Genomic DNA, 47100 nt, shown 5'->3' with positions numbered 1-47100 from the left:
GGCGATCTACAAAAGACGCAAGGAGACGGTCGAGCGTTCCTTTGCCGATGCCAAGCAGCTGCACGGCCATCGCTACGCCCGCTTCCGAAGTCTCATCAAAGTCCGATGCCAGTGCCTGATGGCCGCCGCAGCCCAGAACATCAAGAAGATCGCGATGGCGCTCACAAAGACACCCAAACCGAGCCTCGCATGAATCACAGGAGCAGGACCGATCTCCCTTCAATGCCGCAACCCAGGAAACAAACACACCAGAAATACAAAACCCCGCCAAAATTTGACGGGGTTTGTCAGCAGTCTGTGGGCGCCTTTCGGCGCCCGTTTTGTCATTCCGCGGCAATCGCCGTCGGCGGTTCGTTCTGGTGCGGGTCGTCGTGCTTGCGCCGGCCGAAACGACCGAGGAAGTCGCTCAGGCGGTTCATCTCCAGGAAGATGACGGGTGTGATGAACAAGGTCAGAAGCTGCGAAACCACCAGGCCGCCTACCACAGCGATACCGAGCGGCTGGCGCAGCTCCGAGCTTGCGCCGCTGCCGACCGCGATCGGTAGGGCGCCGAGCAGGGCGCAGAAAGTGGTCATCATGATCGGCCGGAAACGGCGTACGCAGGCCTCGTGGATCGCTTCCGCCGGCGACATGCCAGTACTCGAGCGCAGCGTTTCCAGCGCCACGTCGATCATCATGATCGCGTTTTTCTTGACGATACCGATCAGCATCAGCAAGCCGATGAGCGCGATGATCGACAGATCGAAGCCGAAGAGCTTCAGGGCGAGCAGGGCGCCGAGAGCGGCGGCCGGCAAACCGGAGAGAATGGTCAGCGGGTGGATGAAGCTCTCGTAGAGAACGCCGAGAACCACATAGATCGTCAGCACTGCAGCCAGGATCAGATAGGGCGTGCTGCCCTGCGACTGCTGGAAGATCTGAGCCGTACCGCCGTAGGACGTGAAAACGTCCGCCGGCATGTTGATATCCTTCTTGATCTGCTCGATCTGTGCGGTGGCGTCGCCAAGCGCTTCGCCAGCCGGCAGGTTGAAGGATACCGTGGTCGAGACGAGCTGACCGGTCTGGTTGATGGTCACTGGACCGGTGTTGCGCACGATGTGCGCGAAGGCGGACAATGGAACCTGCTCGCCCTTCGAAGACGTCACATGGATGCGCGACAGTTTCTGGTCGTCCCAAGGCTGGTTCGCATCATATTCGATGATCACGTCATAGCTGTCGCCGGTCGACTGAATCTGGGCGGCGGCGTAGTCGCTGAAGGCCTCCTCAAGCGTGGTGCGCAGCAGGTTGTTGTTGATGCCGTAGGCGGCGGCCTTCTCCATATCGACGACGATGTTGGCCTGCAATGCGTTGTACTGCGCGTCGGTGGTCACGTCGGTAAAGCGTGGATCCTTTCGCATCTCCTGCAGCATCTTGTTGGCCCACTCGTTGGTCAGATCAGCGTTGAGGGCCTGGATGACGAGCTGATATTGGCTGGCGGTCTGGCGTCCGCCGAAGCGAAGGCTTTGCTGAGGATTGATGAAGATCTGAATGCCTGGGATTTTGGCAACGGCGGCGCGCAGTTCGCGCAGCGTCTGGTCAAGCGGTTCGCGATCCTTCTTGTCCTTCAACTGGGCATAGATCGTACCGTTGTTGAGTGTCTGACGCGCGCTGGCGCCGACAACCGACATCACGTGCTCGACGGCAGGGTTCGCCTTGATCGCCGCAGCGGCCTGGTTCTGCAGGTCACGCATCGCCGGAAAGGAAATATCCTGGCGGGCGCGCGTTGAAATCTGCAGCCGTCCGATGTCTTCCTGCGGGAAGAAGCTGGCTGGCAGGGTCAGGAAGAGATAGGCCGAGAGTGCGACCGAAGCAAGGAAGCTTCCAAGCACGATGTAGCGATGGCGAATACACCATTCCACGCCCTTGCCGTAGTTGACCTCGGTCCAGTTGAAGCCCTTGTTGAAGAGGCGCACCGGCAGCGGGGGATGGCTGTGGGCGTTGGAGAGACGCGAACCGAGCATCGGCGTGACGGTCAGCGAGACCACCGCGGACGATACGATGGCGATTGCCACGACCATCCCGAATTCATTGAAGATACGACCAACGACGCCGCCCATCAGCAGGATAGGGATGAACACGGCGATGAGCGAGACCGACATGGAGATAATCGTATAGCTGACTTCTGCCGCGCCCTGGATGGCCGCCTGCCACACAGGCATGCCTTCTTCCATGTGCCGTAGAATGTTCTCCAGCATGACGATGGCGTCGTCCACCACGAGGCCCACCGCGATCGTCAATCCGAGCAGCGAGATATTGTCGACGCTATAGCCGAGCACATACATCATGCCGAAAGTTGATATCAGCGAAAGAGGCACGGCGAGGCCGGGGATAATCGTTGCCGTCACGTGGCCTGTGAACAGGTAGATGACGAGAACGACGAGGCCGATGGTCAGCAGCAAGGTGAACTTGACGTCCGAGATGGCCTCGCGGATTGGCTGGGCCGAGTCGTTCATAACGGTCATTTTGACGGAAGCCGGCATTTCGGCCTGCAGCTTCGGCAGTGTCTTGTTGACGGCATCGACGACGTCGACGGTGTTGGCATCGGGCTGGCGTTGAATAGCCAGAATGATCGCTCGCTGGCCATCATACCAGCTACCGATATTCTGGTTTTCCACGCTGTCCTGCACGTCGGCGACGTCGCCGAGGTGAATTGGCTTGCCATTGGGATTGGCAATCACAAGCGTGCGAAACTGGTCGGCGTTGACGCGCTGCGTATCCGCATTGATCGTCATGCTCTGCGCCGAGTCTTGCAGCGTGCCGACCGGGACCTGGTTATTGGCGTTGACGACGGCTGTATTGACTGTGTCGATACCGATGCCGCGATCCAGAAGCTTGTTCGGATCGACGTCGATGCGCACCGCGTAGGTCTGCGCCCCGTTCACCGTCACTTCAGCGACGCCAGGCAGTGTCGAGATCGATGGAGAGATGATGTTCTCGGCGATATCGTCGAGCTTGCTGCGTTGCAAAGTGTCGCTTTGTACGGCGATCAGCATGACAGGCGCGTCGGCCGGGTTGGTCTTCCGGTAGCTTGGCGGGGTGGTCAGGTTGTTGGGAAGTTTTCTTTGCGCGGTCGAAATCGCCGCCTGCACGTCACCGGCGGCGGCGTCGATGTCGCGGTCGAGATTGAACTGCAGCACGATGCTGGTATTGCCAAGCGAGTTTGTCGAAGAAATTTCGCTGATGCCGGGGATCGTCTCGAACTGCTTGATCAGCGGCGTGGCGACCGATGTCGCCATCGTCTGTGGTGATGCGCCCGTCAGCTGGGCCGAAACGTTGATCGTCGGGAAATCCACCTGCGGCACTGCTGCGACGGGGATGAGCTGATAGCCGGCGAGACCAGCAAGCACCACGCCGATCGCGAGAAGCGTGGTCGCGACCGGACGCTGGATACAGAAGGTCGGGATCATTGTTGCGCTCCAACTGCGATGGTTTCGGTTTTTCCATCATCGGCCGAAGCGACCTTCTCGTTTGGATTGTCGCTGAACTGTTCCTTGACTTCGGTGCCGTTGTTCAGTTGCGACTGGCCTTCGACAACGACATGATCGCCCACCGAAAGGCCTGTGGCGACGGCTGTGCGGCCGCCATTGGCGCGAGCAATTGTCACCGGCGTGATCTTGACCTTGTTGTCCTTTACCACGAAGGCGATATAGCCGTCCGGCCCCGGGCTGACGGCAACGGTCGGCACGACGATGAGCTGCTCGTTGTCGGCGAAGTGAACCATGACGTTCTCGGAGCGTCCCGGCCACAAGGCACCGTTGGCGTTTTCGAAGGTTGCCTTCACAGCGATCGTTCCGGAAGCCTGGTCGACTGTGTTGTCGTAAAAGGTGATCGTTCCGGTGCGAGGCTTGCCCTGCGCAGAGCGGGGAACGGTGGTGACGTGGACAGGGCCCGCGGCCAGCTGTTCCTGCAGTTCGCGCAGATTGTTTTCCTGCATGGTGAACTTGATGTATGCCGGATCATATTTGCTGATCGTCACGATTGGCGTGCCGGCGCTGACATAAGCCCCCAGGCTCAATTGAACATCGCCAAGCCGGCCATCATAGGGTGCCCGTATGTCGGTATTTCCGAGCAGGACCTGATCCGAGGCAAGCTGTGCCTGGTCCGCGCTGAGCGTGGCAATGGCGGCGTCGCGGGTCGCACGTGCTTCATCGGCCGTCGCCTGAGTGCCGGCGCTGTTCGTAAGCAAGCTATTGGCACGGGTCAGCGCGGTCTCCGCTTGGGCAAGGTTTGCCTGGTCTTTCGTAATGTTCGCCTGGTCCTTGTTGACGGCAGCCTGTGCCGTGCGCGGATCGAGCTTTGCGATCAGGTCGCCGGCTTTGACTGTCACGCCATCTTTTACGGCGATCTGCGTGATCAGCCCGGCTTCCTGCGCGGCGATCGTCGTTGAATCGATCGGCACGACCCAGCCGGTCGCGGGAACGTCCATGGGGAGCGTAGTTTTGACGGCGGCAACGGTCTTTACCGCGATTGGGCCGGCCTGACGCTTGCCGCCGGCCTGCGCCGGCTTGCCGGCATCTTTGGTTTCTGCGGAGGCTTGGTCGACAAAGGCGGAAAGGAAAGGAATACGGTCGCGGTAGCTCCATGCTGCAAGGGCTGCGACGACGAGAAGGCCGAGGGGAAGCCAAAGTTTTTTCATATTTAAAGAACCGGTCGGGGCTTGTTGCAGGATGCGCGGGGACGTTGAGGTGTATCTACTGCGTCGCACAACAAAGACGCGTTTCGCCGCAATTCATCACATCGCCGTCGCCGCTAACGTTCGGTAATTCTGTCCCTTTTTACGCGAATTCATGAACGCTGATGCCGTGCAATTTACCACAGTTCTACAGGGCGAAAAATTAAAGCTTGGAAAGCTTTGGAATAGGTTTCGTTTATGCAGCGTAGCAAGCAGTCGAATGACTATTTTTTGATTGCCGTTATGTAATATTCGGCAGGAAAAACAGCCTGAGGCAGTATTTATACTCCGAAGACGTGCTTCAGCGTGCAAGGAGGCGTCGCGCCGCTCACGGAATTGTGTTGTCAGGCCCTTTATGAGGCCTGCAAACTGCTCGTCCGTCACAAGTTCAAAGGGAGCGCGCAGCTCCTCCGTCGCAGCGGACCAGCGTTCCCGTGACGTAGCTTGCCGGTTCGCTGCAGAGGAAGGCGGCCGTCGCAGCGAATTCCTCGACACGGCCATAGCGGCCGGCGGGAATGCGCTGTTGACGCTCGGCGCTGACATCTTCCAGGCTCCGGCCCCCACGTTTGGCCGCGGCAGTGTCAAGCTCGGCCAATCGATCGGTGGCGATACTGCCAGGCAGAAGCATGTTCACCGTGATGCCATGCGCCGCCACCTCGCTTGCCAGCGTCTTGCTCCATCCGACCAGTGCCGGGCGCAGCGTGTTGGAGAGTGCAAGATTGGGAATGGGTTCGATAACGCCGGAGGAGGCGACTGTGACGATGCGCCCCCAGCGTTGCGCCTTCATGCCCGGCAGCAGGGCGTTGGTCAGCGTGATGATCCGCGACACCATGGAGATGAAATAGATCTCCAGCTTGTCGGCGGTCATATCCTCTGTCGTTCCGGGCGTCGGGCCGCCGCTATTGTTGACGAGAATGTCGATGCCGCCGAGCTTGTCGGTCACAGCCTTGGTGACGACCTCAACGAAGTTCTTGTCGTTAAGATCGGCCCAGATCCAGTCGGCACGGCCCTTGCCTTCGGCATTGATGGCTTTGCAATTACCGTCAAGCCTTTCGCCGTTGCGACCACAGAGCAGGACGTTCACGCCTTCGCGGGCCAGTGCCACGGCGATTCCATGGCCGAGCCCCTTGGATGAGGCAAGCACCAGCGCGCGCTTTCCGCCGATACGAAGATCCATCTCGATCACCCTTCATGCTATCCGCAATTCCCGATCGGTTCTTATAGAGCGCCAGCGGGCGATTATGGAAGGCATGCTCCGGAGATTGCGATAAATACCCTCGGAACATTGACGTTAACGTAAGGGTAATTTAACTTGTTTTGCGCGCTGGACGAATTGGAGGATTGCCTGTCGCTTCCCGGCTCGACAATCCTTTTCCGTTTTGACAAGAGATAAACGAAACGGGGAATACGCCCAAGGGGATGAGGCTGCGATCCGATATCATCGGACGCCGCCAAGCGGAGAAGATGAATGACTGACGCGAGCGAGCTGCCGGAACGCGAGAGCATGGAATTCGACGTTGTGATTGTCGGCGCAGGTCCTGCGGGCCTGTCGGCGGCGATCCGGCTGAAGCAGGTCAACCCGGATCTGTCCGTCGTGGTGCTCGAGAAGGGAGCCGAGGTCGGCGCGCATATCCTGTCTGGCGCCGTGGTCGACCCGATCGGCATCGACCGGCTGCTGCCGGGCTGGCGCGAGGAGGAGGGGCATCCCTTCAAGACCGAGGTGACGGACGATCACTTCCTGTTCTTAGGGCCAGCCGGCTCCGTCCGCCTGCCGAATTTCCTGATGCCGCCGCTGATGAACAATCACGGCAATTATATCGTCTCGCTCGGCAATGTCTGTCGCTGGCTGGCCGAAAAGGCCGAAGCCTTGGGCGTCGAGATCTATCCCGGCTTTGCCGCGACCGAAGTGCTCTATAATGACGAGGGTGCCGTCATCGGTGTCGCCACCGGCGATATGGGCATCGAGAAGAATGGCGAGCCCGGCCCGAACTATACCCGCGGCATGGCGCTCTTAGGCAAATATGTACTGATCGGCGAGGGCGTGCGTGGCTCGCTCGCCAAGCAGCTGATTGCCAAGTTCGATCTTGCGCGCGATAGCGACGTGCCGAAGTTCGGCATCGGCATCAAGGAACTCTGGCAGGTCAAGCCGGAAAACCACAGACAGGGCCTGGTGCAGCATTCCTTCGGCTGGCCGCTGGGGATGAAGACGGGCGGCGGCTCGTTCCTCTATCACCTGGAGGACAATCTCGTCGCGGTCGGCTTCGTGGTGCACCTGAACTACAAGAACCCCTATCTCTATCCCTTCGAGGAATTCCAGCGCTTCAAGACGCATCCGGCGATCCGGGGCACCTTCGAGGGTGGCAAGCGCATCTCCTATGGCGCCCGCGCCATCACCGAAGGCGGATACCAGTCGGTGCCGAAGCTGACCTTCCCGGGCGGCGCCCTGATCGGCTGCTCGGCCGGCTTCGTCAACGTGCCCCGTATCAAGGGCAGCCACAATGCGGTGCTGTCAGGCATGCTGGCGGCGGACAAGATCGCCGCGGCGATCGCGGCCGGTCGCGGCAATGACGAGGTGATCGAGATCGAGAACGAATGGCGCTCTTCGGATATCGGCAAGGATCTGAAGCGCGTCCGGAACGTCAAGCCGCTGTGGTCGAAATTCGGCACGGCGATCGGCGTGGCCCTCGGCGGCCTCGACATGTGGACGAACCAGCTCCTCGGCTTCTCCTTCTTCGGCACGCTGAAGCACGGCAAGACGGATGCGCAGAGCCTGGAGCCCGCAGCCCAGCACCAGAAGATCGACTATCCCAAGCCGGATGGCGTCTTGACCTTCGACCGTCTCTCCTCGGTGTTCTTGTCGAACACCAATCACGAGGAAGATCAGCCGGTGCATCTGCAGGTCAAGGATATGGCACTGCAGGTGTCGTCAGAACATGATGTCTATGCCGGTCCGTCGACGCGCTACTGTCCGGCCGGCGTCTACGAATGGGTGGAGAAGGACGGCAAGGACACCTTCGTCATCAATGCCCAGAACTGCGTCCACTGCAAGACCTGCGACATCAAGGACCCCAACCAGAACATCAACTGGGTGCCGCCGCAGGGTGGCGAAGGACCGGTCTATCCGAATATGTGAGATGCGATGACGGAGATGGAAAGAGGCGCCTGGACGATCCGTTCGGCCAGGGCCGGCGAACTGCATCTGCTCGCTGCCATCGAGATCGATGCCTTCTGGGCTCTGCATGAGGCCGGCGCGGTCGCCTGCGAGCCGACATCGCTGCCTCTCGATGTCCTGCAACAATCTCTGGCGGAAGACTTGTTGTTTGTCGCCGTCGACGGCATGGATCAACCGTTCGGCTTCGTGGCCGGTCTTCTTGAGGATGGCTCGGTTCATATCGCCGAACTCGATGTCGTCAGACGTTGGCAGAAGCGAGGCGTTGGGCGGCGGCTGATGGAAGCTGCGATTGCGGCGGCGAAAACGCAAGGGGCCGCTGGCGTCACTTTGACGACGGACCGGCAGGTGGCCTTCAACGCGCCATTCTATGCCTCCTTAGGATTTCAAATCCTCGATGACGAAGAAAGGCCAGCCGTTCTCACGCAGATCCTGGAGAATGAGGTTGCCCATGGCGCCGATCCGGCCCGACGCGTGGCCATGGCGTTGCGTTTCTGAACTATAGCGGCGCGGCAATTCCGAGGTTCTCGGCGACACGTTGTAGCCGCTTGTCGCGCGTCCAGAGATAAGTTCCAGGCGCCAGTATCGTCGCGGCCGCGAGATGAGCATCGATATAGCCGATTCCGGTACCCTGCAGTTTGTTGCTCCGGATGAAATAAAGAACGTCCTCATCCGAGACTCTCGCAATCGGAGGCAGTCGGCGGAGGCTTCCTATCACCAGATCATATTGCCGCAGATTGCCAAGACCGATCTCACCGACGACGAAAGGATGAACGACGACTTGTTTTTGCTCCAGCAGGGATTGAAGCCGCGCCTCCAACGCATGAAAGTGATCGATCCAGATCGACGTATCGACCAGGATCATTCGACGCCAAGCTGACGACGAGGGGGAGCCGTGATATTTGGTTCGGTGCCGCCGAGACGTATCAGCGTTTTGGCGGCTTCCCGTTCCACAAGGGCTTTCAATGCTTCACGCAGGATCGCCGAGGTCTCGGCGAGACCGGTAACCTCGCGTGCATCCGCAAGCAACTTATCGTCGATGGCTACGGTGGTGCGCATTGATATCTCCGTTGTCATCAAAATTAGCATCAGATGATGCCGCTTTCAATGCCGAAGACTGCACATGGCAGCCTTCGATCCATTGTCTTGCAGTTGAAGGATTTATTTCCGGGCCAGCACTCCGGTCGAAAGTGCCACCCCAAGTCCCGTAACGATCGCTGCTGCAATCCCGGCCAGTCCGATTTCCTCGCCGAGCAGAAAGCCGCCGCCGATCGTGGCAAGAACAGGGGTGATGGCGGTGAAGGCTGCGGCCTGCGTGCCACCGAGAGCCTGGACGGCAAGGCCGTAGGCCAGTGTGGCGGCAAGACCGGAGAGCAATCCCTGGCTGACGATCTGCAGGCCGATTTCCGGCAGCGGCACCGAGGCGAGTGAGCTGCCGAAGACAGCGGCCAGGCCGAGATGGATCAGGAACGACCAGACGGCGATGATGGCGCTCGACTGCAGAGCACTGAGACCAGAGCGGCGGAAAGCATGAGTGTAGCTTGCCCAGAGCACGGCAGACAGCGGCAGCAGCGTAAAGCCTTCCCAGGAGACCTGCACGCCGTAGAGGCTGCGGGCAAGCAATATCACGACACCCGCGACGATGCCGCCAAGACCGAGCCATCGGGTGATATCAAGCCGCTCGCGAAACAACAGCACACCGATCAGGGCGGTCGCCAGTGGCATGGAACCCCCGAGCAAAATGCCGGCCGAGGAGGCGGGCGTGAATTGAATGGCAAGCGTGGTCAGCTGGAAGAAGACGGCGCCGGAGCCGCAGACCATCAGCGCCAGCAGTTTCAGCGGTACGCCCTTCGGCAGCAGGCCCGTCTTCCACCAGACGGGAGCCAGCACCAGGGCCGGCACGCCATAGCGGATCAGGCCGAGATCGATGGTGCCCATCTGCGTTTCGGCCGTGTGGCGGGTTGCAAGAATCCAGTTTGCCCAGATCAAGACAGTGACGACGGCGCCGGCATAGCCGACCATGGTGGGTGTTGCCTTGCGGGTGGAGAGAGACAAAGCGGTCATCGACATATCCTTTCCAACGATCCGGTTATCTTTCGAATGAGGAAAAGATAGCGCCGAAGGCCGAGGCATGTCCTTGCTAGTTATGGCTCTAAAATGATGCTATCAGCAATAATCTACCAATTTTAAAATACGGGTTTCCTTAATATGCCAAAATTCGATAAATTCGATATCGCGATCCTCAACTGCCTGCAGGAGGATGCGCGGGCGACCAATGTCGAGATCGCCGAGCGCGTAAACCTCTCTCCATCGCCCTGCTTGCGGCGCATTCGCAATCTGGAAAAATCAGGGCTCCTGCGCGGCTATCGCGCCGATATCGACCGCAAGGAAGCCGGCCTCGGTCTAACGGTTTTCGTGGAACTAAAGGTCGGTCATCATTCGAAGGAGAATTCGGAAGCGCAGCAGGCAGCACTGCTCGCCATTCCGGAAATCGTCGCTTGCCATCTGATTTCGGGAACGGCCGATTTCCTGGCGGAAGTCGTCGTGGAGGATCTTGCCGCCTATGAGAAGGTGATGTCGGAAAAGCTTCTGGTGCTTCCCGGTGTGGTCGATCTGCGCTCGAACTTCGCGATTCGCACCATCAAGACCAACGGCGCATTGAAACTGCCAGTGCCGGAATGAAGTGAAAAGGGCCGTTGCCGGCCCCTTTGCGATGAGAATCTGATTATCCTCAGAGCATCGTTCCGCTGAGGATCAGCAGAGCGACCGAGAAGTAGATTACAAGGCCGGTGACATCGACCAGCGTCGCAACGAACGGCGCCGATGCGCTCGCGGGGTCGAGCCGCAGCTTCTGCAAAACGAACGGCAGCATCGAGCCGGCGAGCGAACCGAAAGTGACGATACCGATCAGGGCCGCAAAGACGGTAACGGCGACCAGCTGCCAGTGCGGGCCATAATCGAACAGACCGATAGTCTGCCAGAGCACGATGCGTGCGAAGCCGACGAGGCCGAGGATCGCGCCGAGCACGATACCCGTCGGCAATTCGCGGAACGCCACGCGCCACCAGTCCGAAAGCTTGAGCTCGCCGAGCGCCAGCGCCCGGATGATCAGCGAGGTCGCCTGCGAACCGGAGTTGCCGCCCGAGCTCATGATCAGCGGGATGAAGAGCGTCAGCACGACAGCCTTTTCCAGCTCGCCCTCGAAGTGCTGCATGGCGCTTGCCGTCAGCATTTCGCCGAGGAAGAGGGCTGCGAGCCAGCCGGCGCGCTTGCGGATCATGCCCGCAAAGCTGATCTTCATATAGGGCTGGCCGAGTGCTTCCATACCACCGAATTTCTGGGCGTCCTCGGTCGTATCGGCGATCATGGTGTCGATGACGTCATCGACCGTGACAATGCCGAGCATCATGCCCCTGTCGTCCACGACCGGGAGCGCCAGCAGATCGTGGCGTCGGATCAGGCGGGCGACATCCTCCTGCTTCATCAGCGGCGGCGCCGTGATCGGTGTGCCCTTCTGAGCTACGGTCAGGATGCAGGCATCTGGTTCACCGGTGATGAGACGGCGCAGCGTCACGACATGCAGCAGTACATGCGTTTCGTCGTCGAGAACATAGATGGCATAGACCGTTTCGCGGGAGCGCTCGACCTGGCGAACGTGATCGAGCGTCTGGGCCACGGTCCAGCTCGCGAAAACGCTGACGAATTCCGTCGTCATGATGCCGCCAGCCGTGCGGGGCGGATAGCCCATCAGGCCCTGGATCGCCTGCCTTGTATGTTCGTCGAAGGTGGCGAAGAGCCGGGCGCGCGCCTCGACATCCATTTCCAGCAGCACGTCGGCGACGCGGTCGTTGGACATGCCGTGCAGCAGCCGCGCGGCATCCCCATTGCTCATGACTTCGAGGATGGCAGGCGCGTTGCGAAGTTCTGGCCGGTCGAGAATGCGCACGGCGCGCTCTTCCGGCATTTTGGCGAGGATGCGCGCAGCCTCTGATGCCCCAAGCGCATTCAGCGACTCGACACGCTCGGCGATGGTTACGGCTCGGTTGTTATTAATGAATGCACGAGCGGCATTGCCGGCCCGCGTGGGAAAGCTGTTGATGTTCATTATAGCTCGCCTTTCTGGTCGATCCGCCGTCGTAGCGGATCGTGGCGAGCCGACAGGAGTCGGTTAGTGCACGAATGCTACTGACGGCAAAGGCAATCGACTACTACTGTCGCTAGGCATCGAAAGATGACTCCGGTTGATCGGTATGGAGAACGCTGTTCCCCACGAGCGGAGAAGTCGCGCCGAAGGCATAAAAAGTCAAGAGGTGGGACATGCCTAAACGCGCAATCCTGCAATAAAAATTTGTTTAGGCGGCTGCAAATATTTGCGATGCAACAAAACGTGGTGCAAAGGCGTTAAAACAAAGCGGCCGGACGACATGCGCCCGGCCCGATCTGTCGCGAATATTGGTCGCTCAGAAGCCGGCCAGAACGACCTTGCCCTTCATCTTGCCGGTCTCGACGAGGGCATGCGCCTTCTTGAGATTGGCTGCGTTGATCGTGCCCGCGGTCTCGGTCAGCGTCGACCTGATCTTGCCGGCATCCACCAGTTCGGCGATCTTCGTCAGCAGCTTGTGCTGCTCGATCATATCGGCGGTGTGGAAGAGGGGACGGGTGAACATCAGTTCCCAATGAGTCGATACCGCCTTGCGCTTGAAGGGTACCACATCGAGCGTTTTCGGGTCGTCGATCAGCGCGAATCGGCCTTGGGGCGCGATAGCCTCGATGATCGAGCCGATATGATCTGACGTGTTCGTCGTCGAGAAGACGAAGGCCGGTGCGCCGATGCCGAGCGCCTCGATCTGCGGCGCAAGCGGCTTCGAATGGTCGACGACGTGATGGGCGCCCAATTCCTTCACCCAGGCCTGCGTTTCGGGTCGCGATGCCGTGGCGACAATGGTGAGATCGGTCAGCGCGCGTGCAATCTGGATGGTGATTGATCCAACCCCGCCGGCTCCGCCGATGACGAGAATGGCATTGGCGGAGCCAGGAACCGGATCCTGTACCTTCAGCCGGTCGAACAGCGTTTCATAGGCAGTGATCGATGTCAGCGGTAAAGCGGCAGCGGCGGCGAAATCGAGGCTTTTCGGCTTGGCGCCGACGATGCGCTCGTCGACAAGCTGGAATTCGGCATTCGATCCATCGCGACTGATGGAGCCCGCATAGAAGACCTCGTCTCCAGGCTTGAACATGGTGACGTCAGGGCCAACCGCCTTTACGATACCGGCGGCATCCCAGCCGACGATCTTGTATGCGCCTTCGGGCGGCGCGACATTGGCACGGACCTTGACATCGACCGGATTGACGGAAACGGCCTTTACTTCGACGAGCAGATCATGACCCTTTGCCTCGGGCGTCGGCAACTCGATGTCGATCAGGGATGTCTCTGCGGAAATGGGCTGTGGTTGCTTATAGGCGACTGCGCGCATGGGAGAAGCTCCTGGGTTGGTTGCACAGAGGCTAGATGCGCATTATCCTCAAAGGGCGCAAGAATGCACAATTTCTGTACGTAGGTACAAAAAGGATACTGTCAAATGTCGGTTCCCCGTTCCAAGCTTGTCAGGAATTTTCCCGGATGCCCGGTCGAGGCGACGCTGAGCGTGCTCGACGGCAAATGGAAGGGCGTGATCCTGTTTCACCTGATGGAGGGAACGCTGCGCTTCAACGAAATCCGCCGCAAGCTGCCGTCGGTGACGCAGCGCATGCTGACCAAGCAATTACGGGAATTGGAAGAATCCGGGCTGCTATCGCGCACCGTCTTTCCGGTCGTGCCGCCACGCGTGGATTATGCGCTGACGCCGCTTGGCGCCAGCCTCGGGCCGATCATCAACGCAATGGCCGTCTGGGGCGAGGAGAATGTATTTTGTCGTGACGGGCGCCAGCAGCTGGGCGCCCCAGGGACGTCATGCGCGCCCGGTGCGGCGCTCCAGGCCAACTGAAACGGCAAAGACGGCAAGACCGGCAACGGAAAGCACCGCACCGACATAGCCGGTGGCAGCCGCCGTAAAGCCCCAGGATATCACCAGGCCGCCGAGCCAGGCGCCGAGCGCATTGGCGATGTTGAAGGCAGAGTGATTGGAGGCGGCGGCCAGCGTCTGTGCGTCGGCAGCCACATCCATGAGGCGCGTCTGTACGGCCGGGCAGGCGGCAAAGCCGCAGCCGATCAGGAAGACGCAGATGCAGAGCATGATCGGATTAGCCGCCGTCAGCGAGAAGAGCGTCATGATGACGATGTTAAAGATCATCATGCCGCCGATCGTGCCCTTGATCGAGATGTCGCCAAGGCGCGAACCGACGATGTTGCCGACATTCATGCCGATGCCGAAGAGCGCAAGCACGACCGGCACCATGGCAGTGCCGAGGCCGGCGACCTCTGTGGTCGTCGTGGCGACATAGCTGAAGATCGAGAACATGCCGCCGAAGCCGACGGCGGCGACTCCAAGCGAAAGCCAGACCTGGATGCGCTTCAGCGCGCCGAGCTCACGCGTGATGCTGGCGCCTTCCTCGACCCTGTCCTTCGGCAGGAAGAGGGCGATGAGCAACATGGTGGCGAGGCCGATAGCACCGACCATCATGAAAGCAGCCCGCCATTCGAGCAGCTGGCCGAGGAAGGTGGCGATCGGCGTGCCGATGAGCGTCGCGATCGTGAGACCAAGCATGACCTGGCCGACGGCGCGCACGCGGCGATGGACCGGCACCATCGAGGCGGCGACGAGCGCCGCGACGCCGAAATAGGCGCCATGCGGCAGGCCGGTGATGAAACGCAGCGCCGTGAAGCTTTCGAAAGTCGGCGCAAAGGCGCTGGAAATATTGCCGGCGGCAAAGATCGCCATCATCAAGAGGAGCAGCGTGCGGCGCGCCATCTTGGCGGCAAGCACGGCGATAACAGGCGCACCGACGACGACGCCGAGCGCATAGGCGCTGATCACGTGGCCTGCTTCCGGCGTGGTGACGCCAAAGGTGTCGGCGACGTTGGGCAGAAGTCCCATGATGACGAATTCGCCAGTGCCGATGCCGAAGCTGCCGACGGCCAGCGCTAAGGTCACCAGCGCAATGGCAGCGCGAGATGGCGCTTCGAGGATGGTCTGGCTATCGAGAGCCTCGACGGAAATATCGCTCACGGAAACTCCTTGGGCGACACACCAAGACGGGGCGCCGCGATCAGGCAGCGAACCCCACATTCGGCGCTCAGTGCATCAGGACGAATAAGGAACTGGAACGGCACGGACATGCCTCGCGCGACAATATCGATGACGCCGGTACTTCTGTCGCGTGCATTTATTGCAGTGCAGCATGTCGTATCATGCATAAGTGCGCGTTGCACAACCCGGGCAAAGGCAGCGATTCTTGAAATCGCTTCATCCGGAACCATTTGTGAAAGAGCGCACGGGGCTTCTTAGCCCTTTATTGAAGTAAAACTTTTCGGAAAACCGAGAGCCCCATGAAACTGATCGGCTTTTTCAATCGCGATGGCGGCACTTTCCGCACGACTGACATGGCTGCCTATGAAAAGAAAGCGGAACAGGTCTTCCGCGACGCCGGTCATGATTTCGAAGCTGTGGTCGTGGAGGGGCGCAACATCGTCTCGGCGATGGAGCGCGCGGCACGGCGCGACGATATCGACGGCATTGTCGCCGGCGGCGGCGATGGTACGATTTCGGCAGCTGCCGCCATCGCCTGGAAGAACGGTGTCGCCCTCGGCGTCATTCCGGCCGGCACCATGAACCTCTTTGCCCGTTCGCTGCGGTTGCCGCTCGACATATGGCAGACGTTGGGCGTGCTCGCGACAGGCGAGGTCGACAATGTCGATATCGGCAGCGCCAATGGCCGCGCCTTCGTGCATCAGTTCTCGGCCGGTCTACATGCGCGCATGGTGCGCTACCGCAATGGCTACACCTATCGCTCCCGCTTCGGAAAAATGTCGGCCAGCGCCCGCGCCGCCTTCGGCGTCATCGCCAACCCGCCGGAATTCGATGTCGACTTCGAAGCCGGCGGTATTCGCGAGCGCCGCCATGTCTCAGCGATCTCCGTCTCCAACAACCCTTTCGGTGCCAATGCGTTGCTTTATGCCGACAGCCTGCGCAGCGGTGAACTGGGCTTCTATACCGCAAAGCCCCTTCGGCCGCTCGGCGTCGCCCGGCTTGCCATCGACATGCTGCGCGGCCGGGTTCGCGAGAATGCCGATGTTATGGTCATGCATGCGCCGGAGGTGCATCTGCATTTCCCGAAGCTGCGCCAGCTCGCCAACTGCGTCATGGATGGCGAGCTTTTACCGCTTGAGCGCGACGTTACGCTCAAGGTGCATCCCGGCGAGCTCAAGGTGATGGTCCGAGAGGGGACAGCCGCCAGCATTGCGCGCGAGGGCGCCGTCGACAGCGTCGCCATCTGACACATTCAGAGGCGGGGCAGGTAGGTCCTATAATCGAAATCGGAAACCGTGCGCAGGTGGCTGAGCGCTTCCTTATGCTTCGTCTCGCCGTAGAGTTTCTGATACCGCTCACCGAAAATATCGGCAACGAAGGCTGACCCTCGGAAGCGCTCGACGGCCGTCAGGAAATCATGCGTCAGCTTGGGCGCATCGGCCGGCACATAAGCCGGCGTCGTCTCCTCGCCGGGATCGAGGTCGTTCTGCAGGCCGAGCAGCATGCCGCCCAGGATTGCCGCCAGCATCAGATAGGGATTGGCGTCGGCGCCCGCGACGCGATGCTCGATGCGCGCACCCGGCCCATCCTTCTCTGGAATGCGCACGGCCGTGCCGCGATGGCCGAGGCCCCAGGTCAGATCGACAGGTGCAAACGAGCCCGGCTGGAACCGGCGATAGGAATTGGCATAGGGTGCAAAGATCAACTGCGCATCCTGCAGCGTCTGCAAGAGACCCGCGCAGATCGATTTCAGTCTCTTCGGCTCGCCGCCGGCCGCATCGAGGACGTTGCGGCCTTGAACGTCGATGATGCTGGCATGCACATGCAGCCCGGAACCGGCGTGATCCGTATAGGGCTTGGCCATGCAGGTCGATTTCAGGCCATGCTTGCGCGCCGCCTGCTCGGCCACGCGCTTCAGCATGATGCAGTCATCGGCAGCGGCCAGCGCATCCGGGCGGTGCAGCAGGTTGACCTCGAACTGGCCCGGGCCGAATTCCGCCGTCGTCGCATCCGCCGGCAATCCTTGAGCCCGCGCATAGGCGCGCAGCGTTTCGAGATAATCGTCGAGGAGATCGACGGCATCCATGTCGTAGAGCTGAAAGCCGTTCGGTTCGCCCCGGTAGGTCAGGGCCGGCGGCGGCGAGGGAATGCCTCTGTCGCGCCAGTCTCCGGCAAGCAGATAGAATTCCAGCTCGGTCGCGATGACGGGCGTCAATCCAAGCGCCTTATAGCGATCGACAACGGACGAAAGAATAGCGCGTGGATCCTGAAAGCTCGGACTGCCATCGAGCTCGTGCATGGTGGCGAGTACCTGCTTCGATCCCTGCGGCGCCCAGGGCATGTCAGCCAGCGTGCGCTCGTCTGCAACACAGGTTCCATCGGGATCTCCGATCGTCATCGACAATCCGGTAATCTCGTCATTGTCGTAACCCCAAATGTCGAGCGATTGCGTCGAGGTCGGCAGCCGCACGGCGCCGGACCAGACCTTCTTTTCGGCCGCAATCGGGATCTGCTTGCCGCGCAGCCGGCCGTTCATGTCCGAGATCAGCACTTCGATGCGCGCGTTACCTTCGGTTGCGTTGTCGGCCGCCATGCTCTTGTAAATCCCCAATGCTCACGGCATGGTCGTAAACCAAGATAGCTTTCAGTCAAGTGTGGCTGCGTTGCGGCCTGCACGTCGTCGCGGTGTCGGTGGACTCGCCTGACAAATACCAATTCAAAGAGGGTTCGAAATAAGCATGTCCGATACGCCAAGCCGCTCCAATCTCGCCGCCCTCGATGCTGCTCATCACCTTCATCCCTTCGCGGACATGAAGAAGCTGAACGTAGACGGTGCACGCGTCATCCAGCGCGGCGAGGGCGTCTATATTTTCGATGCGGAAGGGCGGAAGTATCTGGATGGCTTTGCCGGCCTCTGGTGCGTGAACATCGGCTACGGCCGCACTGAAATCGCTGATGCTGTTGCCAGGCAGATGAATGAGCTGCCTTATTATAACACCTTCTTCGGCACCACGACGACGCCGGCGACGCTTCTTGCCGAGAAGGTCTGCGCCCATGCCGGACCGCAGTTCAACCATGTCTTCTTCACCAATTCCGGCTCCGAGGCAAACGACACCTGGTTCCGCATGGCAAGGGTCTACTGGGCTGCTGTGGGCAAGCCGACGAAGAAGACCATCATCGCGCGCAAGAACGGCTATCACGGCTCGACGGTCGCCGGCGCCAGCATGGGCGGCATGAAATACATGCACGAGCAGGGCGATCTGCCGATTCCGGGTGTCGTCCATATCGGCCAGCCCTATTGGTATGTCGAGGGCGGCGATCTCTCGCCGGAGGAATTCGGTCTGAAGATGGCTCGTGAGCTTGAAGCCAAGATTGATGAGCTGGGCGAGGATAACGTGGCGGCCTTCGTCGCCGAGCCGGTGCAGGGCGCCGGCGGCGTCATCATTCCGCCATCGACCTATTGGCCGGAGATCGCACGCATCTGCAAGGCAAGGAACATCCTGCTGGTCTGCGACGAGGTGATCTGCGGCTTCGGCCGCCTCGGCGCATGGTTCGGCCATCAGCATTTCGGCGTCGAGCCCGATCTCGCGCCGATCGCCAAGGGGCTGTCGTCAGGCTATCTGCCGATCGGCGGCGTGCTTGTCAGCGACCGTATCGCTGATGTGCTTATCAACGAAGTCGGCGAATTCAACCACGGCTTCACCTATTCCGGCCACCCTGTCTGCGCGGCTGCCGCCCTCGAAAACTTGAGGATCATCGAGGAGGAAAGACTGGTCGAGCGTGTGCGCGACGATATCGGTCCCTATTTCGCCAAGGCTTGGGGCAGTCTTGCCGATCACGACATGGTCGGCGAGGCCGTCAGCATCGGCCTCATGGGCGGCCTGCAGCTCGCCGCCGATAAATCCACACGCCGCCGCTTCGAAAAGCCGGATGCGATCGGCTCGGCCGTTCGCAACCATGCTCTGGCGAACGGCTTGGTGCTGCGCGCCACCGGCGACCGCATGCTGGCCTCGCCGCCGCTGGTTATCAGCCACGAGGAAGTGGATGCCATGGTACGCATCGCGCGCGCCGCTCTCGACGCCGTCTGGGCGGAAGTGAAATCGTAATCAGGGCCTGAACGCCGGTGCTGGCACTTCCCACTTTCCCGCCTTGTGAAGGGCAAGCGTCAGCGCCGCAACATGGATGACCTGGATCATCTTGCCTTCCAGCGCCAGCTCTATCGCCCGCCGGATCGGCATGCGGATCAGGCGGATGCGCTCGGTGGGGTCTTCCGCTGGTTTGGTGGCAAGCTCGACATTGCGGGCAATGACGATATGGGAGAGATTGGTATGCGTGGCCGGATTGGGCGCAAGCTTGCCGACATATTCCCAATCGGAGGATGAAAGGCCGGTTTCCTCGCGCAGCTCGCGCGCTGCGGCCTCGACCGGGCTCGCGTCGGTCGCATCCACGGCCCCGCCGGGAAGCTCGAGCGCCACGACGCCAAGCGCGTGGCGATACTGCTGGACGAGGTAGATATGGTCCTCGGCATCGAGCGCGATGATCCCGACCCAATCGGGATATTCCAGCACGTAATAGGGCGCAATCTCCACGCCGTCGGCCGTCACGCAGTCATCGGCGCGGACCTTCAACCAACGATCATGAACCAGACGCGTCGAGTTCGTCGTCCGCCAGGACGGAAGATCCGCGGTGTCGGACAGCAGGCTTGCGATATCGTCTTCCGAGCTCATGCGCGGTTCAGCTCTCGTTGCGGATAGGCCCGTGCATAGGCGAGATACCTAGGCGTCCTGATGATCTCGATCGAAGATCTTGCGCACGATATAGTTCGGCGAGAGATCGTCGCGATAATAGATGCGGGCGATCATTTCGGCGAGGATGCCTGTCGTGATCATCTGCACCGACGACAGGAGCAGCACGACGCCGACCATCAGCAGCGGACGGCTGCCGATATCGTCGCCGAAGATGAATTTATCGACAAAGAGCCAAAGCAGGACCAGGGCGGCGAGCGCGCCGAGGCCGAGACCGAGCGAACCGAAGAAGTGCCCCGGCCGAGCCTTGTAGCGCATGAAGAACATCACCGACAAAAGATCGAGGATGACGCGGAAGGTGCGGGAAATCCCGTATTTCGACGTGCCGTGCTGGCGGGCATGGTGCGTGACCGGGACTTCGCCGATCCGCGAGCTCGGCACGACGCCGGCGACCCAGGCGGGGATGAAACGGTGCATCTCGCCCATCAGCTTGACCTGCTTGATGATGGAGGAGCGATAGATCTTCAGGCTGCAGCCATAATCATGCAGCTTGACGCCGGTGATGCGGCCGATCAGGTAATTGGCGCACCAGGAAGGAATCTTACGCAGCAGAAGCCCATCCTGCCGGTTCTTGCGCCAGCCGACCAGCAGGTCGAGCTGCCGCCGCTCCAGTTCCTCGACCATGGAAGGAATGTCTTTCGGGTCGTTCTGCAGATCGCCATCCATGGTGGCGATCAAGCGGCCGCTCGCCGCATCGATGCCAGCCTGCATGGCGGCCGTCTGGCCGAAATTGCGCTGGAGCTCGACGATGCGCAGCGTCAGCCCTTCTTGCGAAAGCGACCGGCGGGCATTGACGAGTGTCGCGTCGGTGCTGCCATCATCGACCAGGATCAGTTCCCAGGACTTGCCAAATCCACGCATGGCGGAGCTGATGCGCTCGATCAGCGGTCCGACGCTTTCTTCCTCGTTGAAGACGGGTACGACCAGCGAAAGCTCGAGAGGGCTTGCCGGATCGGCCTGGGGGAGGGTCGACTCTGCCGTTGTCTGCAACACTTCTTTCTCCTAAAAGACCGGCAGTACCTGCCGGACGAAACGAGCGAGAAGTCCGGTTTCAGCCTCCGCTCGCCTTTGGGTGCCCTAACTACATGAAGACTCCGACGGTTGCCAGCCGACAGAATTGGTTTATTCGCAACCGAATGACGCTACTGACGCTCGCGGTCGTTCTTGCTTATGCGGCCTTCATCGAATGGTTCTGGGGCTGGACATCGATCCTGGCACAATGGGGCAATGTCGGCGCCCTGCCGATCCTTCTGGCACTGGCGCTCCTGACAGGCACCTATTTCCTGCGCACCTGGCGCATCTACGATTATTTCCCGAAGGAAACCTCGGGTCATTTCGCAGCGCTGTTCCGCGTCACGCAGGTCCATAATCTGCTTAATATCATGATGCCCTTCCGCACCGGAGAGACCAGCTTCCCGGTGCTGATGCGGTCCGAATTCGGCATCCCGCTGGCCCGCGGCACCTCGGCGCTGTTCGTCATGCGGCTGCTCGACCTGCATGCACTGCTGGCTGCCGCCGGTGTCGGCCTTGCACTTGCCTCGCCTTATCGCGTTCTGGCCTGGATCGCATGGGTGGTTTTCCTGCTCCTGCCGGTCGTAGGCTTTGCCTCCCGCCGGCCGCTTATCCGCCTTGCCGCCCGCATCTTCCCGAAAAAGGCGCAAGGGCTGGTGCACGAGCTGGAACGCGGCCTGCCGGTCGATGCACAAGCCTTTGCGCGCGCCTGGTTGACGACGGTGGTCAATTGGCTGGTGAAGGTCGTGGTGCTCGCCTGGGCGCTCGGCCTTATGAACGTCACGCCACTTTCAGCAAGCTTCGGCGGCGCGCTCGGCGGTGAACTGTCCTCCGTTCTGCCGGTGCATGCACCCGGAGGCGTGGGCACCTATCCGGCCGGCATTACCGCCGGAGCCATGGCCTTCGGTGCCTCGGGCGAGAAGGCGGCGATCGAAAATCTCGCCCAGGCCAGCATCAATGCGCATCTGCTGATCGTCGTCTCAGCGCTGACGGGAACCGCGATCGGATTGCTTGTTTCGCGCAAACGCGCGACCGCGCTCTGAAGGGTTGCGACGCGCTTCAATGTCGAGTCGTCTTATCGTCAAGCTCAGCCAAACGCTTGCGCAGGAAGGCCTGCTCAGGCGTTTGCTGACATAGCGAAAGCGCCGTTTGGTAAGATTGCCGCGCCTCGTCCGTCCGGCCAAGCTGGCGCAGGAAATCCGCTTTCGCCGCATGAGTGAGATGATACCGCGCCATTCGTTCCTCCTGCAGCAGCCCATCGACGATGGCGAGTGCCGCCGCCGGACCGTCGCACATGGAGACGGCGACTGCACGATTGAGCTCGATCACCGGGGAGGGGCTCGCCGTCAGCAGCAGGTCGTAGAGCGTCACGAGCTTTCGCCAGTCGGTATCAGCAGTGGTTCTGGCGCGGGCATGCTCCGCCGCGATCGCGGCCTGCAGCGCATAGCTGCCGACGCTTTCGGCCGCCATCGCTCTTGCCGACAGTGTCAGGCCCTCGCTGATCTGGCTGTGATCCCAGAGCGCGCGATCCTGATCGACAAGCAGCACCAGATCGCCTGCGGCATTGGTGCGAGCATGCCGCCGCGAATCCTGCAGCAGCATGATCGCAAGCAACCCTTCGACCTCCGGATCCGGCAACAGCTGCAGCAGGAGCCTGCCCAGCCGGATGGCTTCGGCTGCAAGGTCGGCGCGGATGATCGCCGCACCTGACGATGCCGAATAGCCCTCGTTGAAGACGAGATAGATGACATGCAGCACCTGTGCCAGCCGCTCCGGCAGCTCCGTCTTGCCGGGTACTTCATAAGGAATATTGGCGTCGCGAATGCGGTTCTTGGCGCGGACGATACGTTGGGCGACGGTCGGTGCCGGGATGAGGAAAGCATGGGCGATCTCCTCCGTCGTCAGCCCGCAGATCTCGCGCAGCGCCATCGCCATGCGCGCCTCGGAGGCGATAAGCGGATGGCAGCAAGTGAAGATCAGCCGCAGCATGTCGTCTTCGATCTCTGCGTTTTCGGCGATTTCCATCGCCTCTCCCTCCGGATAAAGGCTGTCTGTAATATCCGAGCGGGCCGCGTCGAAGCGCGTCCTGCGCCGGATATGATCGATGGCGCGGAAACGACCGGCGGAGACCAGCCAGGCATAGGGATTGGCCGGGATCGTCTCCTCCGTCCATTGCTGCGCCGCTGCCGCGAAAGCGTCGTGGAGCGCTTCCTCGGCCCGGTCGAAATCGCCGAGCAGACGGATCAGCGTTGCCAGCACGCGGCGCGAATGGCTGCGATAGATGCTGTCGATGGTCTGGTTCAGAGACACGGCATCAGCCTTCCTCCGCCAGGTCCCCCCGAAGGGTCAGGATACGCACTGGACGAATCTCGATGGCGCCGTAGCGCGCCGAGGGAATGCGCTTGGCTATATCGATCGCGCTATTCAGATCGGGGGCATCGATGAGATAGAACCCGGCCAGATATTCCTTCGTTTCGACGAACGGCCCGTCGGTCACTGAAAACGTGTCGCCGTCGGGGCGAATGACGATCGATTTGTTTCGGAGCTCCAGCGCGTCCGAAACGATGAGCGTGCCGTCCCGCCGCAGGCCTTCGTCAAAGACGAAATGCTCGCCGATCAGATGGTTCATTTCGTTCGGCGTCAATCGTCCGTCGACATCGACGGATGTGTAGATGTGGTATAGAAACCGCATGTCTCTTTTCCTCCGCGGCTATTCGTCCGGAAAGCGGATGTCGAAGGCGGCGCGAACCTCGATCATGCCGTAGCGCGCGACGGGGAAAGTGGCGGCGATTTCGGTCGCTTCCTCCATGTCCCGCGCTTCGATCAGCACGAAACCGCCGAGATGCTCCTTGATCTCGGCGAAAGGGCCGTCCGTGACGATCGCATCACCCTTGCGCACCCGAACCGTCCTTGCGGTCTCCGGCTCGCGCAGGGCATTGGCGACGAGGAGATGGCCGCTCTCGCGCAGCCGGTTGTCGTTATCGATCGAATCCTGCGTCAGCTTTCGCCCTTCCTCTTCAGAAAGCTTGGCGATCTCAGCGCTATCGAACCACACCTGGCAAAGGAACTTCATCTGCACCTCCTCAAACGTCAGGGCCGAAGTTATGGATTGGCCGCACCTCGATCGCGCCGAGCTTGGCGAGCGGAATGCCGGCGGCAATCCGGATCGCGTCGTTCAGATCCTTCGCCTCGATCAGGATGAAGCCGCCAAGATACTCCTTGGTTTCGATGAAAGGCCCATCCGTCACCGACGTCTCGCCATTGCGGACCCGTACGGTCACCGCAGATCTTGGCGATTGCAGCGCTTCGGCATGGATCATATTGCCGCTCGCCATCAGGTCACGGTCATAGCCGAGCGAATCCGAATCGAGCTTGTGCTTTTCATCCTTGGTCATGACGTCGAGCGTCGTGCCATCGAACCAGACCTGGCAGAGATATTTCATCGCAGCGTCTCCTCTTTCAATTTGCTGACAGCCATAGACGAGCGGCCGCGAAGCAAATCGACATCCCGATCCGCAGCATGACAAAAATTTTCGGCGCTGTCGAAAAAGCCCGAGCCCGGTCGACCAGTTCCGTCATCTCAAAAAGGAGAAACGGACATGTACAACCTCGAAGCAGCCCTTATCTATCATTGGCAAAAGAAGACCCTGTCGGACGAAGAGCTATTGCAAATGTCAAATCCCGGCGAAGTGATTGCCCGCACGGTGATCGGATTTGCCATTTTTGCCGTGATGATCCTCGGTCTGAATTTGTGGGCAACGCCCAACGACCAACGGCCGCAGGTCGCGGCCGCTTATCAGATGCAATCGGTGTCAGCAGAAAAGCAATAGGGTGACGCCCCATTGCCTTGCTGGCTCGTGGCTTACTGAAATGCAGTTTCGAAGAAGCTGCGCAGTTTGCGCGAATGCAATGCTTCCGGTGGCATGGCGGCCAGTTTCTGGATGGCGCGGATGCCAATCTGCAGATGCTGGTTGACCTGCGTGCGATAGAAGGCCGTCGCCATGCCGGGCAGCTTCAATTCGCCATGCAACGGCTTGTCCGAAACGCAGAGCAGCGTGCCGTAGGGAACACGGAAGCGGAAGCCGTTGGCGGCGATCGTGGCCGATTCCATATCGAGCGCGACAGCGCGGGCCTGGGACAGCCGCTTCACCGGGCCTGCCTGATCGCGCAGTTCCCAGTTGCGGTTGTCGATGGTGCCGACAGTGCCCGTGCGCATGATGCGCTTCAGCTCGAAGCCCTCATAGCCGGTGATTTCGGCAACGGCCGCTTCAAGCGCCACCTGCACTTCGGCGAGCGCCGGGATCGGCACCCAGACCGGCAGGTCGTCGTCGAGAACGTGATCCTCGCGCATATAGGCGTGCGCGAGCACATAGTCGCCGAGCCGCTGGCTGTTGCGCAGGCCGGCGCAATGACCGAGCATCAGCCAGGCATGCGGGCGCAGCACGGCCACGTGGTCGGTGATCGTCTTGGCGTTGGAAGGACCGACGCCGATATTGATCATGGTAATGCCGGCATGGCCCTTCTTCTTCAGATGGTAGGCCGGCATTTGCGGCAGCCGCGGCGCGGCCACATCGCCTTCGGGCTGGCTGGAGCCAGCCTTGGTGATGATGTTGCCCGGTTCCACGAACTCGGTATAGCCGTCGCCGCCCCTCGCCATCAGGTCGCGCGCCCATTTGCAGAATTCGTCGATATAGAACTGGTAGTTCGTGAACAGCACGAAATTCTGGAAATGCGCCGCACTGGTCGCGGTGTAGTGGACGAGGCGGGCCAGCGAATAATCGATGCGCTGCGCGGTAAATGGCGCAAGCGGCGAGGGCTCGCCCGGCGGCGGGATATATTCGCCGTTGGCGATTTCGTCGTCCGTGGTGTTCAAGTCCGGTGTGTCGAAGAGGTCGCGCAGCGGAATGTCTTCGAAAATACTGGCGGTTGCTTCCACATGAGCGCCTTCGCCGAAGGCGAAATGAATCGGGATGGGCGTCGTCGATTCCGATACGACGACCGGAACATTGTGGCTGCGCATCAGGAGCGTCAGCTGTTCCTTGAGATAATGCTTGAAGAGTTGCGGGCGGGTGATGGTCGTCGTGTAGACGCCGGGCGCCGTGACATGGCCGTAGGAGAGGCGCGAGTCGACATGGCCGAAGCTCGTCGTCTCGATGCTGACCTGCGGATAGAAGGCGCGGTAGCGCGCGGTGATCGGCGCGCCCTTGGCGAGCTTGGTGAAACTGTCGATCAGGAACGCGGTATTGCGCTCGTAAAGCTCCGTCAGCGCTTCGACGGCTTTGCCCGGATCATCGAAGGTCCGCGGCTGGAACGGGCTGGGGGAGGAGATGTCGAGAGGTGAAAGAGAAGAGATTCTGTTGCTCATGAGCCATTATAGAGTGTCGTTGGTAACAAGCAAACGACGTGTCAGGAGGTGGCCCGGATTCTCGCAGCTATTTTTTGCAGCCGCCTCGATGCCTGCGCGGGATCATCGCGCAGGCATTCGTCATTGCACCGTGGTGCAATAAGGCGCGCCGGTCTCTACGCAGGTGAAGCTTGCGCCGAAATGCGATTGTGCGCCGCTGCGGCCTGCGTGTTCGACCGCAACCGAGAAGCTGAATGCAAAGATGGCGGCAAACAGCATGATGATGACAAAACGCCGTGCCATGATGATCGAGTCCATGTCCTTGGCCCTACCCGTGCCCTATACTGGACACTGTTTTGCCATGGTCAGGCTGAACAGGTGCTGAGATACCGGTTCATCCGGCGTTCAGAAATATTACCGGTCTCGAATGGTCGCCTGCATGTGTTCGCAGGTACATAGAAGCAGGCCCGCCGACCAGCGGCGGGCGGGCCGATAGTATGGCGGATAGGAAATCGCCTTTTTACAACCTCGTCCAGGTCTGCGACTTGCAGAATATCTTGAGCACGCAGCCCCTCATCTTGACGCTGTTGCCGCTCACGGTGCCGGAGCCGCTATAGGTCTTGTTTTCGGAAGGGTCGGTGAGCTCGCCCGTATAGCTGCCGCCCTTGCCCTGCATCTTGCCGATCTGCTTGCCAGCATATTTGCCGGTCTTCAGCGTCACGCAATAGCTGTCAGAGCAAGGTGCAATGGCGGCGGTATCGCCCTCAACTGTTTTCCAGTTGCCGACGATCGGCTCCTCGGCAAAGGCCGCACTCGCGCTCAGCAGCAGCGCGGCAGCAAGAATAGTGGCACGGATCATAATGTTATTATTCCTCCCCAAGGTGCCATCCGGCTCCATGGCCGGGAACGTGGCGAGATTATCTAACGCGAACGTAAAGGTAAATACGGTCTTTGGCACGCAGATCTCCTGTCTCCAGGCTATCCATGCATCATCAGAACAAGGCATCGGGTTGAACTGCGCTGATTTTGTAGTGAACGAAGGGTTTAAATCCAAATCCTAACGGAAGGTTAAGCCTGCGCGAAAATCCTTAATTTGCAAGGGAAGCGATGTTTAACAAAATCTCAAGTTTACCAAGCATTTGCACTTTGTTTGCATCGAATTAATCATGCATTTTAGGCGTTTTTTGAAAGCCGTCTGCGATAGTGAAGCCATCAAACGAGCGGGGCAAACCCGCCGGCCGGAAGAACCGGAAAGCCGCGAATGACGGCAAGGTTCGGACGGAAAACAGGGCAGATACGAACAGAAGTCAAACAGGGATAATAGCAATGGCACGCTTCGAAACGCCGATGTCTGGAAATGCCATGATGGGTGGTAACAGCGCCGATGCCCTTTGCGAACTGGGCGTGAACTACGCGACCGGCAGGGGCTGCAATGCAGACCTCGTTGCCGCCCACAAATGGTTGAATATCGCCGCCATCCGTGGCAGCGAGCGCGCCGCTGAGCTTCGCGCCGACGTCGCCGCGACCTTGACCAAGATGCAGCTCGCAGCAGCGCTGCGCGCCGCCCGCGAATGGATGACCACGCACTGAAGCGGGCCAAACCGAATACGACGTACTGACCTTGAGGGAGGGGATGTCGGCGGACGAGGGAGAGGCGAACCGCCGAACGATGAAAACCGCGACCGGCCGGGACAAGGCAGGCGCGGTTTCGTCGTTTGGGCTTAACCGATCGCCTTCAACACTTTGGGCAACGCTTCGGCAAGCAGCTCCAGATCTTGTTTCGGGCCGACGCTCACGCGGATGCAGCGGTTGAGCGGCGCTACGCCGGGCATGCGGATGAAGACGCCATGCTGGATCAGCCCGTCGACGATCGCGCGGGCATAAGTGCCGTCGCGGCCGCAATCGATGGCGACGAAGTTGGTGGCGGAGGCGAGAGGCAAAAGCCCATTGTCGCGGGCGATCGTGCCGATCTCCTCGCGCGCAGCCCGGATCTTGCCGACCACTCCGGCAAGATAGGCCTGGTCCTTCAGCGCGGCGAGCGCCGCCACGGTCGCGAGCCTGTTCATGCCGAAGTGATTGCGGATCTTGTCGAAGGCCAGCACGGTCTCCGGCGCGCCGATGACATAGCCGACGCGGGCGCCGGCAAGGCCATAGGCCTTGGAGAAGGTGCGGGTGCGCAAGACATTCGGCAGGTCGATCAGGGTTGAGATATCAGGAAGCGAGCTGGCCGGCCCGGTTTCGCTATAGGCTTCGTCGAGGATCAGCAGGCAGTTGTCAGGCAATGCACGGGCAAAGGCGACGATCTTGTCGGCATCCCACCAGCTTCCCATCGGATTGTCGGGATTGGCGAAATAGACGAGCGGCGCCTTCTCGCGTTTCACTGCCTCGAGCAAACCATCGAGATCCTCGCGATCGTCGACATAGGGCACGGTGACGAGGCGGCCGCCGAACCCGGCGACATGGAAATTGAAGGTAGGATAGCCGCCGAGCGAGGTGACGACGGGCGTACCCGGCTCGATCACCATACGCGCGATCAGGCCAAGCAGGCTGTCGATCCCTTCGCCGACGGCGATATTGGCGGATTGAACGCCGAGATGCGCCGCCAGTGCTTGCTTCAGCTCGAAATTTTCAGGATCGTTATACATCCAGATATCGCCGGCGTTTTCGCGCATGGCAGCGATGACGGAGGGCGCCGGCCCGAAGCCGTTTTCATTGGCGCCGATACGGGCTTTGACCGTCAACCCGCGCTGACGCTCCAGCGCCTCGGGGCCGACGAAAGGAACGGTGGAGGGCAAGGCGCTGATCAGCGGCGTGAAGCGCGAGAAGGCGGACATGCTGGCTTTGTTTCCCGAATTCGGTTGCAGGGTGCGGCAGAATAGGCGCTTGGTGGGTGGTTGCAAGAGCGGAAAACCGTTCGTTTGCATTGCGCCATTTGTGCTCATCGCAACCGATGTAGGATCATCCGTTCGATAATCCGTGAAACAGAAGTAACGCGCTTCGCCAGACGGCTGCGTGTTCCCTCTAATGCAGGGCCGAATCGGAACGGCAGCAGCTTTTTGGCTGCCGCCGATTCCGGTTACAAACCTGCCTCGGCCATCCAGAGTTCAGCATCCGCGCCGCCCGGAATGCGCAGCGGGGCGGATGGATCGGTGGCTGCCCGCCACACTGCCTTCGCTACGTCGGGAGCATAGGTCACGGGGCCGGTGTCGTCCTGTACATTCTTTATGAATTGCTGGATCAAGGGCGCATAATCCGGATCGTCCAGGCCACGCAAATGTGGACGCGCATTCTCCCCAAAGCGAGTTTCCGGCGACCGGCCTGGCAGGACAATATGCACCCGCACGCCAAATGGCTCCATCTCTACCGATAAGGACTCGGTGAAGGCGTTCACCGCTGCCTTGCTCGCCCGGTAGATCCCAATCACAGGCAGAGTCTTGACCGTCACCGTGGAGGTGACGTTGACGATGACTCCAGCCCGACGTTGACGCATCTGGGGCAATACGGCCTGAATCATCGCCAATGTGCCGATCGTATTTGTCTGGAACAGCGACTGCACCGTCTCCGGCGCAGTCAGCTCGATTGGTGAGGGCGCTCCGAAACCGGCATTGTTGACCAACACGTCTATCGGACCGGCAGCTTTCACGGCGTCCGCGATGCTTGCCGGATTGGTGACGTCGAGCGCGAGAATACGCAGGCGTTCGGAAACCGGTAGCAGCTCGGGTTTGGGCGTGCGCATTGTCGCGATGACATGCCACCCTCGTTCGAAAAACAGTTTCGCGGTCTCCAGGCCGAAACCAGACGAGCAACCAGTAATCAATATCGTGGACATGAGCCTCTCCAAACAAAAGGAATGATGCCATGGTAGTGACCGCGCGAGAGACTTTATATATGCTATAGTCTCCCTTTCTTTAGCGTTAGTCCTGATTATGACCGTCGATCCCCTTGCCGAAATCGTCACGCTGCTGCAGCCGGCCGCACGCTTTTCGAAGCTGGTGGAATGCGCCGGCGCCTGGCGAATTCATCGCGAGGCCACAGGCCAGCCATTCTACTGCGCGATCCTTGAGGGGCGTTGCCGTGTAACGTTTGGAGGACATCAGCCTTTCATCCTCCGAGCCGGCGATTTCGTGCTCGTGCCGGCCATGCGCGACCTCGTCAACGAGAGTGTCGACGTACCGGCCGGTCTGTCCGCCATGGTTCCAACGCAGCTGAGTGACGGCCATTTCCGTGTCGGCCGCCTCGAAGGGCCGGCGGATATGCGCATGCGCATAGGGCATTGCAGCTTCGGTGCGCCGGATGCGGCCTTGCTCGTTTCCCTCTTGCCTGACGTAGTTATCGTTCGTGACGAGCCCCGACTCGCGACGCTGATGCAATTGGTCGGTGAGGAAACGCGCGAGCGCCGGCCGGCGCGCGAACTCGTGCTGGAACGGCTGCTGGAGGTGTTGTTGATCGAGGCATTGCGATCCGGCACGGAAACAACCGTCACGTCGAGCTTGAGTCGCGGCCTTGCCGATGAACGCCTAGCCGCAGCACTTCACGCAATGCATGCGCGTCCTGCCCATCCTTGGACTGTCGCGGATCTTGCGACCGAAGCGGCCCTGTCCCGATCGGCTTTCTTTGCGCGTTTCAGCCGCGTCGTCGGCCTGCCGCCAATGGAATATCTATTGGCTTGGCGCATGGCTCTTGCAAAGCAGCTATTGCGCAGCCGCGAATTGGGCATGGATCAGGTAGCTGAACGCGTTGGCTACGGATCGGCAAGCACTTTCAGCGTTGCCTTTGCGCGATACGCAGGAATGCCGCCTGCACGATATGCCCGCGGGGACGTGCGAAGCGATTGAGGACGTGAAGCCGAATTTATACCGGCCGCCTCTTGCCGCGTGCAGCCAGGGCTTCAACATTGCCGATCATGAAGTCGGCACGCACGACGCGACGCAGCGTTTCCGGTTCGATCAGGTTGATGAAGCGGACATGGACGCGGTTGCCGTTGCGGCTCGTTTCAGCGCAGGCGATGCGGTAGGCGAGGCCGAGGATGTTCAGGTAGTAGTGGCTCGGCAGGCCGACGGTCGTGGCGACGGTGAAGCTGGCGCCGCCGCGTGAGATGTCGGTAATTTCGGCGCTGCGCACGGAAATGCCGGTCAGGCAGGGACGAACAGCCACGAGACGCGCCGGCCTCTGGACATAGAACCGTTCCCAGCTTCGTTCGTAAACTTCGGATTTGACTTTCGCCAGATGCGTTGCGCGAAGCATTGTCATTCCCTGTTGAAGAACAGACCGAATTCATCTCGGTTACACCATGAACCTTGCACGGAGATTTTGCGGAAGCGTCAATTGCATTGGTAGAATTTTAACGGGTTCGTCTTTTGTGCCGATTTGACCGCATCTTGACAGCAAAACCAGCTTCGATCATACGGATTGACGGTTCGAGGCGCCTGCCGCTCGCGGATGAAAATCCAAGGTGAAGTCCTCGCTGTTTTAGGTCATAGCCATTCAGGGCATGCTGACTGACGGTAATGCGAGCCCCGTTTCACGGTCGTAAGTGCGTGCCTTAGCAAAGGCTGATCCTATGACGACGTATCCGTCCATAGATGAATTGAAGGCTCAGGCCCGGCGTCTGCGTCAGGCGATGGCCGAGCGTGGTGACGACATGAGCCACTCAACGGCGCTGGAACTCATCGCCAAGCAACACGGGCTGCGTGACTGGAACACGCTGTCGGCGCTTGCCGCAAAACCCAACGATGGGCCGGATGCGCCCTTCGATGTCGGCTCCGCCGTGCGCGGGCGCTATCTGAACAAGCCCTTCACGGGCAAGGTTCTGGCGATGTCGGCGAAGTCCGGCGGACTCTACAAGATAACGATCCATTTCGATGAACCGGTCGATGTGGTGGAATTCGAGAGCTTCTCGGCATTCCGTCAGCGCGTCAACGCCCAGGTCGATGCCGACGGCATTTCGCCGCGCAAGACATCGAATGGCATACCGCACCTGGTTCTCGATCTCTGACTTCATCCTTCATCATCAGACCGCTATCTTCGCCGCTTGCGAGCGATTCCGTCCGGATACCACCATGACGCACACCATCGAAAACAACATGTTTCTCACCGGCTGGCTGCCTGGCGTCTTTGCCAAGACAGCCGCACCGATCATCATCATCACGACAGTCAGCGGCCTGTTTGCCGTCGTCGACGCCTATTTCCTCGGGGTCTATGTTGGGGCCGACGCGCTGTCCGCCGTCAGCCTCATCTTTCCCGCGCTCATGCTGCTGATCACGCTGCAGACGCTGGTCTCGAACGGCATGGCAAGCATTCTCGCCCGCCGCCTCGGCGCCGGAAATCGAGCTGGGGCAAGATCGGTATTTACCGGCGCCCATACGCTGGCACTCGCCGTCGTGGTCGCAATCAACCTCATCTACTGGCTCGCAGGACGGCAGTTCATTGCCGTGGCTGCGGCAGGAAATGTCGGTGTTGCCCACAGCGCCGAGGCCTTCATGGGTGTCATGGTCGCTTTCGCGCCGATCAGCTTCTTCCTGTCGCTGCATCTCGATGGGCTGCGCTGTGAAGGAAAGCTCGGCTTCATGACGCTGGTGACTCTTGCCTCGACACTGCTGAACATCATGGCGAACTGGCTGCTGATGGCCGTCTTTCGGTGGGGTGTGGTCGGCTCCGCCGGCGGCTCGATCCTGGCGCAGTTCATCTGCCTCGCGATCGTCGTCATCTATCGCCTGCGTCGGCCGAACGGGCTTTGGGTCGACATGACGCTGCACGTTCGCGAGTGGCGCGGCATCTTCGCTTTCGGCGCACCGATGAGCCTCGGCTTCACCGGCATTTCGCTAAGCTCGGCGGCGATTCTCTTCAACGTCTCGATCTGGCACCACGGGGATTATGTCGCGACCGTCGGCGCTTATGGCATCGTCACCCGCGTCATGACCTTCGCCTATCTGCCGCTACTGGGCTTGAGCATCGCGCTGCAGACCATATCGGGCCACAACCACGGCGCGGCTCTTCCGGCGCGCGTCGGTTATAGCGTCCTGATCGCCCTGATCTCGGCTCTGGTCTACTGCGCCGCCGTCGAACTCGTCGTTGAACTCCTGGCGGGGCATCTGGGCTCGATCTTCGTCGCCGATCCCCTGATTGTCGCCGAAGTCGGCCGCATCCTGCCCTGGACGATCGGCGCCTATTTCCTCTTCGGCCAGGCGATCATCCTGTCGTCCTATTTCCAGTCGATCGGCGATGCGAAACGCGGCGCGATCTTCGGCCTGTCACGGTCTTACCTCTTCACCCTGCCGCTGACATTCCTCCTGCCGCTCGTCTTCGGCGAACGCGGGATCTGGATGACGCCGATCTTCGCGGAAATGGGGATGATCCTGCTGACCTGGCTGGTGCTGTCGCGCAATGCCAGGGATCGGAAATGGCGCTACGGCTTGTTGCCGGCGTAAGAATGGAAAAGGCCACGCTTTCAGGGCGCGGCCTTTTCGACTCTGAATCGATGTCAGGCGTTATTCAGGACTTCAGCAGCCACTCGTGCTCCACGGCATTGTGGAATTTCCAGATGCGCTTCGGGCCGGCCATAACGTTGAGGTAATAGAGGTCGTAGCCGTGGCAGGCGGCGCAAGGGTGATATCCCCTAGGTACCAGCGTCACGTCGCCATCCTCCAGCACCATGACTTCGTCCAGCGACCGATCGTCCGTATAGACGCGCTGAAAGCCGAAACCTTGTGGCGGGTTGAGGCGGTGGTAGTAGGTCTCCTCCAGGAAGCTTTCGTTCGGGAGATTGTCCTGATCGTGCTTGTGCGGAGGGTAAGAGGAGGTGTGCCCGCCCGGCGTGATCACTTCCACGACGAGCAGCGAATGCGCCGCGCCATCATCTTCCGGCATGATGTTGTTCACGTAGCGGACGTTGGTGCCCTTGCCGCGCGTCAATGCCGGGTGCGTGCCCGGCGGAATGGCGCGGGCTTCATAGGAGCCGCCTCCCGGTGCCGAGCAGACGGCCAGTTCCAGATCGGTCTCGGCGGTTACCGACCAGCTTGAGCCCGAGGGAATATAGAGCGCGTGGGGCGCGCCTTCAAACGGGCTCATGCGACCACCGAGCGAGCCGAAATCCTTCGTACCCGCCTTGGCGCTGCCCTTGCCGCTGACCCAGACGAGACAGACCTCGCGATCGCCGGTCTCCCCCGAAGCGGTCTCGCCGGGCTTCAGACGATAGAGGTCGAAGCCGACATAGGTCCAGCCGGCGCTTTCGGGCGTAACATGGGTGACGCAGCCATGGGAGCTGTCAGGTTTGACCTTGAGATTGGGCATGGTTCTTCCTCCATTGCTTGGAAAACGCTCCTCGCCATCTTTCAACGGGGCGAGGGGCGCTCATCTCTCGAGCAATTCCAGGAAAAGTGCGCAGCGGTTTTCCGTTTGGAATTGCTAGATAACAAAGAGCTAGAGCGTTTTCGCGATTCGAAGAAAAGCGGAAGCGCTCTAGCTATCCCTTGGGAAAGCCTTCTGTTTCCACGGTGTAGCCTGCCGCCGTCATGACGCGCATCAGCTCGGCATGACCGATCTCCGCCATCTTCTGCGGCGGCGCCTTGCGCGGATCCTGCTCGGCCTCGACGACGAACCAGCCTTCATAGCCGTAATCGGCGAAGCGCTGGACGATGGCGCCGAAATCGAGCGAGCCGTCGCCCGGCACCGTGAACGCGCCGAGCGCAACGGCATCGAGGAAGGACTGCCGGCTGCGATCCAGCCCGTCGACGACGGACTTGCGGATATCCTTGACGTGGACATGGTTGATGCGGGCGTGGTGATTGTCGATGGCGCGCAGCACGTCACCGCCGGCAAAGGCCAGGTGACCGGCATCGAGCAGCAGCGGAATGCCTTCACCGGAATTGCGCATGAAGGCGTCGAGTTCCGGCTCGGTTTCGACGACGGCCGCCATGTGATGGTGGTAGGAGAGCGGCATGCCCTGGTCGGCACACCATTCGCCGAATTCGGTGACGCGGTGGGCATAGGCCTTCATCTCGTCATCCGAAAGACGCGGCTTGGTGGCGAGCGGCTTGGAGCGGTCTCCCTGGATCGAGCGGCCGACTTCGCCATAGACGATGCAAGGCGCATTGACGGCCTTGAACAGCTCGATCATCGGCGCGATGCGATCTTTGTTGGCGGCAAGCTCCTCATTGACCAGCGTGCCTGAGAACCAGCCGCCGCAAAGCGTCACGTCGGCGGCGCGCAGGATCGGCAGCATCTCATCGGGGTTGCTGGGGAAGCGCCGGCCCTGTTCCATGCCGGTGAAGCCGGCGCCGCGCGACTGGCGCAGGCATTCTTCCAGAGATACGTCGTCGCTGAGCTCCGGAAGATCGTCGTTCCACCAGGCGATGGGCGACATGCCGAGTTTGGCCTTCATCAATGGTCTCCTTGAAAAGCTAATTGGAGGAGCCGAAAGCTCCTCCAGAAAAATGACGGAAATGGATCAGCCGATGCGCTGGGCGGCGCGGGCTTGTTCATAGGCGGCGCGGGCCTTGTTGACCTCGGCGCGCGGGCTGACCTCCGGGACCGCGACGTCCCACCAGTGGCCGCCTTCGTCCGTGGTGATCAGCGGGTCGGTGTCAATGACGATGACCGAGCTGCGGTCGTTCTTCTTCGAGGCTTCGATGGCCTGTTCCAGCTCGGTGATGGAGGAAACCTTGACCGCAATCGCACCCATACTGGCCGCATGCGCCCGGAAGTCGATCTCCGGCATCACCTCGAAGCGCGCATCCTTCAGGAGATTGTTGAAGTTCGCGCCGCCGGTCGCCATCTGCAGGCGGTTGATGCAGCCATAGCCGCGGTTGTCGAGGAGAACGACCGTGATCTTCAGGCCGAGCATGACTGATGTCGCTAGTTCGGAATTCAGCATCATGTAGGAGCCGTCGCCCACCATGACGACGACATCCTTCTCCGGCCGCGCCATCTTGACGCCAAGGCCACCGGCAATTTCATAGCCCATGCAAGAGAAGCCATATTCCATGTGATAGCTGCCGGGCGCCGTCGCCGGCCAAAGCTTGTGCAGTTCGCCGGGCAGGCCGCCAGCTGCGCAGACCAGAATGCTGTCCTTGCCGCCGAGCGTACGCGTGACGGCGCCTATGACCTGGGCGTCGGAGGGCAGGGTGGCATTGGTCGTCGCAGTCGCCTTGGCGGCAGCCTCCATCCAGATCTTCTTTTCCCGCGTCGCCTTTTCGGCAAGTGATGCCGGCGCGCGCCAGCCGGTCAGGCCGGCGGAAAGCGCCTTCAGTCCCTCACGCGCATCCGTCACTAGCGGGTGACTGTTGTGCTTTAGCGCATCATAGGCCGCGATATTGAGGCCGATCATGGCCAGCTTCTCGTTCTTGAACAGCGCCCAGGAGCCGGTGGTGAAATCCTGGCAACGCGTGCCGACGGCGATCACCAGATCGGTATCCTCGGCGATGGCATTGGCCGCCGATGTGCCTGTCACGCCGACAGAGCCGAGCGCGAGAGGATGCGTCTCGTCGATGGCCGATTTGCCCGCCTGCGTGACGACGACGGGGATGTCATGCGCTTCGGCGAAAGCGGCGAGTTCCTTCGTCGCCTGCGAATAGAGCACGCCGCCACCGGCGAGAATGACCGGCTTTTCCGAGCGGCGGATCAGCGAGATGGCATTGGCAAGTTCGTCTGCATCCGGCTGCGGGCGGCGCTGCGTCCAGACATGCTCCTCGAAGAAGCTTTCGGGATAATCAAAGGCTTCGGCTTGCACGTCCTGGCACAACGAAAGCGTCACCGGGCCGCAATCGAGGGGATCGGTCAGCACCTGCATGGCGCGCTTCAGAGCCGAGATGATCTGCTCGGGGCGAGTGATGCGGTCGAAGTAGCGGGAGACCGGGCGGAAGGCGTCATTGGCGGAAACAGTGCCGTCGCCGAAATCCTCGATCTGCTGCAGCACCGGATCGGGCGCGCGGTTGGCAAAGACGTCGCCCGGCAGGAAGAGAACCGGAATACGATTGACATGCGCAACGCCGGCGGCAGTCACCATATTCAGCGCGCCGGGGCCGATGGAGGTCGTGCAGGCCATGAAACGCTGACGGAAGCTCGCCTTGGCATAGGCGATGGCGGCATGGGCCATGCCCTGCTCATTGTGGGCGCGGAAGGTCGGCAACTCCTCGCGCACCTGATAGAGCGCCTCGCCGATGCCCGCGACATTGCCGTGACCGAAGATCGCCCAGACGCCGCCGAAGATCGGCTGCTTCTGTCCGTCGATGATGGTCATCTGCTTCTTGAGGAAATGCGTGACGGCCTGCGCCATCGTCAATCGGATCGTCTTGCCCATCGGGCGCCTCCCAAATGCTTGATTCTCACAGACCGCGGGTTTCAAGCCACGCCGCGGTCAATTGCCGGAAGCGGCCGGTCATGTCGGCAATCGCTTCCTCGTCGTTCATGCCGCCCGAGAGCCACGCGCGGGCCGCATCGGAGAAGATGGTCCGCCCGACGGCGAAGCCCTTGACCGAGGGCGCCGCCAGGGTCGCCTCGAAGCTGCGGATCAGTTCCTCTGCCGGCGCCTCCAGGCCGAGCAGCACGATACCGCGGCACCATGGATCATTTTTGGCAATCACGGCATCGATTTTTTTCCACGCAGCCGCCGATTCCTGCGGCTCCAGCTTCCACCAGTCCGGCTTGATGCCGAGCGCGTAGAGCTCTTCCATCGCCGTCGGGATCGTGTCGTCGGTCAGCGGTCCGTTCTTGCCGGCGATGATCTCGACCAGCAGTTCGCGGCCGACCTTGCGCGCGGCTTCGAAGAGCGTGCGCAGCTTCTCCTGCTGCTCCGCCTTCAGTTCTTGCGGATCGTCAGGATGGTAGAAGCATAGGCATTTGATGCAGTGATGGAGCGGCCATTCGACAAGCTGCGAGCCGATATCCTGGCTGAACTCGAATTTCAGCGGCTTCGATCCCGGCAGTTCGACAGGGCGGCCGATCCAGGAGAAATTCTTGGTGGCGGCATCGAAGAAGGCGTCGCGCCCGAAGCGCTCGTCGATGAGCATGCCGTAACCTGGACGGCCGTCGGCCACCCGCGCCGCCGCCTCGACGGCCAGCCGCTTGAAGGCGACGATCTTGTCATGGCCGATGCCCAGTTCATCGCAAACACTGACGAGCTGCGAGCGATGATCGATCGCAAGCGCCATCAGTAGCGGGATTTCGCCGCCGCGGCGGGTCGTCGCCCAATGAATGTGGTTGATCGCCTCGTCCTTGCGCAGCGCCCTATGCTTGCTGCCCGTCTTCAGGAAGAAATCGAGCTCCGTCCAGGTCGGGTATTCCGGCGAGCAGAGCAGGCGGGAAACGGCAAAGGCGCCGCAGGCATTCGCCCAGGTGGCGCAGGTCTTCAGTGGCTCGCCGCGCAGATAGCCACGCAGGAAGCCTGACATGAAGGCGTCGCCTGCACCGAGAACGTTGAAGACCTCGATCGGGAAACCCTGGCCGACAATGCCTGCTTCAAGGTCGTCGGAGATCGGGCCTTCATAGACGATGCAGCCCATGGCGCCGCGCTTGAGCACGATGGTCGCCGGGGAGAGGCGGCGGATTTCTTTGAGCGCGCCGAGCACGTTGTCGACGCCCGAGCCGATCATGATCTCTTCTTCCGTGCCGACGATCAGATCGCAATCCGGCAGCGTCTCCCTCATCTTCGAGGAAACGCGATCCGATTTCACATAACGCTCGAAACCTTCGGCATGGCCGGCGAGGCCCCAGAGGTTCGGCCGGTAATCGATATCGAAGATCACCTTGCGGTCGTTGGCCTTGGCGATGCGGATCGCCTTGCGCTGGGCGGCTTCGGTATTGGGCTTGGAGAAATGCGTGCCGGAGACCAGAACGGCGCCCGCGGACTTGATGAAGCCTTCGTCGATATCGTCTTCGTTGAGCGCCATATCGGCGCAGTCGGACCGGTAGAAGATCATCGGCGAGACGCCTTCGGCCTCGACCGCCAGCAGGACCAGCGCCGTCAGGCGCTCCTTGTCCGTCTTGATCCCATCGATCGCCACACCTTCGCGCGCCGCCTGTTCGCGGATGAAGCGGCCCATCTGCTCGTCGCCGACACGGGTGATCAAGCCGGATTTGAGGCCGAGACGCGCCGTGCCGATGGCGATATTGGCCGGGCAGCCGCCGACCGATTTGGCGAAGGAGGCGATGTCCTCCAGCCGCGAGCCGATCTGCTGACCATAAAGGTCGACGGAGGAGCGACCGATGGTGATCACATCGAGTTTTGTCTCCGGCTGAGCGCCAGGATTGTCGTGTGCCATGATGTCCTCCCGTCGGGGCATTATCTCTTCGCTCCACAGCTTGCGTCGAGATCATGCGTCATTGAAAGTGCCGGTGTTCGTTTCGTTCCGGTTGCGATGGATCGGGCAGCCATCTCCCGTAGCCGTGATCCTGATCGTAGTGAAACATTGGTTCCGAGATTTTGTCAATTCGGAATATTTATTCCATTTTCGTTTTGTCTGCTTTTATTGCGCCTTTTCGCCGGCGTTCGGCAATGGCGACGGGAAAGGCCATGATCAGCGCCATCGAAGCCGATAGTGAGCGGAAGCCGGCAAAGTCGGACTCGGCCACCTCGAACCAATGGGTTGCGCAGGCGGTGAGCGGGGAAAAGGCCGAATCGGTGATGGCGATGACGGGCACATTGCGCGAGGCGAGATCCTGCGCCTGCGCCAGACTGTCGGCGGCGTAGGGCGAAAAGCTCGCAGCGATGGCGGCGTCCTTCTCCGTGGCGAAACGGGTGATCTCACCGTCGATGCCGTTCGGCGAGGCGACGATCTGGTGACGTATGTTGAGCTTGGAAAAGGCATAGGTCATATGCGCCGTCAGCGGATAGGAGCGGCGCTTGGCGATCAGATAGATCGTCTCGGCCGCGGCGAGCACGTCGACGGCTTTGGCGAAGGTGTCAGTCTCGATGGTTACGGCGAGCTTGTTGACGGATTGGCTCGCCGCAGAGAGGAAGCCGGAGAGAATGCTGGCCTCCTCGTTCTCTACTGCGGAGCGTTCGAGCGTTACCAGCCGCTCCTCGTAGCTCAGTGTCCGGTCGCGCAGCCTTTCGCGGAAGATACTCTGCAGGTCGGAGAAGCCCTCATAACCGAGGTGATGCGCCAGGCGCACGAGCGTGGAAGGTTGAACCTCGGCTGCGGCTGCAATGCTTGCCGTTGTGCCGAAGGCGATCTCATCGGGATTGCCCAACGCGAAGGCGGCAACCTGGGCCAACCGCTTCGGCATGGCATTCTTGCGCTCTATGATGGTGCTGCGCAGGCTTTCGAAGTCGCGCGGTACCTTGGTCTGCATCCCGATATTATTGTCCATGCGCCATCCTTAAGCTCCCCAACGCCCGCAATGAAACAAACGTTCCATATTTCCAACGATACCGGATTTTGAATCGTTCGGCACGAATAATTTTAAGGTCATGATTTTAAACGTGTAAATATGAATTCTTATCTGCGGAAGAGATGTCGATGCCATGAGTGCGCTTGTCAAAACGGTCTAAATATTCCAAAAATCGCGCGACTTCGGGAGCGGATTTGAGGAGGAAGGGCAAATGAAGCCGTTGGGCGTTGGATTGATCGGCACCGGTTACATGGGCAAATGCCATGCGCTGGCATGGAATGCGGTCAAAACCGTATTCGGCGATGTCGCGCGGCCGCGTCTTGTGCATCTTGCCGAAGCCAACGCCGAGTTGGCGAAGGCGCGCGGCGACGAATTCGGCTTCGAAAAGGCGACGGCCGACTGGCGCGAGCTCATCGCAGATCCTGAAGTCGACATTGTCTCGGTCACGACCCCCAACCAGTTCCACCCGGAAATGGCGATCGCAGCCCTTGAAGCCGGCAAGCATGTCTGGTGCGAAAAGCCGATGGCGCCATCCTATGGCGATGCCGAACGCATGCTGGCTGCGGCCAAGGCCTCGGGCAAGGTCGCCATTCTCGGCTACAACTATATCCAGAACCCGGTCATGCGCAACATCAAGGCACTGATTGCAGAAGACGCGATCGGCGCGGTCAATCACGTCCGCGTCGAGATGGATGAGGATTTCATGGCGGATCCGAACGGCCTCTTCTATTGGAAGAGCGAGCTTGCCTCCGGCTACGGCGCTCTCGATGATTTCGCCGTGCATCCGCTTTCGCTGCTCTGGTTCCTGTTCGGCCATGTCGAGGCTGTCATCACCGATATGATGAAGCCCTATGCCGAGCGGCCGGTGAAGGATGGCGGGAGACGCGCGGTCGAAAACCACGATCTTGCCAATGTGCTGATGCGGCTCGGCGGCGGCATCTCCGCCGTGCTGATGGCCAATCGCTCGGCCTGGGGCCGCAAGGGGCGGATAGCGCTGCAGATCTTCGGCTCCAAAGGCTCGATCTCCTATGACCAGGAGCGCATGAACGAATTCGAGCTCTATCAGGCAGAAGGCAGGGAGAGTGAACAGGGCTTCCGCAAGGTTCTGGCTGCCCCCGCCCACAAGCCCTATGACCGTTTCATCCCGGCGCCCGGCCATGGCCTTGGCTTTAATGATCTGAAGATCATCGAATGCCGCGAGCTGATCCGTGCCATATCCGGCGAGGATGCGTCGGTCGTGGCTTTCAAGGATGGGCTGCGAATCGAGAAATCGGTGCACGCCATGGCCCAATCTTTCCATGAACGGCGTTGGGTCGAAATATCAAGCTGAGCCCGTCGGCCTAACTTTCTCCCGATCCGGGGCGCAGGGTCAGCCGTGATTGACGCTTGCAGGCGCAAGCGCTACCCCTGAGGCTCAAATGCGTCCCGCCGCATTCGTTCGGGTTGGATCGCTATAGTAATAATGGAGTACGGATCGTGACGGGCAGATTGGTCATAGTCGGGGCCGGGCAGGCAGGTTTTGCGCTCGCCGCCAAATTGCGTGGGCTGGGTGATTCGAGGCCGATCACCATCGTCGGCGCTGAGGAAAGCCTTCCCTACCAGCGGCCGCCGCTGACCAAAAAGTACCTTCTCGGCGAGATGACTTTCGATCGCCTGCTGTTCCGGCCCGAACATTGGTATGCCGACAACAATGTCGAGATTCGCGTGTCGACCTGGGTCGAGCAGATCGATCGCGCCGCAAAGCAGATCATCATGCAGGACGGATCGAGACTGGATTACGACACGCTGGCGCTTGCAACGGGCGCGACGCCGCGTCGCCTGCCGCCGTCCGTCGGCGGTGCGCTGGAGGGCGTCTACCTCGCCCGTGACAAGCGTGACGCCGACCTGCTTGCCGGCGAGATGCGTCCCGGGCGCCGGGTGCTTATCATCGGCGGAGGGTATATCGGCCTTGAAGCGGCCGCCGTCGCACGCCATCGCGGCCTCGAAGTGACCCTCATCGAGATGGGCGACAGGATCCTTCAGCGTGTCGCCGCCAAGGAAACCGCCGATATTTTCAGGGCCATTCATCAGAAGCATGATGTCGTCATTCGCGAGAAGACCGGATTGAAGCAGCTCATCGGCCGCAATGGCCACGTTGCTGCCGCGGAACTTTCCGACGGTTCTACGATCGATGTCGATTTCGTCGTCGTCGGCATCGGCGTTGCGCCCAATGACCGGCTCGCCAAGGAAGCCGGCCTCGAGGTCGGCAATGGCATCGTCGTCGATTCGTTTGCCCGTACCTCCGATCCCTCTATCTTCGCCATGGGCGATTGCGTCGAACTGCCGTGGGAGGGTGGGCGAATCAGGCTCGAATCCGTACAGAATGCCGTCGATCAGGCCGAAGCCGCGGCGGGAATCATAGCCGGCAACGGAAAGGCCTATGACCCGAAGCCGTGGTTCTGGTCGGATCAATATGATGTGAAGCTGCAGATCGCCGGTTTTAATCTTGGTTACGACGAGACATTGCTACGGCCGGGCGCCCGCGAGGGCGCAGCCTCCGTCTGGTATTTCAAGCAGGGTCGTTTCATCGCGGTCGACGCCATAAACGATGCAAAGGCCTATGTTACCGGCAAGAAGCTGCTGGAGACCGGCGCGAATCCATCCAGGGAGGTTCTTGCCGACCCGGCCGCGGATTTGAAGCAGCTGCTGGTCTGACGTAAATTCAGATCTGCCGGACCATGCTTCGGCCGGCAATCGCCTGTTGCTGAATCATGGAAAGAACGTACACAAGCGCGAAAAAGCGCTTGCGTCGATAAATGAATGGCCCTATCAGGGCCGCACCGGAGAGGTGGCCGAGTGGTCGAAGGCGCTCCCCTGCTAAGGGAGTATACCAGAAATGGTATCGTGGGTTCGAATCCCATCTTCTCCGCCATTTTCCCAAAATATCGTGCATTTGATCGTCGTCAGTCCCGCAAGCGATATAATCGATTTGCCGGATTGGAGTGCGATGTCTGCCATTCCCGTTTATGCGGAGCAGCTTCGCCCGTCGGGTACGGAGCTTTCCTCGATTCGACAGCCGATATGTAGCCGAACCCCTGGAGCATCTTCGGAATATCGCCGATGCCGTGTCACCCTGTTGCGAATCGCGCGGCGAGAATCGTTCGGGCACCTGCCTCGATTTGGGACGGCTGCAAGCAAGACTTGTCCGTTCACACTACCGAAAGTCGTCGCCTGAAATGATGCAGATCGCGTCTTTGCTGTCATGGAGATCCCGAAATCGCCGCGGATTGGCCATTTTCCCACCCGTTTGCACATGCCGGGCCTATTGAATTATGTGCCGCCTAAGTACCGGTAGATTAAAGGATTTCTTAACGAAGTCTAAATCTATGTGGCGGTGGTGTTGCTAACTTGTGTCCTTTCGGCAACAGGACTTGCGGAAGGTTCACGCAAATCCCCCTTTCGGAGAAGATGTCGATTGCGTGACAGAGCACGTCTTGTATTTTCACTCTCGGAAGCGAGGGCGATTGATCGTCCACTTCTTGAAACGCGAGAATGAGACAGGGAATACCTTCGGGTAGTTCTCATTTTCGAGATAAAACTTTGACTGGAGGTCAATATGAACATCAAGAGCCTTCTTCTCGGCTCCGCTGCTGCACTCGTAGCAGTTTCCGGTGCTCATGCGGCTGACGCTATCGTCGCCGCTGAGCCCGAGCCGCTTGAATACGTCCGCATCTGCGACGCCTATGGTGCTGGCTACTTCTTCATTCCGGGCACTGAAACCTGCCTCAAGATCGGCGGTAAGGTTCGTACCGAAGGCAAGTGGTACGATGCCTACAACCCGGATGCACGCGACGGTACGATCTGGCACACCCGCGCTGAGTTGAACGTCAACACCGCGACCGACACCGAATACGGTCCGCTGAAGACCGAAACCATCATCCGTTGGGACTGGAATGACGGCAACGCCACCTCCACCAACCTGCTCTGGGCTTACATCAGCCTCGGCGGCTTCACCGTTGGTAAGACGGACTCGCAGTTCAACCAGTTCACCGGTTATGCCGGCGACGTCATCAACGACGACGTGGTCTATGACGGCCCGTACGAACTGAACCAGATCACCTACAACTACGACGCCGGCAACGGTTTCACGGCTGTGATCTCGCTGGAAGATTCCAATTCGGGCCCGGGTGCTACCGGCGCCAATGGCGAAGACAGCTCCGACCACTACGCTCCTGACGTTGTCGCAGGTGTTGGTTACAAGGCCGGCGCGTGGGGCTTCAAGGTCGTCGGCGGTTATGACTCGATCGTCGAAGAAGGCGCTGTCAAGGCTCGTGTTGACGCCGACTTCGGCGCGTTCTCGGCCTTCTTGATGGGCGGCTGGAACACAGATGGCGACAAGCTGAACAAGTATGCCGGCGCTAACGGCGCTGGCTCTGCTTCCGGCATCGGCTGGGGCGACTGGGCAGTTTGGGGCGGCGTTGGCGTTCCGATCAACGAAAAGCTGAAGTGGAACCTGCAGCTCGCCTACACCGACTCGAAAATCTTTGCCGCTACCACGAACGTCAAGTGGAACCCGGTCAAGAACCTGCTCATCGAGCCGGAAGTCTCCTACACCAACTGGGATTCGATCAACGAAGACCAGTGGGCTGGTATCCTCCGCTTCGAGCGTACCTTCTAATCTGATCTGACCTCGGTCATAAGATTTTCACTACGGTGAAGGAAAAGCCCGGCCATCGGCCGGGCTTTTTCATGCTTGCAAGTATTAGCAAACTAAAAAGCTGTATTCGTTGTGGACATTCAGCCGTCATTAAATTCAATCCGCTGAATTCCGTGAATCTTTTAGCTATCCAGAGGATACGGCTTTCGACGCGACCGCAGTATGACAGTTTTGCGACGTGATTTTTGTGCAACGCACACTTTGAAACGCCCGTCACAATTGCCGATAGTCTATCTCTGATATTGCTCTGAAAAAAACGATCTGTAGGTTCCAAATCGGAAGCAAGACTTACTGTCTTGGTTCTCCCGGATCAGGGGTCAACTTTTAAAACTAGGTGGGGTAGGGCGCGTCGATTTTCTCGGCGTGATTTCTCATACCTAATTGATATTGAAACTGGAGTTACTATGAACATCAAGAGCCTTCTTCTCGGCTCCGCTGCTGCGCTGGCAGCAGTTTCCGGTGCTCACGCCGCTGACGCTATCGTCGCTGCTGAGCCCGAGCCGCTGGAATACGTCCGCATCTGCGATGCTTACGGTGCTGGCTACTTCTTCATTCCGGGCACGGAAACCTGCCTCAAGATCGGCGGCCGCGTCCGTACGGAAGGCGGCTGGTACAACGCCTACAAGGCTGGCCAGGACGCAGGTGCCCGCGGTACCTACTGGCACACCCGCGCTGAACTCTCTCTCGACACTGCCACCGACACCGAATACGGTCCGCTGAAGACCAATACCGTTGCTCGTTGGGACTGGAACGACGGCAATGCGACCACGACGAAGCTCCTCTGGGCCAATATCAGCCTCGGCGGTTTCCTCGTCGGCAAGGCCGATTCGGTCTACTCGACCTTCCTCGGCTATGCCGGCGACGTCATCAACGACGACGTGATCGAATACGGCATCAACGGCACCGACGAACTGAACCAGATCACCTACAAGTATGATGCCGGCAACGGCTTCACGGCTGTGATCTCGCTGGAAGATTCCAATTCCGGCACGGGCGCAACCGGTGCGAACGGCGAAGACAGCTCCGACCACTACGCTCCGGACGTTGTCGCAGGTGTTGGCTACAAGGCCGGCGCATGGCAGTTCCGCGTCGTCGGCGGCTATGACTCCATCGTTGAAGAAGGCGCCGTCAAGGCTCGTGTCGATGCCGACTTCGGCGTTCTCACCGCTTTCGTCATGGGCGGCTGGAACACCGATGGCGACAAGCTCAACAAGTATGCCGGTGCCGGCGGTGCTGGTCTCGGCTGGGGCGACTGGGCCGTCTGGGGCGGCGTTGGCGTTCCGATCAACGAAAAGCTGAAGTGGAACCTGCAGCTTTCCTACGACGATCTGAAGACTTTCGCCGCGACGACGAACGTCAAGTTCAACCCCGTCAAGGACCTGCTGATCGAGCCGGAAGTGACCTACGTCAACTACGACGCCGTCAACAAGGATACCTGGGCTGGTATCCTCCGCTTCCAGCGCACCTTCTAATTCGGCTCGCCGAATCGAATTTGACAGATCTTCCGATCAGACCTCCGATCGGAAGAGAAAAGGCCCGGTCTCCCACCGGGCCTTCTTATATCGATAAATAAACCTCCACCTACGGTGGAGGACTGGACGAGTTCTACACGGTAGTTGAGAGACCTCCTGCTTGAACCGCTGGGGTGGCCCAGACTTCGAACAAGGAGGTTTTATGGATGAGCAAACGCTCTCGCATGCGACGTGGGACTGCAAGTATCACATTGTTTTTGGCAGCAAATACCGCACGAAAAGACTTTACGGGGACGTGCGGCGTGAGTTGGGAGAACTCTTGCGTCGGCTGGCACAGCAGAAAGGCTGCCAGATCGAGGAGGGTCATCTGATGCCCGACC

At 60.3% G+C, this 47100-nt stretch carries 45 protein-coding genes and 1 tRNA gene; 19 read left to right on the top strand and 27 right to left on the bottom strand.

The genetic code is table 11. The features are described 5' to 3' along the window. The coding region (locus PH552_RS31935; RefSeq protein WP_285166529.1) for a transposase at positions 1 to 193 on the top strand (193 nt) is incomplete at its 5' end. 130 nt (positions 194 to 323) lie between these two features. Here the strand turns inward: PH552_RS31935 and PH552_RS31930 are convergent. The 3 genes from PH552_RS31930 to PH552_RS31920 form a co-directional block, all read right to left on the bottom strand. Then, entirely contained in the window at positions 324 to 3443 is a 3120-nt protein-coding gene (locus tag PH552_RS31930; protein WP_113250741.1) for an efflux RND transporter permease subunit, read from the bottom strand. Continuing rightward, positions 3440 to 4672 carry an efflux RND transporter periplasmic adaptor subunit gene (locus PH552_RS31925; RefSeq protein ID WP_113250740.1) on the bottom strand — a complete coding sequence of 411 codons (1233 nt, stop codon included), beginning with the start codon at positions 4670 to 4672 and terminating at the stop codon, positions 3440 to 3442. Before PH552_RS31925 ends, PH552_RS31930 begins: the two co-directional genes overlap by 4 nt. A gap of 424 nt (positions 4673 to 5096) precedes the next feature. Beyond that, positions 5097 to 5885: an SDR family oxidoreductase gene (locus tag PH552_RS31920; protein WP_113250739.1), complete on the bottom strand. Its 789-nt coding sequence runs from the start codon at positions 5883 to 5885 to the stop codon at positions 5097 to 5099. A 291-nt stretch (positions 5886 to 6176) separates the two neighbouring features. Between PH552_RS31920 and PH552_RS31915 the strand changes: the two genes are divergently transcribed. After that, positions 6177 to 7841 carry an electron transfer flavoprotein-ubiquinone oxidoreductase gene (locus PH552_RS31915; protein WP_113250738.1) on the top strand — a complete coding sequence of 555 codons (1665 nt, stop codon included), beginning with the start codon at positions 6177 to 6179 and terminating at the stop codon, positions 7839 to 7841. A 6-nt stretch (positions 7842 to 7847) separates the two neighbouring features. After that, positions 7848 to 8375: a GNAT family N-acetyltransferase gene (locus PH552_RS31910; RefSeq protein ID WP_112342652.1), complete on the top strand. Its 528-nt coding sequence runs from the start codon at positions 7848 to 7850 to the stop codon at positions 8373 to 8375. A 1-nt stretch (position 8376) separates the two neighbouring features. On the opposite strand, the gene PH552_RS31905 is transcribed toward PH552_RS31910, so the two are convergent. From PH552_RS31905 to PH552_RS31895, 3 genes are all read right to left on the bottom strand, one after another. Continuing rightward, positions 8377 to 8742, bottom strand: coding sequence for a type II toxin-antitoxin system VapC family toxin (locus PH552_RS31905; protein ID WP_112342653.1), 366 nt, complete (start codon positions 8740 to 8742; stop codon positions 8377 to 8379). Beyond that, a complete protein-coding gene (locus PH552_RS31900; RefSeq protein WP_112342654.1) occupies positions 8739 to 8936 on the bottom strand; it encodes a type II toxin-antitoxin system VapB family antitoxin in 198 nt (65 codons plus the stop codon). Before PH552_RS31900 ends, PH552_RS31905 begins: the two co-directional genes overlap by 4 nt. Before the next feature lie 102 nt (positions 8937 to 9038). After that, on the bottom strand, positions 9039 to 9941 hold the full coding sequence (locus PH552_RS31895) for a DMT family transporter (protein WP_112342759.1): 903 nt from the start codon (positions 9939 to 9941) through the stop codon (positions 9039 to 9041). A gap of 144 nt (positions 9942 to 10085) precedes the next feature. On the opposite strand from PH552_RS31895, the gene PH552_RS31890 reads away from it, so the two are divergent. Continuing rightward, positions 10086 to 10559, top strand: coding sequence for an Lrp/AsnC family transcriptional regulator (locus tag PH552_RS31890; protein ID WP_113250737.1), 474 nt, complete (start codon positions 10086 to 10088; stop codon positions 10557 to 10559). A 49-nt stretch (positions 10560 to 10608) separates the two neighbouring features. Here PH552_RS31890 and mgtE read toward each other — a convergent pair whose 3' ends face one another. Both mgtE and PH552_RS31880 read right to left on the bottom strand, forming a co-directional pair. Continuing rightward, positions 10609 to 11982, bottom strand: coding sequence for a magnesium transporter (mgtE, locus tag PH552_RS31885; RefSeq protein ID WP_113250736.1), 1374 nt, complete (start codon positions 11980 to 11982; stop codon positions 10609 to 10611). A gap of 355 nt (positions 11983 to 12337) precedes the next feature. Continuing rightward, positions 12338 to 13351: a zinc-binding alcohol dehydrogenase family protein gene (locus PH552_RS31880; protein WP_113250735.1), complete on the bottom strand. Its 1014-nt coding sequence runs from the start codon at positions 13349 to 13351 to the stop codon at positions 12338 to 12340. Between the two features lie 105 nt (positions 13352 to 13456). Here PH552_RS31880 and PH552_RS31875 point away from each other — a divergent pair, with 105 nt between their 5' ends. Next, positions 13457 to 13861 (top strand): winged helix-turn-helix transcriptional regulator, encoded by a 405-nt coding sequence (locus PH552_RS31875; protein ID WP_112342658.1) that lies wholly within the window; start codon positions 13457 to 13459, stop codon positions 13859 to 13861. Here PH552_RS31875 and PH552_RS31870 read toward each other — a convergent pair. After that, positions 13826 to 15043: an MFS transporter gene (locus PH552_RS31870; RefSeq protein ID WP_113250734.1), complete on the bottom strand. Its 1218-nt coding sequence runs from the start codon at positions 15041 to 15043 to the stop codon at positions 13826 to 13828. The genes PH552_RS31875 and PH552_RS31870 overlap by 36 nt on opposite strands. Positions 15044 to 15363: 320 nt before the next feature. On the opposite strand from PH552_RS31870, the gene PH552_RS31865 reads away from it, so the two are divergent. Next, positions 15364 to 16311 (top strand): diacylglycerol/lipid kinase family protein, encoded by a 948-nt coding sequence (locus PH552_RS31865; protein ID WP_113250733.1) that lies wholly within the window; start codon positions 15364 to 15366, stop codon positions 16309 to 16311. A gap of 5 nt (positions 16312 to 16316) precedes the next feature. On the opposite strand, the gene PH552_RS31860 is transcribed toward PH552_RS31865, so the two are convergent. Continuing rightward, complete coding sequence (locus tag PH552_RS31860; RefSeq protein WP_113250732.1) at positions 16317 to 17657, bottom strand: glutamine synthetase family protein; 1341 nt, start codon at positions 17655 to 17657, stop codon at positions 16317 to 16319. A 145-nt stretch (positions 17658 to 17802) separates the two neighbouring features. Here PH552_RS31860 and PH552_RS31855 point away from each other — a divergent pair, with 145 nt between their 5' ends. Continuing rightward, entirely contained in the window at positions 17803 to 19170 is a 1368-nt protein-coding gene (locus PH552_RS31855) for an aspartate aminotransferase family protein (RefSeq protein ID WP_113250731.1), read from the top strand. On the opposite strand, the gene PH552_RS31850 is transcribed toward PH552_RS31855, so the two are convergent. Continuing rightward, positions 19171 to 19791 (bottom strand): NUDIX hydrolase, encoded by a 621-nt coding sequence (locus PH552_RS31850; protein WP_113250730.1) that lies wholly within the window; start codon positions 19789 to 19791, stop codon positions 19171 to 19173. Between the two features lie 48 nt (positions 19792 to 19839). Continuing rightward, complete coding sequence (locus tag PH552_RS31845) at positions 19840 to 20859, bottom strand: glycosyltransferase family 2 protein (RefSeq protein ID WP_181592366.1); 1020 nt, start codon at positions 20857 to 20859, stop codon at positions 19840 to 19842. Between the two features lie 95 nt (positions 20860 to 20954). Between PH552_RS31845 and PH552_RS31840 the strand changes: the two genes are divergently transcribed. After that, the gene (locus PH552_RS31840) at positions 20955 to 21923 is read left to right on the top strand and encodes a lysylphosphatidylglycerol synthase domain-containing protein (protein WP_113250729.1); all 969 of its coding nucleotides are present in this window, start codon (positions 20955 to 20957) and stop codon (positions 21921 to 21923) included. 16 nt (positions 21924 to 21939) lie between these two features. On the opposite strand, the gene PH552_RS31835 is transcribed toward PH552_RS31840, so the two are convergent. The 4 genes from PH552_RS31835 to PH552_RS31820 are packed head-to-tail and all read right to left on the bottom strand — an operon-like array spanning position 21940 to position 24323. Continuing rightward, positions 21940 to 23184, bottom strand: coding sequence for an RNA polymerase sigma factor (locus PH552_RS31835; RefSeq protein WP_162737031.1), 1245 nt, complete (start codon positions 23182 to 23184; stop codon positions 21940 to 21942). Between the two features lie 10 nt (positions 23185 to 23194). Next, entirely contained in the window at positions 23195 to 23572 is a 378-nt protein-coding gene (locus tag PH552_RS31830; protein ID WP_112342667.1) for a YciI family protein, read from the bottom strand. Between the two features lie 18 nt (positions 23573 to 23590). Next, the gene (locus PH552_RS31825; protein ID WP_112342668.1) at positions 23591 to 23953 is read right to left on the bottom strand and encodes a YciI family protein; all 363 of its coding nucleotides are present in this window, start codon (positions 23951 to 23953) and stop codon (positions 23591 to 23593) included. A gap of 10 nt (positions 23954 to 23963) precedes the next feature. Further along, positions 23964 to 24323 carry a YciI family protein gene (locus tag PH552_RS31820; protein WP_113250727.1) on the bottom strand — a complete coding sequence of 120 codons (360 nt, stop codon included), beginning with the start codon at positions 24321 to 24323 and terminating at the stop codon, positions 23964 to 23966. A 156-nt stretch (positions 24324 to 24479) separates the two neighbouring features. On the opposite strand from PH552_RS31820, the gene PH552_RS31815 reads away from it, so the two are divergent. Next, a complete protein-coding gene (locus PH552_RS31815) occupies positions 24480 to 24710 on the top strand; it encodes a hypothetical protein (protein WP_113250726.1) in 231 nt (76 codons plus the stop codon). A 32-nt stretch (positions 24711 to 24742) separates the two neighbouring features. Here the strand turns inward: PH552_RS31815 and PH552_RS31810 are convergent, their stop codons facing one another. The 3 genes from PH552_RS31810 to PH552_RS31800 all read right to left on the bottom strand — a co-directional run bounded on the left by PH552_RS31810 (position 24743) and on the right by PH552_RS31800 (position 27083). Then, positions 24743 to 26245, bottom strand: a complete 1503-nt coding sequence (locus tag PH552_RS31810; protein ID WP_112342671.1) for an AMP nucleosidase — start codon at positions 26243 to 26245, stop codon at positions 24743 to 24745. A 120-nt stretch (positions 26246 to 26365) separates the two neighbouring features. Then, positions 26366 to 26542 (bottom strand): hypothetical protein, encoded by a 177-nt coding sequence (locus PH552_RS31805; protein WP_169644828.1) that lies wholly within the window; start codon positions 26540 to 26542, stop codon positions 26366 to 26368. A gap of 202 nt (positions 26543 to 26744) precedes the next feature. Beyond that, positions 26745 to 27083, bottom strand: a complete 339-nt coding sequence (locus PH552_RS31800) for a DUF2147 domain-containing protein (protein WP_113250725.1) — start codon at positions 27081 to 27083, stop codon at positions 26745 to 26747. 467 nt (positions 27084 to 27550) lie between these two features. Between PH552_RS31800 and PH552_RS31795 the strand changes: the two genes are divergently transcribed. Next, the gene (locus PH552_RS31795; RefSeq protein WP_015339268.1) at positions 27551 to 27814 is read left to right on the top strand and encodes a sel1 repeat family protein; all 264 of its coding nucleotides are present in this window, start codon (positions 27551 to 27553) and stop codon (positions 27812 to 27814) included. A 131-nt stretch (positions 27815 to 27945) separates the two neighbouring features. Here PH552_RS31795 and PH552_RS31790 read toward each other — a convergent pair whose 3' ends face one another. Then, a complete protein-coding gene (locus tag PH552_RS31790; protein WP_113250724.1) occupies positions 27946 to 29058 on the bottom strand; it encodes a pyridoxal phosphate-dependent aminotransferase in 1113 nt (370 codons plus the stop codon). Between the two features lie 242 nt (positions 29059 to 29300). Continuing rightward, positions 29301 to 30053 (bottom strand): SDR family oxidoreductase, encoded by a 753-nt coding sequence (locus PH552_RS31785; RefSeq protein ID WP_113250723.1) that lies wholly within the window; start codon positions 30051 to 30053, stop codon positions 29301 to 29303. Positions 30054 to 30150: 97 nt separating this feature from the next. On the opposite strand from PH552_RS31785, the gene PH552_RS31780 reads away from it, so the two are divergent. After that, positions 30151 to 31059, top strand: coding sequence for an AraC family transcriptional regulator (locus PH552_RS31780; protein WP_112342676.1), 909 nt, complete (start codon positions 30151 to 30153; stop codon positions 31057 to 31059). Positions 31060 to 31075: 16 nt separating this feature from the next. On the opposite strand, the gene PH552_RS31775 is transcribed toward PH552_RS31780, so the two are convergent. Further along, the gene (locus PH552_RS31775; protein WP_181592364.1) at positions 31076 to 31474 is read right to left on the bottom strand and encodes a PilZ domain-containing protein; all 399 of its coding nucleotides are present in this window, start codon (positions 31472 to 31474) and stop codon (positions 31076 to 31078) included. A 310-nt stretch (positions 31475 to 31784) separates the two neighbouring features. On the opposite strand from PH552_RS31775, the gene PH552_RS31770 reads away from it, so the two are divergent. Beyond that, positions 31785 to 32219, top strand: coding sequence for a glyoxalase superfamily protein (locus PH552_RS31770; protein WP_113250722.1), 435 nt, complete (start codon positions 31785 to 31787; stop codon positions 32217 to 32219). A 64-nt stretch (positions 32220 to 32283) separates the two neighbouring features. Next, a complete protein-coding gene (locus PH552_RS31765; protein ID WP_113250769.1) occupies positions 32284 to 33651 on the top strand; it encodes an MATE family efflux transporter in 1368 nt (455 codons plus the stop codon). Between the two features lie 64 nt (positions 33652 to 33715). Here PH552_RS31765 and iolB read toward each other — a convergent pair whose 3' ends face one another. The 5 genes from iolB to PH552_RS31740 form a co-directional block, all read right to left on the bottom strand. Beyond that, positions 33716 to 34513 (bottom strand): 5-deoxy-glucuronate isomerase, encoded by a 798-nt coding sequence (gene iolB, locus PH552_RS31760; RefSeq protein ID WP_113250721.1) that lies wholly within the window; start codon positions 34511 to 34513, stop codon positions 33716 to 33718. 172 nt (positions 34514 to 34685) lie between these two features. Next, positions 34686 to 35603 (bottom strand): myo-inosose-2 dehydratase, encoded by a 918-nt coding sequence (gene iolE, locus PH552_RS31755; protein ID WP_183762986.1) that lies wholly within the window; start codon positions 35601 to 35603, stop codon positions 34686 to 34688. A gap of 66 nt (positions 35604 to 35669) precedes the next feature. Continuing rightward, positions 35670 to 37520: a 3D-(3,5/4)-trihydroxycyclohexane-1,2-dione acylhydrolase (decyclizing) gene (gene iolD / locus PH552_RS31750; protein ID WP_113250719.1), complete on the bottom strand. Its 1851-nt coding sequence runs from the start codon at positions 37518 to 37520 to the stop codon at positions 35670 to 35672. 25 nt (positions 37521 to 37545) lie between these two features. Further along, entirely contained in the window at positions 37546 to 39480 is a 1935-nt protein-coding gene (locus PH552_RS31745) for a bifunctional 5-dehydro-2-deoxygluconokinase/5-dehydro-2-deoxyphosphogluconate aldolase (protein ID WP_113250718.1), read from the bottom strand. Between the two features lie 178 nt (positions 39481 to 39658). Continuing rightward, positions 39659 to 40531, bottom strand: a complete 873-nt coding sequence (locus tag PH552_RS31740) for a MurR/RpiR family transcriptional regulator (RefSeq protein WP_113250717.1) — start codon at positions 40529 to 40531, stop codon at positions 39659 to 39661. A gap of 232 nt (positions 40532 to 40763) precedes the next feature. Between PH552_RS31740 and PH552_RS31735 the strand changes: the two genes are divergently transcribed. The 6 genes from PH552_RS31735 to PH552_RS31710 form a co-directional block, all read left to right on the top strand. Next, entirely contained in the window at positions 40764 to 41882 is a 1119-nt protein-coding gene (locus tag PH552_RS31735) for a Gfo/Idh/MocA family protein (protein WP_113250716.1), read from the top strand. 146 nt (positions 41883 to 42028) lie between these two features. Beyond that, complete coding sequence (locus tag PH552_RS31730; protein ID WP_113250715.1) at positions 42029 to 43246, top strand: NAD(P)/FAD-dependent oxidoreductase; 1218 nt, start codon at positions 42029 to 42031, stop codon at positions 43244 to 43246. Positions 43247 to 43373: 127 nt separating this feature from the next. After that, positions 43374 to 43463 (top strand) — tRNA-Ser (locus PH552_RS31725). A gap of 684 nt (positions 43464 to 44147) precedes the next feature. Further along, positions 44148 to 45209, top strand: a complete 1062-nt coding sequence (locus PH552_RS31720; protein WP_112342686.1) for a porin — start codon at positions 44148 to 44150, stop codon at positions 45207 to 45209. 443 nt (positions 45210 to 45652) lie between these two features. Then, the gene (locus PH552_RS31715) at positions 45653 to 46720 is read left to right on the top strand and encodes a porin (RefSeq protein WP_112342687.1); all 1068 of its coding nucleotides are present in this window, start codon (positions 45653 to 45655) and stop codon (positions 46718 to 46720) included. Positions 46721 to 46922: 202 nt separating this feature from the next. Further along, positions 46923 to 47100 (top strand): transposase (locus PH552_RS31710; protein ID WP_285166423.1); only part of this gene is annotated, 178 nt, incomplete at its 3' end.

The organism is Rhizobium aureum, assembly GCF_030182495.1.
Lineage (GTDB): Bacteria > Pseudomonadota > Alphaproteobacteria > Rhizobiales > Rhizobiaceae > Rhizobium > Rhizobium tropici_C.
Note: the sequence above shows the minus strand (reverse complement) of the source record. Positions and strands in the feature narration are given on the sequence as shown.

Coding starts and splice junctions, on each gene's coding strand:
- PH552_RS31820 (WP_113250727.1), bottom strand. CDS start 24,323: ATGAAATATCTCTGCCAGGTCTGGTTCGATGGCACGACGCTCGACGTC.
- PH552_RS31900 (WP_112342654.1), bottom strand. CDS start 8,936: ATGCGCACCACCGTAGCCATCGACGATAAGTTGCTTGCGGATGCACGC.
- mgtE (WP_113250736.1), bottom strand. CDS start 11,982: ATGAACATCAACAGCTTTCCCACGCGGGCCGGCAATGCCGCTCGTGCA.
- PH552_RS31745 (WP_113250718.1), bottom strand. CDS start 39,480: ATGGCACACGACAATCCTGGCGCTCAGCCGGAGACAAAACTCGATGTG.
- PH552_RS31915 (WP_113250738.1), top strand. CDS start 6,177: ATGACTGACGCGAGCGAGCTGCCGGAACGCGAGAGCATGGAATTCGAC.
- PH552_RS31720 (WP_112342686.1), top strand. CDS start 44,148: ATGAACATCAAGAGCCTTCTTCTCGGCTCCGCTGCTGCACTCGTAGCA.
- PH552_RS31815 (WP_113250726.1), top strand. CDS start 24,480: ATGTACAACCTCGAAGCAGCCCTTATCTATCATTGGCAAAAGAAGACC.
- PH552_RS31735 (WP_113250716.1), top strand. CDS start 40,764: ATGAAGCCGTTGGGCGTTGGATTGATCGGCACCGGTTACATGGGCAAA.
- PH552_RS31800 (WP_113250725.1), bottom strand. CDS start 27,083: ATGATCCGTGCCACTATTCTTGCTGCCGCGCTGCTGCTGAGCGCGAGT.
- PH552_RS31715 (WP_112342687.1), top strand. CDS start 45,653: ATGAACATCAAGAGCCTTCTTCTCGGCTCCGCTGCTGCGCTGGCAGCA.
- PH552_RS31850 (WP_113250730.1), bottom strand. CDS start 19,791: ATGAGCTCGGAAGACGATATCGCAAGCCTGCTGTCCGACACCGCGGAT.
- PH552_RS31890 (WP_113250737.1), top strand. CDS start 10,086: ATGCCAAAATTCGATAAATTCGATATCGCGATCCTCAACTGCCTGCAG.
- PH552_RS31840 (WP_113250729.1), top strand. CDS start 20,955: ATGAAGACTCCGACGGTTGCCAGCCGACAGAATTGGTTTATTCGCAAC.
- PH552_RS31765 (WP_113250769.1), top strand. CDS start 32,284: ATGACGCACACCATCGAAAACAACATGTTTCTCACCGGCTGGCTGCCT.
- PH552_RS31920 (WP_113250739.1), bottom strand. CDS start 5,885: ATGGATCTTCGTATCGGCGGAAAGCGCGCGCTGGTGCTTGCCTCATCC.
- PH552_RS31785 (WP_113250723.1), bottom strand. CDS start 30,053: ATGTCCACGATATTGATTACTGGTTGCTCGTCTGGTTTCGGCCTGGAG.
- PH552_RS31895 (WP_112342759.1), bottom strand. CDS start 9,941: ATGACCGCTTTGTCTCTCTCCACCCGCAAGGCAACACCCACCATGGTC.
- PH552_RS31865 (WP_113250733.1), top strand. CDS start 15,364: ATGAAACTGATCGGCTTTTTCAATCGCGATGGCGGCACTTTCCGCACG.
- PH552_RS31875 (WP_112342658.1), top strand. CDS start 13,457: ATGTCGGTTCCCCGTTCCAAGCTTGTCAGGAATTTTCCCGGATGCCCG.
- PH552_RS31855 (WP_113250731.1), top strand. CDS start 17,803: ATGTCCGATACGCCAAGCCGCTCCAATCTCGCCGCCCTCGATGCTGCT.
- PH552_RS31825 (WP_112342668.1), bottom strand. CDS start 23,953: ATGAAGTTCCTTTGCCAGGTGTGGTTCGATAGCGCTGAGATCGCCAAG.
- PH552_RS31740 (WP_113250717.1), bottom strand. CDS start 40,531: ATGGACAATAATATCGGGATGCAGACCAAGGTACCGCGCGACTTCGAA.
- PH552_RS31775 (WP_181592364.1), bottom strand. CDS start 31,474: ATGACAATGCTTCGCGCAACGCATCTGGCGAAAGTCAAATCCGAAGTT.
- PH552_RS31780 (WP_112342676.1), top strand. CDS start 30,151: ATGACCGTCGATCCCCTTGCCGAAATCGTCACGCTGCTGCAGCCGGCC.
- PH552_RS31770 (WP_113250722.1), top strand. CDS start 31,785: ATGACGACGTATCCGTCCATAGATGAATTGAAGGCTCAGGCCCGGCGT.
- PH552_RS31930 (WP_113250741.1), bottom strand. CDS start 3,443: ATGATCCCGACCTTCTGTATCCAGCGTCCGGTCGCGACCACGCTTCTC.
- PH552_RS31810 (WP_112342671.1), bottom strand. CDS start 26,245: ATGAGCAACAGAATCTCTTCTCTTTCACCTCTCGACATCTCCTCCCCC.
- PH552_RS31830 (WP_112342667.1), bottom strand. CDS start 23,572: ATGCGGTTTCTATACCACATCTACACATCCGTCGATGTCGACGGACGA.
- PH552_RS31860 (WP_113250732.1), bottom strand. CDS start 17,657: ATGGCGGCCGACAACGCAACCGAAGGTAACGCGCGCATCGAAGTGCTG.
- PH552_RS31925 (WP_113250740.1), bottom strand. CDS start 4,672: ATGAAAAAACTTTGGCTTCCCCTCGGCCTTCTCGTCGTCGCAGCCCTT.
- PH552_RS31905 (WP_112342653.1), bottom strand. CDS start 8,742: ATGATCCTGGTCGATACGTCGATCTGGATCGATCACTTTCATGCGTTG.
- iolE (WP_183762986.1), bottom strand. CDS start 35,603: ATGAAGGCCAAACTCGGCATGTCGCCCATCGCCTGGTGGAACGACGAT.
- iolB (WP_113250721.1), bottom strand. CDS start 34,513: ATGCCCAATCTCAAGGTCAAACCTGACAGCTCCCATGGCTGCGTCACC.
- PH552_RS31790 (WP_113250724.1), bottom strand. CDS start 29,058: ATGTCCGCCTTCTCGCGCTTCACGCCGCTGATCAGCGCCTTGCCCTCC.
- PH552_RS31880 (WP_113250735.1), bottom strand. CDS start 13,351: ATGCGCGCAGTCGCCTATAAGCAACCACAGCCCATTTCCGCAGAGACA.
- iolD (WP_113250719.1), bottom strand. CDS start 37,520: ATGGGCAAGACGATCCGATTGACGATGGCGCAGGCCGTCACGCATTTC.
- PH552_RS31805 (WP_169644828.1), bottom strand. CDS start 26,542: ATGGACTCGATCATCATGGCACGGCGTTTTGTCATCATCATGCTGTTT.
- PH552_RS31795 (WP_015339268.1), top strand. CDS start 27,551: ATGGCACGCTTCGAAACGCCGATGTCTGGAAATGCCATGATGGGTGGT.
- PH552_RS31910 (WP_112342652.1), top strand. CDS start 7,848: ATGACGGAGATGGAAAGAGGCGCCTGGACGATCCGTTCGGCCAGGGCC.